Genomic DNA, 54,323 nt, shown 5'->3' with positions numbered 1-54,323 from the left:
AACAGACTCTGCATCAAGGGTGTGGGCTCTTCCTGCCGGTAACGGCGCTGTGGTCTCAGGGCCGGGTGACTGGGGCGGATCACAGCATGAATTGTGCCGCTGAGCAATGGCTTGGATGGTCTGGGCAGGATAGTGCCAACACCACCAGTTGCCGGCGGCTGACACGATTAATCAGGGACGGGGAGTGACGAAGGGTCATCCCCCGCTCACGTCGACCTCAGTCGACCACCACCGGCAGCCGCATGACGGTGGCTTCCCGGCCGAGGTGGGCCAGCAGACGGCGCACGTCGTCGAGGCGAATAAGCAAGGTGGCGGTATTGACCAGCGGGTGGCACTGCACCCGCTCGGCCTGCCAGATAGTCTCATCCACCACCAGCTCCACCGCGCTTTCTCTGTCGCGTACCATGGCGAGCAGGGTGACCGAGCCCGGGGTGAGGCCAAGCACCGCCTCCAGTCGCTCGGGCGAGCCGAAGCTCAGCCGCTTGACCCCGAGGCGGGCGGCCAGCGCCTTGAGATCGATCCGGCTCTGCTCAGGGGTCACCACCAGAAACAGCCGTTCGCTCTTGGGGTCGCGCAGGAAGAGGTTCTTGGTCTTGGCGGCGGGCAGGTTGGGCAACAGCCGGCTGGCCTCCTCGCAGGTGAAGACGGGGGCGTGATCGATGCGCTGATAGGGAATGGCCAGCTGATCCAGCAGAGAATAAAGCGCCACCATGACCTCCTGATGTTGGCTGACGAGCGGGGTGAGTCGATGGGCGAACACCACTGCCACCGGCAGCGCGTGTCCGTCTGGCCGAGCATACCAGTTTGCGCCGCCCCTGGCAGCCTGCGTGGTAATGGCAGCCTGGCGTGCCAATTGCAGTAAAGCACTGTATGAACGTACAATAGTCCCACACCTATGTTGATCCCGATGACTGGCATGACCGACCACCCCCCCATCCCTCCCGTTATCCCGCCGCGCGACGGCTTCATCCTGACCCGTCACGGGCGGGATTTGCGCGGCCGCGGTGAGCAGCCGGAGCGCACCGAGATCGTGATGTGGCTCTGGAGCGAACAGGGGCCGGTGCGGGTGGTGGTGCCGGGGCAGGAGCCGGTCTTCTTCCTGCCGCAGAGCCATATGGCGGAGGCGGCGGAGCTGTTCAAGGGGGCCGGGGTGAGCGGGCGGTTTCGCCGCCTGCCCATGCACACCTTCGACGGCCGTGCCGTGGTGGGCTGCTATTTTGCCACCCTGAGCGCCTTTCACCGCGCCATCGAGCTGCTGCTCATCCGCGGGCTGGAGCACTTCGAGGCGGATATCCGGCTGCCTGAGCGCTTCCTGATGGAGCGCTTCATCACCGCCGGCGTGCGCTTCGAGGGGCGGGCGCGCAAGAAGGGGGGCAAGCAGGGCTACTGGGAGGTGAACGAGGCGCGCTGCGCGCCCCAGGCGGTGACGCCGACCCTCTCCTGGGTGTCGCTGGACGTGGAGTGCGCCATGGACGGGGCGCTTTTCTCGGTGGGGCTCTACAGCCCCGAGGATGCGCGGGTCATCATGATCGGCGTGCCGGAGGCCGATGCCGACAGCTGGGGGACCCAGGTCGAGTGGGTGGCGGACGAGAGCGCCCTGCTGAGTGCGCTGGAGCGCTGGTTTGTGCGGCACGACCCCGATCTGGTGATCGGCTGGAACGTGGTGAACTTCGACTTTCGCCTGCTGCTGCGCCGCGCCGAGCTCAACAAGCGGCGGCTGCGACTCGGCCGTGGCCACGAGCTCTGCTTCTGGCGCTCATCGCGCAACGACCCCCAGAGCGGCAGCGTCATCATCCCGGGGCGCATGGTGCTGGATGGCATCGACACCCTCAAAAGCGCCACCTGGCAGTTCCCCAGCTACAGCCTGGATGCGGTGGCGAGCGAGCTGCTCGGCCGCGGCAAGGACATCGAGGACGTGGCCAACCGGGGGGAGAAGATCACCGAGCTGTTCCACTCCGACAAGGAGGCGCTGGCCCGCTACAACCTGGAGGATTGCAAGCTGGTGTGGGAGATCTTCGACTACTGCCACCTCATCCCCTTTGCCATCGAGCGCGCCTCCCTCACCGGCCTGGAGCTCGACCGGGTAGGGGGCTCGGTGGCGGCATTTACCAATCTTTATCTGCCGCGACTGCACCGCGGCGGCTATGTGGCGCCCAACCTGCCCGCCGATGGGGGGCTCGCGAGCCCTGGCGGCTATGTGATGGACTCCAAACCTGGGCTCTATCGCCACGTGCTGGTGCTCGATTTCAAGAGCCTCTATCCCAGCATCATCCGCACCTTCTGCATCGATCCCATGGGGCTCATCGAGGGGCTGCAGCATCCCGACCACGCCATTCCGGGTTTTCGCGGTGCCCTGTTCTCCCGCGAGCGCCACTTCCTGCCGGATCTCATCGCCACCCTGTGGGCGGCGCGGGATAGGGCCAAGGCGGCCAGCAACAAGGCGCTCTCCCAGGCCATCAAGATCATCATGAACTCCTTCTACGGGGTGCTGGGCTCGGGGGGCTGCCGCTTCTACGACCCGCGGCTTGCCTCCTCCATCACCCTGCGTGGCCACGGCATCATGCAACAGACCCGGGAGTGGATCGAAGGGGAGGGTTTCGAGGTGATCTATGGCGACACCGACTCCACCTTCGTCCACCTGGGGCGCGAGACCAGCCCCGCCCAGGCGGACGAGATTGGCCGGCGCCTGGCCCGCATGATCAACGACAACTGGACTGTGCTGATCAAGCGGGAGTTCGATTTGCCGAGCTATCTGGAGATCCAGTACGAGACCCACTATCGCCGCTTCCTGATGCCCACCATCCGCGGGCTGGAGAAGGGGAGCAAGAAGCGTTATGCGGGCTTGGTGGCAGGCCATCAGGCAGGTGAAGAGGAGCAGCTGGTGTTCAAGGGGCTCGAGTCTGTGCGCACCGACTGGACGCCCCTTGCCAAGGCGTTCCAGACCCGCCTCTACGAGATGGTGTTTCACGACCAGGATCCCAGCGGCTATGTGCGCACCATGGTGGACGAGACCCGTGCCGGCCTTCACGACGAGCTGCTGGTCTATCGCAAGCGGCTGCGCCAGAAGCTCGAGGAGTACCAGAAGAACGTGCCACCCCATGTGCGGGCTGCGCGCCTGGCGGACGGGGAGAACCTGCGCCGCGGTCTGCCCCAGCGCTACCAGCACAGGGGCACCATCGCCTATCTGGTGACCCTGAATGGCCCAGAGCCGCTGGAATACCGGCGCAGCGCCATCGACTACGAGCACTACATCGACAAGCAGCTCAAACCCATCGCCGATGCCATCCTCCCCTTTATCGGTGAGTCGTTCGAGCGGATCTGCGGCCAGCAGCTCGATCTCTTCTGACTGGGCAAGGGAATGCTGCGGCCATGTCCCGACAATGGCCGCAGCGGGTCAAGAGGAGGCAGATGAGAGGGGAGAGAAGGGACAGTCAGAGAAGAGAAATGCAAAAAGCCCGCTCGAGGAGCGGGCTTTTCAAATCTGGTGCGTCCTAGTGGATTCGAACCACCGACCCCCACCATGTCAAGGTGATGCTCTAACCAGCTGAGCTAAGGACGCAGGGTGCGCAAGGCGACTTTGTGTGATTGCAGGGAAGTGGTGGGTTTAATTGGATTCGAACCAACGACCCCTACCATGTCAAGGTAGTGCTCTAACCAACTGAGCTATAAACCCACATCAAATTCATATCTGCAATTTATTCAAACTGTTATGGTGCGTCCTAGTGGATTCGAACCACCGACCCCCACCATGTCAAGGTGATGCTCTAACCAGCTGAGCTAAGGACGCATAACAGTGTTCCGGATGGTGCGTCCTAGTGGATTCGAACCACCGACCCCCACCATGTCAAGGTGGTGCTCTAACCAGCTGAGCTAAGGACGCATCGCGGAAAAGTGGTGGGTTTAATTGGATTCGAACCAACGACCCCTACCATGTCAAGGTAGTGCTCTAACCAACTGAGCTATAAACCCACTTCATAAACCGGATTGAAAACCCGTTTTATCCCGCCAGCACTGCTGGCGTGGTCGGCATACTACCCATGCCCCCCAAGGCTGTCAACAGGCCGCACGCACAAAGGAGACTGTTTGCCCAGTTCTTGCGCAGCCTGTTGATTTTGCAGGCGAGTTTCCCCTTATTGCGCCTTGGAGAGGGCGCTGCACGCCTCCGGGCTGGCAAAGCGGCCATAGATGTAGCGCAGCCGGGTACCCAGCATCAGGGCGGCGGAGGTGAGGCCGACGATGAAGCCGACCCAGAACCCCTGGGGTCCCATCTGCGGTACCACCCAGTCGGTCAGGCCCAGGATCATGCCGGTGGGCAGCCCCAGTCCCCAGTAGGCGACGATGGTGACGTAGAAGATCGCCTTGGTGTCCTTGTAACCGCGCAGGGCCGCGGCTGCCACCACCTGTACCGAGTCGGAGATCTGGTAGATGGCGGCGAAGAAGAGCAGGGTGGCCGCGAGGGTGATCACCTGCAGGTCTTCGGTGTAGATGGTGGCGATCTGCTCGCGCAGCAGCACGGTGAGGGCGGCAGTGGCGGCGGCCACCGTCATGCCCAGCATCAGGCCGGTGCGGGCGGCGACCCGGGCGTGATCAGGCAGCCCTTCGCCGATGCTGTGACCGACCCGGATGGTGACGCCCACCCCGATGGAGAGCGGCAGCATGAACACCAGGCTGGAGAAGTTGAGCGCTATCTGGTGGCTCGCCACCGTTTCCGCGCCGAACGGGGCCAGCATCAGGGCCACCACGGTAAACAGGGTCACCTCGCAGAAGATGGCCATGGCGATGGGGAAACCCAACCGGAACAGGCGCCAGATCCGGCTGCCATTGGGGCGCGCGAGCTGGGCGAACAGGTTGATCTCCTTGAAGTGGCGGGAGAGCTTCACATAGACGATCATCGCCAGCAGCATGGCCCACAGCACGATGGCGGTGGCCACGCCGCAGCCGACCCCGCCCAGTTTCGGCATGCCGAACAGGCCGTGGATGAAGATGGTGTTGGCCGGGATGTTGACCGCCAGCCCCACGAAGCCGATCACCATGGTCGGCATGGTGTGGGAGAGCCCCTCACTGAAGTTGCGCAGCACCTGGAACAGCACGAAGGCGGGCAGCCCCCACAGGATGGCGTGCAGGTAGCCGGTGGTCTTGGCGGCCATCACGGGATCCACCTCCATGAACTGCAGCGCCAGCGGGCTGAAATAGAGCGCCACCATGGCGATGGGGGTGACCATCAGCGCCAGCCAGAAGCCCTGGTGCACCGCCGGGCGCACCTCGTCCCGTTTGCGGGCGCCGTTGAGCTGGGAGACGATGGGGGTGAGTGCCATGATGATGCCCTGCACCAGCAGGATCACCGGCAGCCAGAAGCTGGAGGCCACCGACACGGCGGCCAGATCGACGGCGCTGACCTGTCCCGCCATCACGGTATCGACAAAGTTCATGGCGATCTGGGCCACCTGGGCGACCAGAATGGGGCTGGCTAGACGAACGAGTTGCCTCGCCTCGGACCAATAACGTTGCACTGACACCTCCGAGTGGATCAGATAAAGCGTAAAAAGAGCGGGTATCGGGAAGAGCCTTTGCACTCCGGAAGCGGGAGTGCAAAGTGCGGGGGGGTCATTCTAGCCTGAAATTCATCCGGGACGAAACGATTGGTGCAAGCCCGGGATCAGGCGTCTTCGTGATCGCTGATCAGCAGGTTGGCGGCGGCGTAGGCGGCCTGCTCGCGCAGATCCGCCGGCACCCGCTCGTCCGATGCCACGGCGTTGAGCGCCCTGATGGTGGCGGCGATGGCCTGCGGCACATAGCCCTGCTCGCCGGAGCCAATCTGGTTGTAGGCGATGCGAATGGCCTCACAGCATTGATATACCTGCATTTTTGTTTCCTTGTCAGCATGGGTTTGAATGCCGTCACTATAGCGATCGGCCGCCTGCTTGTCAGCGGTTGCGCTTGTCTGGGGTGCGCGGCGAGGTTACCCTGCCTTTTTTCGTAGCAGGAGACGAGACATGTTCACCGGCATAGTGCAGGGGACCGCCGAACTGGTGGCCATCGAAGAGCTGCCCAACTTTCGTACCCACGTGATCCGCATGCCGAGCCCGGCCTGGGGCGAGGGGCTGGCGCTGGGCGCCTCCGTGGCCCACAACGGCTGCTGCCTGACCGTTACCCGGGTCGAAGGGGAGCTGGTCAGCTTCGATCTGATGCAGGAGACCCTGCGCCTCACCAACCTCGGCCAGCTGCAGCTGGGGGACAAGGTCAACGTGGAGCGGGCGGCCCGCTTTGGCGACGAGATTGGCGGCCATGCCATGTCCGGCCACATCATGGGCACCGCGCAGGTGATCTCGGTCATCGACACCCCCAACAACCGGCAGGTGTGGTATCGCCTGGCCCCAACGCTGATGAAATACGTGCTGACCAAGGGCTACATCGGCATCGACGGCATCAGCCTCACCGTGGGCGAGGTGCGCGGCTGCGAATTTTGCGTCAACCTGATCCCCGAGACCCTGGCCCGCACCAACCTCGGCTGGGTCAAGGCAGGCTGGCAGACCAACATCGAGATTGACCCCCAGACCCAGGCCATCGTCGACACGGTGGAGCGGGTGCTGGCGGCCCGCCAATAAGGCGCAGGGGCGGCCGCTTAGGCGAAAAGGAAAACGGGGCCCAGTGGGCCCCGCTTTGTTTTGTGCTATCCCCTGTCAGGGCGACTCAGAACATCTGTTCGTCGTCAGCATCCACGAAGAGTTGCAGGCAGTCGCGCGCCTCATCCCGGTGCAGTCGCAGGTGGATGGGGTTGCAGCAGGCCATGCAATCCTCATAAAACTCCTGATCCCCCTGGCTGGCATCCAGCTCGACCCGGGTATGATGGCCACAGTGGGGGCAGACGATGCGCTTGCTGGTGTACTCGATCATGATGACCTCCTCGGGCCCGTGGGCCGCCTCTCTCCCCAGATTCTAGCTGGATCGCACCTGCCTGACCGCGAGCAAGCGCACGATTATGACCGGGATCAAGGGAGGCAGGAGGTCAGTCCGCCAGAGCGTGGTTTATTTGACCCAGCTGGCCAGCATCTCGCTATTAAGCTCGGCCAGCGAGCGCAGCTGATGGTCGGCGATGGCCAGACGGGGATCGCCCACCAGCGCGGGGTCGGGTACGATCAGCGCTTTCATGGAGGCCGCCTTGGCCGCCAGCAGACCGGTGAAGCTGTCTTCGATGGCCAGGCAATGCACCGGCTCCACTCCCAGCTTCTCGGCGGCGTGGATATAGACATCCGGGTGCGGCTTGCCAAAGCGCTCCACCTCGGCGGAGTGAACCGCCAGGAAGCGATCGCGAATGCCGAGCTTGCCGAGCACGGCCTCCACCATGGCAAAGGGGGAGGAGGTGGCCAGACCGATTTTAAGGCCTTGCGCCTCGATGAGGTCGAGTGCCTCCAGCACGCCAGCCTTGGCCTGACCTTCGGAGAGGATCAGGGCGTTGACTCGATCCAGGATGCGCTGCACCACCTCTTCCTGGCTGGGGCCGCTCCAGGGGCGCAACCGATACCAGTGGGCGACCAGCTGATCGATGCGCACGCCAATGGTCGACTCACAATCTTCCACCGTGTGGGGATGGCCCAGCTCGGAGAAGACAGCCATCTGGGCCCGTTGCCAAAAGGGTTCCGAGTCGATCAGAACACCATCCATATCGAAGATCACGGCAGTTAACATCTTGTACTCCTGACATAGGTGAAGGGGGGATTATAAACAAGGTGCCTCAATGCAAAAGGGGCATTGCCATGCCCCTTGCGCTGGATCATGCTGGCAAACGTTTGATTTCGTGTGCCAAAAAGTGGGCTTAGAACAGCACCTTGACTCCGGCCGCGACTGCTTTGGCTTTTTCTACCGCCTCGTCGCACTGCTTGGCTCGCGTCAGTGCCACGCCGAGCCGGCGGCGACCGGCGATCTCCGGCTTGCCAAACAGACGCAGCTGGGCACCCGGTACCAGCGCCAGCGCCTCGCCAATCCCCTGATAGCGGATGTCCTGGCTGTGACCTTCGCGCAGCACCACGGCGGAGGCGCTCGGCCCGTACTGGGTGATGGTGCCGATGGGCAGCCCCAGAATGGCGCGCACGTGCAGGGCGAACTCGGAGAGATCCTGGGAGATGAGGGTCACCATGCCGGTGTCGTGGGGGCGCGGCGAGACCTCGCTGAACCACACTTCGTCACCCTTGATGAAGAGCTCGACCCCGAACAGGCCGTAGCCGCCCAGCGCCTCGACCACCTTGGCCGCTACCTCCTTGGAGCGGCCAAGAGCCAGTTCGCTCATGGCTTGCGGCTGCCAGGATTCGCGGTAGTCGCCATCTTCCTGGCGATGGCCGATGGGCTGGCAGAAGTGGATGCCGTCCACCGCGCGTACCGTGAGCAGGGTGATTTCGTACTCGAAGGGGACGAAGCCCTCGACGATCACCTTGCCACGACCGGCGCGACCGCCCTCCTGGGCATAGGTCCAGCTCTCGTCGAGTTTGGCGAGATCGCGCAGCACGCTCTGCCCCTTGCCGGACGAGCTCATCACCGGCTTCACCACGCAGGGCAGGCCGATGGTCTCGACGGCGGCGACGAACTCCTCCTTGCTCTGGGCAAAGCGGTAGGGGGAGGTGGGCAAGCCCAGCGTTTCGGCGGCGAGGCGGCGGATCCCCTCCCGGTTCATGGTGAGCTGGGTGGCGCGGGCGTTCGGCACCACCTTGACCCCTTCCTGCTCCAGGGCGGCCAGGGTATCGGTGGCGATGGCTTCAAGCTCGGGGATGATCAGATCCGGTTTGACCTCGTTGACCAGGGCGCGCAGGGCGGCGCCGTCCAGCATGTCCAGCACATGGGCTCTGTGCGCCACCTGCATGGCGGGGGCATCGGCATAGCGGTCGGCGGCGATCACCTCGATGCCGAAGCGTTGCAGCTCGATGGCGACCTCCTTGCCAAGTTCGCCGGAGCCCAGCAGCAGGGCGCGGGTGGCGCCGGGGCGGGTAGCGGTTCCAAACATGTGATCTCTCCTGATGTCGTGGGTGGTGATTGAGGGCCGCTATCGCACGAATAGCGGGCAAAAAAAGAGGCACGCATGGCGTACCTCAGGAAACGGATTTGTGGGCGCGCTGCTCCAGATGGGTGAGCAGGGTGATGGCGCCGATGATGATGGCGGCCCCGAGCCACAATCGGCCGGGCGGTGCCCAGCCAAACACCAGCCAGCCGGCCAGCACGTTCATGGGCAGCTTGGCAAAATCAAAAGGTTGCACGAACGAGGCCTCGGCCACGCTGTAGGCGCGGGCGATGGACATCTGGGCCAGCGCCGACAGCACGCCGGAGGCGGCCACCAGCAGCCACTGGGTTTCGCTCGGCCACTGCCACTCCGGCAGCGCCAGCATGGCGTTGAACGGGGTGCTGAAGATGAGCAGATAGACGACGATGGTGTGGGACGACTCGCTCGCCGCCTGATAGCGCACCAGCAAGGAGTAGCCGGCCCAGAACAGGGCCGCCGCCACCGGCAGCAACGAGGCCCAGCTGAAATCGTCGGTCCAGGGGGCCAGGATCAGCATGGCGCCGACAAAGCCGGCCAGGGTTGCCAGAATGCGGGCCCGGCTTACCTGCTCCTTGAGAAAGAGGGCCGACCCCAGGGTGGCGAACAGCGGAGAAGTCATCAGCAGCGCTATCCCCTGCCAGATGGGAACGGGGACCGCCAGCGCCCACAGCCAGAACTGGATGCCGACCACCGCGAGGGCAACCCGCAGCAGGTGCAGCCGCAGCTGGTTGGTCATCAGCGACTGGCGCTGGCCGTGGCGAATGAGCCAGGGCAGCAGACAGACCAGGGCAATCAGATATTGATGGAAAGCGACCTGGGTCGAGGGGAGGCCGAGCTTGAAGCTGACATACTGGCTCAGGCTGTTGACGGCGGCGAAGCAGAGGCCCGCTACCATCATCCAGACTGCACCGGCAAAGGGGGAGTGCCTGCGCGAGGGTGTCATGGGATCCGGGTCGCTGAAAAAAGTGCGGCGGATCATAACGGCAATCGTTTGTTCTGCCAAGCCTTGGCGGGGCGTGAGAGCGGCGGCTGGCGAGAGAATGCACTAGCATCAAAATTTTTGAATAAGTTGAGCATCTATTTTCGCTATCTGTATAGAAGCTCAATGTTTAGAGTGACCTCCATCGACAGCACCGCTGTTCAACCGACAACCTAATGGAGTTTCACCATGGCCAATATCCTCGTACTCAAGTCCAGCATCCTGGGCCAATATTCCCAATCCAACGCCCTGATCGACGGTTTCCTGGCCGACCATCAGTCCGACACCGTCACCGTGCGTGATCTGGCGGCCCTGAACCTGCCGGTACTGGATGGTGAGCTGGCGTCTGGCCTGCGCGGTGGTGAAAACCTCAACGAGCGTCAACTGGCCGTGCTGGCCCAGTCCGACGAGCTGATCGCAGAGCTCAAGGCGAGCGATTTGGTGGTGATTGCCGCCCCCATGTACAACTTCAACATCCCGACCCAGCTGAAGAACTGGATCGATCTGGTGGCCCGTGCCGGCGTGACCTTCCGTTACACCGAAACCGGTCCGGTCGGCCTGGTGGAAAACACCCGCGCCCTGGTGATCAGCCCCCGTGGCGGCATGCACGTCGGCAGCGCCACCGATCTGGTGACCCCCTACATGCGCACCGTGCTGGGCTTCATCGGCATCAAGGAGGTGGACTTCATCTACGCCGAAGGCATGGGCATGGGCCCGGATGCCCAGGCCAAGGGCATCGAGCAGGCCAAAGGCCAGCTGGAAACCCTGGCACTCTGATCAAGACGGCAATTTGCCAGACGTCAGAAAGCGACAACGCAGCCCTCGGGCTGCGTTGTCTGTTTTGGGGCCTTGTGGCGAATGGGGCCGGGCAGGTCAATCCCGCAGAAAGCGGCGACAGCCGCTGCCGACCATCAGGCAGACCACCACCAGGGAGCCCAGCAGCAGGGTGGTGAGCCACTGTTCGGCGCTGTCGGGCAGGCGGGGAGAGAGGAGGCTGATCATCAGCAAGGCACAGAGGGTGATCAGGCTGGCGGGACGGGTCAGAAACATCATGGGTCATCCTTGGCTACGGCTGGTGAAGGGAAGGCTAACCGCGGTCTGTGACAGCAAGATGTATCCATACCTCTTGCCGAAGGTCAGTTGACCGGGGTAGCCATCACCATAGCAGCTTTTGCCGCCGGAGCCAGCGGCATGGGCCGGGTTGTGATCCGGATCCCTATCTGAACTGCTTCTGATCTTCCTGATAGTGGAAATCGCCGCTGGCGAGCCGGGCGACCAGCGCCGCCTTGTCGAGATCCTGCGCCTTGCAGAGATCATCGAGATCATCGTAGCGATCACGCAGCTGCATGTTGACCAGGCTCAGCAGCATGTTGACGTCCATGGTGGCAAAGTTGTTGAGGTTCATGAGGGTCGCTCGTTATCCAGCAGGTGAAGTTGTTCGATGGCATCGCTGACGCTTTGCAGGTGCAGACGGATGGATTGGCGCGCCTCGGCCGGCAGGTAGTCGGTGAGGGTGTGCTGCCAGCTGCCCGCTTCGCTCTTGAGCTGCTGGAACAGGGTGAGCCCCGCCTGGGTGAAGGAGACCAGGCTGACCCGCTTGTCGTGCTCGCTGCTCTCGGTGAACAGGATCCCTTTTTCCACCAGCCGGTGAATTTCGCGGGAGATCCGCACCTTGTCCATCCCGCTCGCCTCCACCAGCTCTTTCTGGCTGATGGGGTAGTGGGGGCCGAGCACCATCATCAGGCGCCATTGAGGCACCGTCAGCTGATAGCGTTGCTGGTAAAACTGTTCGAAGGTATCGCGCACCATCTCGGCGGCGTGTACCAGCTGATAGGGGGGATAGTGGGCAAGCAGCTCTATGATCTTTGACATATGACATCCTGCTGTGACGGCTGCATCGGGTGCAGTTTCTCTTGATACTTTGACCTTGATGATACGTAACACAGGGCCGTTTGTCTGAACAAGTACCAGAGAAATGTGCGGTTGCGCACGTCATCCGCCGCAACCGGGTCTATTCGAAGCTGGTTTTACTGTCGCCGGCTCAGCCTTTGCGCAGCCAGAGCAGGGCGTTGTGCTTGAGCCAGGCCTCGCGGCTTTGCAGGGTGTAGAGCGCCGCTTCGTCACGGCTGCCCGTCTGCCAGCTGTGGGGCTCCTGTTTGGGCAGCTTGCGCTGGCCCAGCAGACAGGCCGGTACATGGGCGTTGGCCTTGACAGCGGCGGCCAGCAGCGGCTGCGCGGCATCGGCGCCAGCGCAGACGAACGTCATCAGCGCCTTGTTGTAGAGCAGCCAGCTGGAGGCTTCATCAAAGCGCACCAGCAGAGCCTGCAGGGCCGACCAGTCCCCTTGCAGGGCATAGAGGCTGGAGAGGGGATAACGGCAACCCAGTTCATCGGCCACGCACAGCTCGAGCAGGGCCAGATATTCGCTGCGCGCCTGTGCCAGCTGGCCGAGGCGCAGCAGGCAGTCGGCCCGCCCGGCGCGGGCGGCCAGCAGCGGGCGCGCTTCGTGGGTACTCCAGCCATGGCCGGCAATCTGCTGCCAGAAGGCGGCGTCAAACAGCGGTTCGGCGTCGGCGATCACCTTGTCAAACCAGCCGAGGCGGCTGTGCGGATCGCGGCTGGCATCGGCTAGTTCAAACCACTGCTGCCACTGCTCGGCCTGCTGGCTGTCCAGCGCCTGCTCCGTGCTCGGCACGGCCTGATACTCATCTAATTGCAGCAGCTGGTTGAGGGCGGTCTTCATGTTCTGGCGCTGACGCTTGCAGAACTCCATGAAGGGGAGGTCACTGCCGGCGGCCGCGTGCAGCATCTGCGCCATCGGCTTGTCGCGAAACAGGCTCAGCTCGGCGGCCAGGCTGAAACGGTACTGGGTGGTAGGATCGTTCAGATCCCTGGGCTTGGGCCAGGTGGCAAAGCCCTGGCTGAAGCCGTAACACCATTGACCGAGGGGGTGGCTCTGCTCGAACACCTGCTCCGGGCTCTCGGTGGAGAGGCGGCACTGGCTCGGCAGGGCGAGCTGGGCCTCATCGGCCTGGGCTTCCAGTTCGGCGATCAGGTGGCGCAGCGCCTCGGCGCTTTTTTCATCCAGCTCGGCGTCATGGGGCAACAGACCGGCCAGCGGGGCCTGCCAGTCAGGGGCATCCGGCCCGACCAGGCGAGCACACAAAAAGCCGTGCAGCGCCGGGTAGGTCATGTCCTGCCCACTGTGGGTCTGGATCCATTGATTGAGATGACGGGTACGAGTGGATGGATTCATCGACAGTTCCTCTGGATTTTGACAGCGGCGAAGTCTACCCAAAAGTGGGGTTATTTGCAGCAAAAGGGCGGCTGACTGGCGATTATATGGGCACGACCCGGCCAAAAGGCCCTGAAAATCACCCGCGAACAGGGCAAGGGACTAGGCCCTGTTACCGCTCTTGGGGTAACATGCGCGCCCATACAGGCAATGAAAAATTGGCCATCCGGACAATGAAAGAAGAGAACACCATGCTACAGATTGGCAAGATGAACACCCTTACCGTAGTCGAGCTCGAAGATCGGGGCGCCTGGCTGGCGGCTGGCGAAGAGTACGGCGAGCTGCTGCTGCCCAAGCGTCAACTGCCGGAAGGGGTGGCGGAAGGGGACGGCGTCAAGGTCTTCCTCTATCTGGATGCCGACTGCGAGCCGGTGATCACCACCGACAAGCCGTTTGCCATGGTGGACGACATCGTCGGCCTCAAGGTGGTCAATGCCAACAAGATTGGCGCCTTCCTCGACTGGGGCATGAAGAAGGATCTGTTCGTACCAAGCCGTGAGCAGAACAAGCCGATGCAGGTGGGCCATGTCTATCTGGTGAGGCTGATGCTCGATCACGAGGGGCGCATGGTGGGCACCAGCCGCCTCGAGCGGTTCCTGCGCACCGACAAGCCTCCCTTCAAGGCCGGTGACGAAGTGACTGCCCTGCCAGGTGAGCGCACACCGCTCGGCATCAAGGCCATCGTCAATGGCGAGTACTCCGGCATGCTGTTCAAGAACGAGGTGTTCGGCCGGGTGACCACGGGCCGTCCGCTGACCGCCTGGGTCAAGCAGGTGCGTGATGACGGCAAGCTGGATCTGACTCTGCAAAAGCCGGGTATGGCGCGGCTGGATGATGCCGGTGAGCAGATCCTGGCCCGCCTCAAGAAGCAGGGCGGCAGCCTGGCGGTGGGTGACAAGAGCGAACCCGAGCTCATCTACAAGCTGCTCGGCATGAGCAAGGGCACCTTCAAGAAGGCCATCGGCGGCCTCTACAAGCAGGGCAAGATTGTGCTCGAGGACAACTGCATCACGCTCGTGGTTGCCGATAACGCGCCGGATGGCGAATAAGTGCCGAGCCCCTGCATTGGCCATTGCCAGGCAAAGGACGGTCTCTGCCTTGGCTGTGGCCGTACCCTGACCGAGATTGGTCGCTGGTCCGCCATGGAGAGCGAGGCCCAGCTGGCGGTGATGGCGCAGCTGGATGGTACCACCAGCACCCATCACTGCCCCGGCTGCGGTGAACCGGCCTTTTGCGCCGTGTCGGCCGGTGCGACCATCGCTGAGTGCTGGTGCAGCCAGCTGCCGGCCCTGCCCATGGGGGAGGCCGATGCCTGCTGGTGTCGGCGCTGTCTGGCGAAGGCCATCGCGGCCCGGCCTTGAGCCATGATCACCGCAAAAGAAAAAGGCGCCGAGGGCGCCTTTTTCATGCCTGTTGCTGACGGTGCCAGCGCACGTGGACATCGTGCTCATTGCTATGACGGGGCAGCAGGAAGGTGGCAAAGATAACCTCAAACTCCTCCTGATGGTCCAGCAGACCCACCCACACTTCGACCCAGCGCTCCATGTCCACCGGCACACCGAGTTCGGTTGACCAGTCGGCATTGGGCAGGGTCGCCTCGACGGCGCCACGCTGTTCGAACTCCAGGGTGATGTCGACGATTTGTTCGGGGGCCAGCATGTCTGCGGCCTGCTCAAGAAACTGATCATAGGCCCATTCGACCAGCTGATCCGGGGTACGCTGTTCCATGAAATCACTCCAGATACATCGAGGTTCGCTACTGTAACAATTATTGGCGGTGGCGGCCAGACCAGTGGGAAGGGTGCGCCAGCGCCGGGCAAGGCTGACTGGAGTTGGGTATGGTTGAAGAGGGGCAGGGCAAGGGAGAGCGGGCATGAAACGGCGGACGAGACGGCAGCAGATCAAGCGGCGGCGGGAGACCTGGTGGTGGCACTACCTGCCGCTGCATCGGGGCACGGTGGGCGGGCACCTGGGGCCCTCCACCGACGAGGCCGGGCTCGCACCGTGAACAAGCCCGACACCCATCAGGCATCAGTCTGTCTGATGCACCTTGTTGAGGGTTACCTGCCCCAGCTGGCCCATCTGACGGCGGATCCAGGCCGAGCGCTGCTGGACGTAGGGCGAGGGGGGCTTGACCCGGTAGCGCCAGGGGTTGGGCAGGGCTGCCGCCAGCAGTGACGCCTCGTAGCGGGTGAGACGTATCGCTGGCTTGCCGAAGTAGTGTCTGGCCGCGGCCTCGGCGCCGTAGATGCCGGGCCCGAACTCCACGATATTCAGGTACACCTCGAGGATGCGGGACTTGTCCCAGCCCAGCTCCATCAGCAGGGTGAACCAGGCCTCGATCCCCTTGCGCAGGAAGCTGCGATCGCTCCACATGAAGAGGTTCTTGGCGGTCTGTTGGCTGAGGGTGCTGGCGCCGCGCACCCGCTCACTGTGCTGATTGTGCTTGAGTGCCGAGCTGATGGCATCCATGTCGAAGCCGTTGTGCTCGGCAAAGCGCTGATCTTCGGCGGCGATCACCGCCAACTGCAGCTCGCGGGAGATCTGCTCGAGCGGCACCCAGTCGTGCTTCACCTCGGCCACCTTGGCAGGGGGAAACAGCGCCCGCTCGATGCGCCAGGTCCACATGGGTGGATCGATGAAGCGCAGCAGCGCCACCGAGACGATGGTGCTGAGCAGGGCGGCCAGCAGCAGCTTGCCGAGCCAGTTCAGCAGACGTCGTGCCGGATTGGGCCGCACGGGCTCTGGCTCCGACTCCCAGACGTAATGACTCGGATCATCGGGATCCGGAATTATTGGGGCAGCCATTCGATGTGGCAGAACTTCTCGTCAACACGGCGGGAGAGCAGCATGCGGGCGAACAGGTGCTCGTACTCTTCCTGCTCGTTGCCAAGGCCGATCCAGATCTCGGCGTACTCGGCGTCGCTGACCTCGAAGCCAACGTCCGCTTCCCAGTCATCGGCCGGATCGGTTTCCGCCAGCAGGCCGCGGTCGTTGAACTCCTGATTGAAGCGGGCGATCTCCTGCTCCGGCAGGTTGTCGGAGGCCAGCTCCATGAAGAGTTCGAGGGCGGTGTCGAGCAGTTCCTCGACGCTGTGCATTTCGTCATTCAAAGACATAAGCGGTCTGTTCCAGCTGATAAATAAAGAAAAACACCGACGGCCCGGCCGCACGGTGGCGCGCCGTATTCTAGCCGTCCCCCACGGGCTTGGCGAGTGCAGAGCGCCCTTGACCCGGTTGCGGCAATAAAAAACCGGATCCTGGCAGCAGGATCCGGTCTTCATTGGGGGAAAGGGTCACGCATAGGGCGTCAGGCTCATCCCTTCTTGTCGTCGGCGAAGGTGATGTTGAGCTCGAGTACCGACAGCTCATCACTCTTCTTGTCGAGCTGGACCGTGATCTTGTCAGGGTCTATCTCCACATATTTGCGGATCACGTCGAGGATATCCTGCTTGAGCTGGGGCAGGTAATCCGGCCCCCCTCTGGATGAACGCTCGTGAGCCACGATGATCTGCAACCGCTCTTTGGCCAGTTGTGCGGTGCTCTGTTTCTTGTTGGAACGAAAATAATCCAATAATGACATGCTTAACTCCCGAACAGTCGGCTAAAGAAGCCCTTCTTCTCTTCTTCCAGAAAACGAAAATCCTTGGTGTCACCCAACAGGCGGGCAACGGCGTCCTCATAGGCCTGACCGGCATCGGACTCCTTGTCCAGGATGACAGGCTCGCCGGAGTTGGAGGCGCGCAGCACCGCCTGGGACTCCGGGATCACCCCGAGCAGTTTGATGGCCAGGATCTCCTGTACGTCCTGTACGCTCAGCATGTCGCCGCGGTTGACGCGGGTCGGGCAGTAGCGGGTCAGCAGCAGGTGCTCCTTGATGGGGTCTTCGCCACGCTCGGCGCGACGGGACTTGGAGGCCAGGATGCCGAGGATGCGATCCGAGTCACGCACGGAGGAGACTTCCGGGTTGGTGGTGACAATAGCTTCATCGGCGAAGTAGAGCGCCATCAGGGCGCCGGCTTCGATCCCCGCCGGGGAGTCGCAGACGATGTAGTCGAACTGCATCTCGCTCAGCTGGTCCAGGATCTTCTCGACCCCTTCGCGGGTGAGGGCATCCTTGTCCCGGGTCTGAGAGGCGGGCAGGATGAACAGGTTCTCGCAGCGCTTGTCCTTGATGAGGGCCTGGTTGAGGTTGGCCTCGCCATTGATGACGTTGACGAAGTCATACACCACGCGCCGCTCGCAGCCCATGATGAGGTCCAGGTTTCGCAGGCCAATGTCAAAATCGATGACCACTGTCTTGTGGCCACGCTGGGCTAAACCGGTACTCAGGGCCGCGCTGGTTGTGGTCTTGCCAACGCCACCTTTACCCGATGTAACGACTATGATTCGCGCCATTCTCGCTTCCTTGTAACTCTATTTGATACGGTCTATACGGAGTTGTTCGTTATCCAGCCGGACATGAACCGGCTGCTGGATGAGGCCGGCCGGCAATGCATCGCTGAGCTGGAAGGTGCCAGCGATGGAGAGCAGCTCGGCCTGCAGTTGCTGGCAATAAATCCGTGCCTGGGGGTTGCCCTTGGCGCCGGCAATGGCCCTGCCGCGCAGAGTGCCATAAATATGAATACTGTCGTCGGCGATGACTTCGGCGCCCGGGCTGACCGAGCCCAGCACCACCAGCGAGGTGCCGGCGGCATAGAGCTGCTGGCCGGAGCGAACCGGGCCCACATGCACCTTAGTCGCTATCACCGGTGCCGGCACGGGTTTCGCTTCTACGATGGGGGCCGGAGCCGGTTCTGGCTGGGGTTCGGCCTTGCGGCTCTTGCCGGAGGCCATCACCGCCAGCCCTGCCGCCTTGGCGGCCGTCTTCATCGCCTCGTTCTGGGCCCCTGTGATCCCGACCAGCACGAAGTCTTCCGATTCCACCAGCTCCTTGAGCTGTTCGAAGTCGGGGATCTCGGTGAGCCGTTCCACATTGATGACGAGGGGGGCACAATTAAAGAACTGGGGCGCCTGGGCCACTTTGGCCGCCAGCAACTGGCGGATCCGCTCAGGCTTGCCATCGCTGATATGCAACACAGAAATAGTGAAGGTGGTCCCTTTCAATTCGTTATCGCGCTCAACCATGAATCTTCCCCGAGACAGAGACGGTAATCCGTTATTGTTATTCAATTCCTGATGTTATAGTTTGCCATCCTCAGAGGCAATAAACCGGTTGGATTATATCAATTTCCATGTTGTGTGCAGTCTATAAAAGTCGCAAAAAAGCCGAGACCTATCTTTTTGTTGAAAGAAGAGAGGACTTTTCCCGCGTACCCGAGGTGCTGATGAGTACATTCGGCCGTCCCGAACTGGTATTGATGACCAAACTGGACCCAGCCAAGCCCTTGGGGATCGCCTCCACCAGCCGGGTGATGGAGGCGCTGCAGAGTCAGGGCTTCTATCTGCAGATGCCGCCTCCGCCGGAAAACCTGCTGGAGCAGCACAAGGCTCAAATGAAGGCCGAACGGAAATGAAGAGGCGGCTGGCACTGCTGTTGATGGGGGGATTGTCGAGCCATCCGCTGCAGGCCAGCCCCGATTTTGACCATTATGTGACGGGCCTCAAACAGGAGGCCCTGGCTGCCGGGATCCAGCCCGCGACCATTGCTGCCGCCTTCGCCGATATTCATCTGATCGAGGTCGCCATTCGGCACGATAAAAATCAGCCGGAATTTAAACAGACCCTCGCCACTTATATTTCCAACGCGGTGCCGCAGTGGAAAGTCAATCAAGCCAAACGCCTATATCGTCAGTATTTGCCGCTGCTCACAAAAATAGGGGCGGAATATGATGTGCAACCCCGCTTTATTGTCGCCCTGTGGGGCATTGAAACCAATTTCGGCAAATTGACCGGTAAATATCCGCTGGTCTCGTCGCTGGCGACCCTGGCCTGGGAGGGGCGCCGTGAGGCCTTCTTCAAGGGGCAGCTGTTCGATGCCCTGCGCATGCTGGAAGAGGAGCCGATCACCCCGGCCGAGCTCAAGGGCTCCTGGGCCGGCGCTATGGGACAGGTGCAGTTCATGCCCTCTTCCTACCGTCAATACGCGGTCGACCAGGACGGTGACGGCAAGAAGGATCTGTGGGGGACGCCGGCGGATGTGTTTGGTTCGGCAGCCAATTATCTGCGCCAGAACGGCTGGCACTGGGATGAAACCTGGGGGCGCCGGGTGAGGGTGCCCACCGGTCTGGATCCTGCGCTGGTCGGGCTTGAAGATACCCGAACGCTGTCGGCCTGGCAGGCCCTCGGGGTACGCAAGGCGGATGGCGGCGATTTGCCCGCGGTGAAGATGCAGGCCTCGCTGGTGCAGCCCGACGGGGCAGGGGGCGCTGCCTATCTCGCCTATCCCAATTATCGGGTACTGCGCGACTGGAATCGCTCCCACTATTTCGTGGTGGCGGTGGGGACCCTGGCCGATCGCCTGGTGGAATAAGGCCGAGGCGCTCTGGCGAGCCATCGCGGCCGGGCAGCAGGATGGTCCCGGAAATTAGCGAGCCAGCCCCAGGGAAATGGCGCCATGAAGAAGGTGATGAGCGGGAAATAATGGGCAATAAAAAAGGCGGGAATTCCCGCCTTTTGCATTTGCCGTTATCTGCTTAGTCGCAGGCAACCTGCATCACCTTGATGGCCAAGCCACCACGGGAGGTTTCACGGTACTTGGAGTCCATGTCCTTGCCGGTGATGTACATGGTCTCGATCACCTTGTCCAGCGAGACGCGCGGCTTGGAGGTGCGACGCAGCGCCATGCGGGAGGCATTGACCGCCTTCATGGCGGCGATGGCGTTGCGCTCGATGCAGGGCACCTGCACCTGACCGGCGACCGGGTCACAGGTCAGACCCAGGTTGTGCTCCATGCCGATCTCGGCGGCCTCACAGACGTGCTCCGGGCTGCCGCCCATCAGCTCGGTCAGGCCGGCGGCGGCCATGGAGCAGGAGACACCTACCTCACCCTGGCAGCCCACTTCGGCGCCGGAGATGGAGGCGTTCATCTTGTAGAGCATGCCGACGGCCGCCGCAGCCAGATAGAAGCGGGTGTAGTCGTCACGGCCAACCGGCTGGATGAACTTGTCGTAGTAGGCCAGCACGGCCGGGATGATGCCGGCGGCGCCGTTGGTCGGCGCGGTGACCACACGGCCACCGGCCGCGTTCTCTTCACTCACCGCCAGGGCAAACATGTTGACCCAGTCGACGATGTTCATCGGATCGTTGGAGAGGTTCTCGTTGGTGGTCAGCTGACGATAGAGCGGCGCGGCGCGGCGCGGTACGCGCAGCGGGCCGGAGAGGACGCCCTCGGTGCGGCAGCCGCGCTCGATCCCTTCACGCATGGTGGTCCAGATCTTGCCGAGCTTCTTGTAGATCTCTTCCGGGGTATTGAAGCACTTCTCGTTCTCCATCATCAGGGCGGAGATGGAGAGGCCGGTCTGGCTGCAGTGGGCGATGAGCTCGGCCGCGCTCTTGAACGGGTAGCTGACGGACATGTCGCCGCTGTCGCCCTTGCCGAAGTTCTCTTCGTCAACGATGAAACCACCGCCGATGGAGTAGTAGGTCTTGCTGTAGACGGCTTCGTCTTCGATGAAGGCGGTCAGTTTCATGCCGTTTTCGTGCAGCGGCAGGGCTTCGTCATGGAACACCATGGCGTCGCGCGGGAAGCTGACGGTATGGCAGTGCAGGCCGATGGGCAGACGACCGGTCTGTTCGACGCGGGAGATGAACTCGGGGATGCCGTCGATATCGACATTTTCCGGCAGATTGCCCGCCAGACCCATGATGATAGCGGTATCGGTGTGGTGACCTTTACCGGTCCAGGAGAGTGAGCCGTAGACATCGACCTGGATCCGGGTGATGTCACGGATCTTGCCGCCTGCACGCAGTTCATCCACGAACTGTTTGGCTGCCTTCATCGGGCCGACAGTGTGGGAAGAGGAGGGGCCAACACCGATTTTGAAGATATCAAAAACGCTGATCATGTAACAATTACCTCAGGATAGAAGGGGGCGCCATGCCCACTCGCAGAAACGGGGTGATCCATGGGACGAGGGCGTCGTCGCCGAGGTCAATGAACCAGATAACCACAGTGTAACGGCTCAAAGCCCAAAAAAAGTTGAAATAGATCTATTTTTGTTGAATCAGAGCGGCGAGTATAAAATTTATTTTGATGCTTATCCATTTTGTTAAGCGTTTGCCCATAAAAATACCCGACAATGCCGGGTATTTAGGAACCAAATGGAGCAAATTACCGATTTTTAACACTCGGTAATGTTAACCGCCAGGCCACCGCGGGCCGTTTCCTTGTATTTGGTCTTCATGTCGTTGCCGGTTTCCCACATGGTTTTGATCACCTTGTCCAGCGACACCTTGTGCTCGCCGGTGCCGCGCAGGGCGAGGCGGGCGGCGTTGATCGCCTTGACCGCCCCCATGGCATTGCGCTCGATGCAGGGTACCTGCACCTGGCCACCCACCGGATCACAGGTGAGACCCAGGTTGTGCTCCATGCCTATTTCGGCGGCGTTTTCGACAATCGCCGGGCTACCCCCCAGGATCTCGGTCAGCGCCCCCGCGGCCATGGAGCAGGCCACCCCCACTTCCCCCTGGCAGCCCACTTCCGCACCCGAGAGGGAGGCGTTCTTCTTGTAGAGGATGCCGATGGCGGCGGCGGTGAGGAAGTAGCTCAGCAGCAGCTCGTCATCCACTTTGCGCACGAAGCGATCGTAATAGTGCAGCACGGCGGGAATGATGCCGGCGGCACCGTTGGTGGGGGCGGTCACCACCCGGCCGCCGGCGGCGTTCTCCTCGTTGACGGCCAGCGCGAACAGATCCACCCACTCCATCACCATCAGCGGATCCTTGTTGAAGTTGGTCTCGCAGCTGAGCTGGCGATAGAGGGCCGGCGCCCGCCGTTTCACCTTGAGCCCGCCGGGCAACACCCCCTCGCTGCGACAGCCACGCTCGACGCAACCCTGCATCGCCTGCCAGATCTTGCGCAGGCCCGCCTTGATCTCGGCCTCCGTGCGAAACACCTTCTCGTTGGCCAACATCAGGCCGGAGATGGAGAGGCCGCTCTCCTGGCAGTGGGCCAGCAGCTGGGCGCCGCTCTCGAACGGGTAGGGAACGGGGTGGGCCGCATCGAAGCGGGCGGCCTCCTCCTTGGCGTTGGCGAAGTGGCTCTCCTCGATGATGAAGCCGCCGCCGATGGAGTAGTAGGTCTGCTCGAACAGCAGCTGTTCACCGGCGAAGGCGCGCAGGGTCATGCCGTTGGAGTGGGCGGGCAGGGTCTTGCGCCGGTTGAAGATGATGGCGCCGCTGCGGGCGAACTGGCTGGGCCGCTCCCCCGCCAGCCGCAGCGACTGGCTGCGCTCCACCTCGGCCAGGAAGGCGGGAATGGCCTCGATGTCCACCGACTCGGGTTCAAAACCGGCCAACCCCAGGATGATGGCCTTGCCGGTGCCATGGCCCTTGCCGGTCTGGCCGAGGGAGCCGTAGCACTCCACTTCTACCCGTTCGGTCCGGGGCAGCAGCCCCTGTTGCTTGAGTGCGATGACAAAGGCGTAAGAGGCGCGCATCGGCCCCACGGTATGAGAAGAAGAGGGACCGATCCCGATGGAAAACAGGTCGAAGACACTGATCATGACACCACTCCGATTATGGGTTTCGTCTAAATATTGTAAATTTTTTGTAGTCGATGGAAAGCGGGAAAACCGAGGGGTGTGATGGCGGCACGCAAATGGGGGTGGTTACGGCGAAGGGCAGCCGAGACGGGGAAGAGTACCAGATGAAAAAGAGCGGACTCGGGTCCGCTCTCTTATCCACTTGGGCTGCAGCTTGTCTGCGGCTTAGTCGAGGAACTCGCACAGATAGGCGGTGGGGGTCTTCACTTCCAGCTTGAAGGAGGAGTGGCCGGCCACGTCGAAGGATTGGCCCTGCTCATAGGTGTGCCACTCATCTTCATCGGCCAGCTGGATGGTAAGGGCACCCTTGACCACCGTCATCCGCTCGGGGGCGGCGGTATTGAACTGGTAGTGACCCGCTTCCATCACACCGACGGTTGCTTTGTCCCCTTTTTGCTCGAAACCGATGGATTTTACATTTCCGTCAAAATATTCGTTAACTTTCAGCATGTTTTCATCCCTGTATGCACGTTTGCCAAGCCAAAATAGCACAATGTTTTGTCAGTTGTCATGATGAAAGCGGGAAAAATCGCCGTGTTCCTTTTGAATCTTAACTTTATTGCAAACTTATCAATAACTCCCGTTAACGATTTGGCGATTTCAAACAGCCAATAAATATGAGATAAAGCGCGCGCTCAGGAGAATGGACAGCTGTTCTTCCCCTGTTTGGTTGATTGCACTGGGAAAGTGTAAATAATTGCTACATAAAGGAACATTCTGTGTTAACAAAAGGACTCATTAAGAACGTTGGCTTCCAGGTCGTGGTTGCCATGGTGCTGGGGGCACTGGTGGGGGCGTTCATGGGTGAACAAGCCACCGTGTTCGCACCGCTCGGTACGCTCTTTATCCAGCTCATCAAGATGCTGGTGATCCCGCTGGTGGCGGTGGCCATCCTGTCGGGGGCAGCCAATCTGGGGGCCAGCCCGGCAGCAGGCAAGATTGGCGTCACCACGCTGGCCTTCTTCCTCGGCACCTCGGCGCTGGCGGTGCTGCTGGCCCTGGTGATGGGGCAGATCTTCAAACCCGGGATCGGGGTCGAGTTCGGCTCCATGGCCTCCATGTTCTCCGGTGACTATTCCGACAAGGGCGCCCTGCCCGATGCGGTCGCCACCCTGCTCGGGATGATCCCGACCAACGTCTTCCAGTCGCTCAACGAAGCCAACATCCTGCAGATCCTGGTGTTCTGCATGTTCCTCGGCATCGCGCTGGCCAAGCAGCCCCGCGAGCGGGCCAAGCCGCTGGTCGATGGTTTGAACACCCTGGTGGATGCCTTCGTCTGGATGATCAACAAGGTGATGCTGATTGCGCCGCTCGGCGTGTTCGGCCTGATGGCCGACGCCATCGGCACCTACGGCTTCGACGTGCTGACCCTGGTGATCAAGCTGTTCGTGGTCTATCTGGCCGCCATCCTGATCTTCGGCTTCGTGGTCTATCCGCTGCTGGTCATGATCTTCTCCAACACCCCGGTGCGCAAGTACCTGTCTGCCATGAAGAAGCCGCAGATCGTCGCCTTCTCCACCGCCTCTTCCATGGCGACCCTGCCGGTCAACATGGAGACCTGCGAGAAAGAGCTGAAGGTGAGCAATGCCACGGCCTCCTTCGTGCTGCCGCTGGGTGCCACCATCAACATGAGCGGCAACGCCATCTATTACGGTCTGGTCGCCATCTTCTTCGCCCAGGTCTATCAGATCGATCTCTCCATGGGTGCCTGGGCTGCCATCATAGTGACCGCCACCCTGGGGGCCATCGGTCAGGCCGGTGTACCTGGCCCGAGCTTCCTGGTGGTCGCCGTGCTGCTGGCCGCCGGGATCCCCATCGAGGGACTGCCGCTGTTGTTTGCGCTGGATCGTCTGTTCGACATGATCCGTACCGCCCTCAACATCACCGGCGATGCGGCCTGTGCCGTCATCGTCGACCGCTACAGCCCGGATTACGACCCGGATCGCTGGAACAAATAATCCAGTTGCAATGAAAAGGGGCCCGCGGGCCCCTTTTTTATGCTTGTCTGTTTGCCTCAGCCGAGCTGCTCCAGCGCCTGCTGGCAGCGCTGCTCGGCGGCGTCCAGCTCCAGCAGCACCATCTTGATGTCTTCCAGCTGCTGCTGCAGGGTATCCCGCTTGTCGGCCACCAGTCCCAGCATGGTCTGCAGCTGGGTACGGCTGCTCTTGTCCGCATCGTAGAGATCGAACAGATCGCGGATGTCCGCCAGGCTGAACCCCAGTCGCTTGCCGCGCAGGGTGAGCTTGAGCCGCACTCTGTCCTGACGGCTGTAGATCCGGGTCTGCCCCTGACGAGCAGGATTCAAAAGTCCCTGATCTTCATAAAAACGAATACTTCGGGTCGTAACATCAAATTCACGGGCCAGTTCGCTGATGCTGTAGGTCCGTTTGTCATCCTTGGTTCGGTTCATGGCGCTATCTTGACTGTCAATCCTGGCTGGCACCTTACCCAAACGTCAACTGCCCCGCAAGTCTTGTTCCCGAGACGGCGGCGGCATATGTTAGCTCAATGTAACAAGGAGAGTGCAATTGATGGATATCGTGATTGTTGCGGCCAAACGTACCCCCATGGGGGCCTTTCAAGGGGCCCTGGCCAACCTGAGCGCACCCGAACTGGGTGCCTGTGCCATCACCGCAGCCATGGCGCAGGCCGGGCTCAAGGGGGAGCAGATCGATGAGGCTTATCTTGGCAACGTGCTGAGTGCCGGGGTCGGCCAGGCGCCCGCCCGTCAGGCGGTGTTGAAGGCGGGCCTGCCGGACAGCATCCCCTGCACCACGGTCAACAAGGTGTGCGGTTCCGGCATGAAGGCGGTGATGCTGGCGGCCGATGGGTTGCGACTCGGTGACACGAACGTGGTGATCGCCGGCGGGATGGAGAGCATGAGCCGTGCCCCTTATCTGCTCGACAAGGCGCGCAGCGGTTTTCGGATGGGGCACCAGAGCGTGCTCGATCACATGTTCCTCGACGGGCTGCAGGATGCCTACGAAGGTCAACTGATGGGCCATTATGCCCAGTTGAGCGCCGATCGCGCCGGGCTGACCCGCTCCGACATGGATGCCTTTGCCATCACCTCGCTGGAGCGGGCACTGGCGGCCCAGCGCAGCGGTGCCTTTGCAGCGGAGCTGGCGCCGGTCAAGGCCGCAGAGACCCTGCTGCTGGCCGAGGATGAGCAGCCTGGCAAGGCGCGCCCCGAGAAGATCCCCCAGCTCAAGCCGGCTTTCAGCAAGACGGGCACCATCACGGCGGCCAATGCCAGCTCCATCTCGGACGGGGCGGCGGCGCTGATCCTGATGCGGGCCGACACCGCCGCGCAGCTCGGCGTGCCCGTGCTGGCACGGCTGGTGGGTTATCAGAGCCACGCGGCCCTGCCTGCCGAGTTTACCAGCGCGCCCATCGGTGCCATCGAGGGCTTGTTGGCCAAGGTGGGCTGGCAGGTGGACGAAGTGGACCTGTTCGAAGTCAACGAGGCATTCGCCATGGTGAGCATGCTGGCCATGGCGGGTTGCAAGCTGCCCCATGACAAGGTGAACGTGAACGGCGGCGCCTGTGCCCTCGGTCATCCGCTGGGGGCAAGTGGCGCCAGGATCCTGGTGACCCTGATCCACGCCTTGCGCGAACGTGGCCTCAAGCGCGGGATCGCCAGTCTGTGCATCGGGGGCGGGGAGGCGACCGCAGTCGCCATCGAGCTGGGTTAATCTGTCTCCGCCATCGCCTGGAGTTGCTGGTTGACCCAGGCGGTGGCGGTCAGATAGAGCTGACTGACCTTCTCTTCATTGAGCCCGAGCCGGGCCGTTCTGGTGGTGATCCGCTGCCAGTTCGCATTCTCGTAATCTTCGCAAAACGACAGGTAGAACCCCAGGTTGCCCTTGCGCTCGAGCAGGGCGACCCGGATCTCCTCGATCAGCGGAATGGTGCCGAGCAGCTTGTCCATCGGCTGCTCCATCAAGACGTCGAGCAGGGAGAAGAGGCCGGTGATGAAGGCCTGCTGAGCCTCTTGGGTCGGCGCATGGGTATGGGCCAGCAGCTCGCAGAAACGGGCCCGGATCATCGACATCTGATAGAGCTCGGCGCTCTTGCCCTGGCCGGCACTGGTGGCGGCCACCAGGGTCACGAAGCGCTTGAGCTGGGTGTGGCCGAGATAGACCGCCGCCTGGCGAAAGGAGGAGATGGGGTTGGCGTGGCTCTTGAGATGGTTGACGTAACGCAGCAGCTTGAGTGACAGGGAGATGTCCTGACTCAGCAACTGCTCGATGCGGTTGAGATCCGGCTCGGCCTGGTTGACCACGTTGAGCAACTGCATCACCACCACCTGGGCTGGCTCCATGGTGGCCTGCTTGACCATTTCGGGGCGGCTGAAGAAGAAGCCCTGGAACAGGTCGATACCGAGCCGCTTGGCCCGCTCGAACTCCGCCTTGTCTTCCACCTTCTCGGCCAGATAGGTGAGCTTGAGCTGTTGATGCTGCTGGATGAACACCTTGATCCGCAACAGGGAGGTGGTGCGCAGGTCGAACTTGATGATGTGGATATAGGGGAGGAAGCGCTCCCAGTCCGGCGACAGGGTGAAGTCATCGAGTGCCAGCTGATAGCCCAGCTCGTGCAACTGCTTCACCTTGGCCAGCAGGGCGTCGTCAGGCGTGGCGTCTTCCAGGATCTCGATCACCACCTTCTCCGGCGGCAGGCATTCGGCCAGCCCTTCCAGCAACAGGGAGTGGGGGAAGTTGATGAAGCAGGGGCGACCGCCGAGCAGCTGATCGATGTTCTGTTGCAGGAACTGTTCGGCCACCAGCCTGGCCGTGGCCTGCTGGGAGGAGATGGGAGGAAACACGTTATCCAGACTGTCGCGAAACAGCAGCTCATAGGCGTGGGTCTTCAACTCCCGATCCAGGATGGGCTGCCTTGCTACGTAGGAATACATGCATCTCTCCAGCGGGTGTACTGGATTGATTTTATTGTGAAGCAGAGCACTATGCCAGCGCGTGAAGGCCAGAAACGGTCAATAACTGGCATAGTGCTTGAATAGACGGGCCCAGGAGGCCCGCCGGATCAGAACAGGTAGTTGAGCTGCATGCCGGCCAGCCAGGCGTCCCCTTCCGAGGTGCCCTGGAAGGTGGAGGTAGTCTGCGGGATGCCGGGTTTGAGCTGCATGGTTTCGCTCACGTCCACCTTCTTGCCGTCGATCAGGGTGACCCCCAGATCCAGCGAGAGGTTGCGATCGAACTGATAACCCACCCCGGCGCTGTACCAGACCCGATCCGAGTCTGGGATGGAGATGGTGCGGCGATCTGCCGGCACCGGGCTGCGGTCGTAGGCAAGGCCCGAGCGCAGTGTCCATTGCGGCGCCAGCTGGTAGGTCAGACCCAGCGCATAGCGCCAGCTGTCATTCCAGTGTTCGTCCTTGATGTGCATGACGCCGTGGTGGTCGAGCTCGGACTCCAGCTGCACGAACTTGCTCCAGTTGGTCCAGTTGATGCTCGAGTGCAGTGCCAGCGCCGGCGTCAGCTGATGAAAAAGGGCCAGCTCGGCGGTGGCGGGCAGCGGCAGATCCAGGCTGCCGGTATCGGTGAAGGGCTGACCGTTCTGATCGATGCCGATGGCGTCGCCCGAGAGCTTCAGGGTCACGTCGTGACGGTAGGAGAGGCCGATGCGGGTCGCGTCCGACAGCTCCAGCAGGGTGCCCAGGTTCCAGCCCATGGCCCAGCCATCCCCTTTCAGGTGCTTGGCGATCTGGTTGTTGGAGGGGAAGGTGCCACCCACTTCTCCTTCGCCCTGAATGGCGGAGAGGCCGGCCCCGACGGACCAGACGCGGTTGACGCGATAGGCCAGCGAGGCGCCCAGATCCACGGTCTTGATGTCGGAGACGTTGCCGAAGTGGCCGGCATTGTAGTTGTCCGGCATCTTGACGCCGAGCCCGTAATAGGAGGTGGCGGCCAGCCCCAGGCGCCACTGATCGTTGAGCGGCACTATCAGGTAGGCGTTGGGCACCCAGGCATCATCGGCGATGTCGTGGGCCGCCGCATCCAGGTCGACCGGCCCTCTGGCGGTCGGCACCCGGGTGGTGCCCTCGATGTTGACATCGGGGTGCACATAGATGAAGCCACCGGAGAAGGCCATGGTATCGAAACGGGTCATGGCGGCGGCATTGCGAGAGAGCACGCTGGCATTGTCGGCGATGGCGGCTTCGCCCGCGAAGGCGCGGCCCATGCCGGTGGCGGATTGCTCGGCCAGCTGGAAACCTGCCGCCTGGGCCTGGCTCGACAGCACCAGCAGGGCGATGAGAGACGGCTTCATGATGGAGTGCATTGCATTGTCCTTGAAAGTGAACCTTGGGTTCGAACGTTTTTCTGATTGGATGCAGGATTTTATATGGTACGACCAGTAAGGCAACGGGCGCGGAGGCAGGCGGTTCAAAACGGGATTAAATGCTGAAGGATGTGCTGCTAACAGCTTGATAAAAAAAGAAAAGCGTACAGTTGTTTACTACAGATGTACGCTGAAACAGGCATTTCGCATAAAAAAAGAGCGCCCATAGGCGCTCTGGTCAATTCGCTGATGATCAGAATTTCATGTTGAACTGAGCGGAAGCGAGGAAGGCGTTGCCGTGGGAGGTGCCTTTCCAGCGCAGGGCTTCGTTGCTTTCAACCAGCTTCTCGTTGACGTCCACTTTCTTGCCGTCCAGATAGGCCATGCCGAAATCGACGCTCATGTCCTTGTCGATGTGGTAGGTGGCACCGGCGCTATACCATACGCGGTCGGAGTCCGGGATGCTCAGGCTGCGGTATTCCGGCTCGATCGGGGTGTTGTCGTAGGCAAAGCCGATACGCGCTTCCCAGGACGGGTTGACGTACCAGGTACCGCCCAGAGAGTAACGGGTGGAGTCCTTGAACTTCTCCGGCTTGTAGAGGCAGACACCGGCACCGTCGGTGCTGTTGCACTGACCGCTGGTGGCCTTCAGCTCCTGGAAGGCGCTCCAGTCAGTCCAGTTGACGGAGTAGTGCACCGCAAACTGCTGGTTCAGACGGTGGTAACCGGCGAACTCGGCCTGAGCCGGCAGATCCAGCGGCAGCTCGCCACCGACGGTCTTGAAGCCGGAAGAGGTACCCTGGTAGTCACCCTTGAACTTCAGATCCACCTGGGAGCGGTAGGTCAGGGCGAAGCGGTTGTTTTCGTTGACTTCGAACATGGTGCCCACGTTCCAGCCGTAACCCCAGTCGTCACCCTTCAGGTGGCTGACGATGGTGTCCTTGCCGACACCCGGTACGCTGCTCAGCGGCGGCACGGCGGCCAGCACGCCGGCACGGCGGTTCAGTTCAGCCTTGGCATAGACCAGGTTCACACCGGCACCGAAAGTGAAGTGCTGGTTGACGCGGTAGGCGATGTTCGGGTTGATGTTGAAGGTCAGCAATTCGGTGTTGCCGGCAATGGAGCCACCGTTGAAGTTCTCGGTGTACTCGGTTGACAGACCGTAGTTGGAGAACAGGCCGATGCCCCAGGCCCACTGATCGTTCAGCGGCTGGATGAAGTAGGTGGCGGGAACGAAGGCGCTCGGTGCGATGCCGCTCTCGCTGGCGCCGGCCATCTTGGCGGAACCTGCATAGATGTCACCATTTACATCCACGTCCGGCTTGATGTAGGTGCCGGATACGGAGAACGCCATCTTGTCAAACTGGGTCATGGCTGCCGGGTTGCGGGACAACACGGAGGCGTTGTCTGCCACGGCGGCTTCCCCGGCGTACGCACGGCCCAGACCGGAGGCTGAGTGTTCGTTCAGCTGAAACGCGGCGGCGAAGGTTTGGGTACTGGCCAGAGTGACGGCGGCAGCGATCAGGCTCTTTTTGAAAAAGGCAGTTGTCATAGTGTTCTCTCTTGTAGGCAGATTTTCTGTCAGCATCGGGGCTTTTTTGCCTCCGTATGTGACAAGATCTGTTGTTATTTCAGCTTCTTCCCATTCAATTCTGGCGTGATTCTATGGATCTGGTAGGAGGTAAGAAATCAGACCAGTGACAGCAGAATACATAAAAGTTTCTGGAGTGTTAATCATTTGTTTGAATGTGCCGCATAAATAGTCTCTTTTACCATTTATTGGATAAAAAACACGCACATAGGGCGATCTGCATCACAAAAATATTTTTCGGCACTTGCCGTGAATGAGCCGGAAATGGCGGCAAATCGTGGGGGATAAGGGCGGAAACGGGCAGCCAAGTTGTCTGGTCTGCCCGTCGGATTGACCCGAGGTCGTTCGGGTCAGGATTGCGTTAACACCTGTTAAATCGACCAGTGCAGCCGGGATTCCAGCTGCTGCGCCACCGGTGCCAGCGGCTCCTCCATGTCACCGATCAGTACCATGTTGGCCCCCTTGAGTTGCAGGATCTCCCCCTTGAGCTGGCCATCCTCGAAGGTGGGCTGCAGGGTGAGCGGCACATGTTTGGGCACCAGGAACAGGGTGACCGGGCCCATCTTGCCCTGCAGCACCATGTGCAGCGCCGGCCCCTGATAGAAGGAGCAGTGGTTGACATAGGTGATCTTCAGCCCCTGCATGCCCATCAGGGTGGCGCCATATTTCTCCATCTTGGCGTTGATGGTGCGCAGGCTCACCTGCTCGTCCACATCCTTGATGAAGGGCTCCTCGCCATAGACGTGGGCCATGGCGACCTGGGCCAGCGAGAGTTCGTCCGGGGTGGCCTGCGGCCAGCTCAGCCAGCGGGTGCTCATGCCGAGCAGGAAGGCGACCGAGGCGGCCATCGCCAGCGCACGCCAGTTGCTGCGCGGGCGCACCGGCAGGGGAACCACCTGCTCCTGATCCGCTTCCAGTGCCTGCCTGAGCAGGATGCGCTCGGCCAGGCCGGCCGGCACCTCGACCTCCATCGCCCGCTGCAGGCTGCGATCGAGCTGCTTCATCTCCTCCAGATGCTTGCGGTTGGCGGGGGAGCGCTGGGCCTGCTCGAGAAACGCGGGATCCTGCTCATGTGGATGGGCTATGGCCCGACGGCGAAATTCCAGCTCATCCATTGGTGTGTCCTCTCTGTTGGGTCGTTGACTCCATGGCCTCTTTGATCTGGTTGCGGGCCCGAAACAGGCGGGTCATGACGGTGTTCTTGTTGAGCCCCAGTTGCGCCGCGATCTCGTCGCCGCTGAAGCCTCCCAGCACCTGCAGCAGCAGGGGCTCCTGGTATTCTGCCGGCAGGCGGGCGATGTGGCGTCTGAGCCACTCGTTCTCCATCTCCTGCTCACTGTGCAGCGCCTCCTGATCGCTCTGGGGGTGCTCGTCGAGATCGACGAGATCGAACTGCTTGCGCTCGAAGCGCCGGGCGTTCTCCCGCCGCAGTATGGTGATGAGCCAGGCCTTGGCGGCCTTGTCATCCACCAGGGTGTCTATCCCCTTCCAGGCGCGCAGGAAGGTCTCCTGCACCAGGTCTTCCGCCACTTGCGGATCCCGGCACAGCCAGTAGGCGTAGCGGTAGATGTCCCCGTGCAGGGCATGCACCAGGGCTTCGTATTTGGTTTGTTTGTCGGCCATACCTCCATAGACCGGAGAGGTCGTGGGATCCTTTCCGACCGTGGCGCCTTTTTTTCTGAAAAATCCTAAAGCCATCGCTGGGCTTCCTTATTTGAATGAAGGCCCGGATCCACCGATCCGGGCCAGTTGCCTGAGGCCATAGGCTATCGCAAAAGTTTCATGGCCGCATAGGGCCGCGGCAAAGCCGCGCCAGTCGTGCCCATCATGGCCAGCGGGGGCGACGGCGGCAAAACAGGCTCGCTCCAGGGCGGCGAAGTGGGGCGTAAGGGCTGGATCGCGGCGATAGGGCAGGGTGTCGAGACGAAGATGGGGCTGAGGCCAGCGCAGGCAGGCCCACGCCAGCAAGCGGGCCCGGATCTGTTCGGCATCGGCCCGATACAGCGCCTGTTGCAGGCGGTAAAAGGCGTGCCAGCGCGGCCCGTGGCGCCAGCAGGCGCGCAGCAGCAGAGCCCAGATGACCCATAGCAGGCTCTCGTCGTTCGGCCCATCCTGTGCCGGTTGCCCCTGCACGCCCGCGGTGATGTGCAGGGGCGTGGCGGGCAGGCGCGCGTATTCGATGCGCTTGTGTTGGGTGTTGAACCAGGCCAGCTCGATGGCGGGCAGCAGGTAGTCGCCGGGCTCGTCGACGGTCAGGGCCTGACGCCACTCGCGCTCGAAGCGCAGCGTCCCCTCGGCGAGATAGCGCTCCTGTTGCTGTTCCCCGTCCGGTCTGGCCTGCACGCCGGTGGGCAGGGTTGTGCTCCCGAGCACTCTGGAGAGGGTGAGGCGGTTGCCATCCCCCCCCTCCAGGGTGAGGGTCAGGGTGCGGATCACCGGTTCGCCCGCTCTGGCGCCGGTGGGTGGATCCAGCCGTTGGCTCAGGGTAAGCCGGCTCGCCACCGGTTGCAGCGGAGGCTCGTCGATCTGTACGAACAGGGTGGCCGCCCGGGCCGAGAGGGGGTCGCTGCCGCCGTCATCCTGCGGCAAACGCCCCTGAAAGCGGGGGGACTCCAGCGGATGGCGCCCGGCTTCCCTGGCCTGCAGCAGCCAGCTGCGGGTCAGCCGGCCAGGCAGGCCGGGGCTCGCCGGGGGCTGCCACTGATCGTTGCCGAGACGGCGGACGGTGAAGGCATCGCTGGCCGGCTCGGTGAGGTTGGGGGCCTCCATGTTGGCGGGCAGCCAGAGGCTGAGCTGATAGACAAAGGGCTGACCGGGGTAGAGCGGCCCCTGTTGCAGCACCCGGGCCTGCAACTCGATGGGGGAGATGGCAGGGGCTGGCACCAGGCTGCCGCTCTCGGAGCGCGGCGGAAAGGGGATGGACGGAGTCTGCTCCGTCCCCAGCGACAGAGCCGGCACTTGCTGCTCTGCGTCGTCCAGCAGGTGCAGGGGGATCTGCCAGCGGGTCAGGTTTTGATGCGGGGCCGTGACCCGGCTCATGGTCACCTTGCCCACCGCAAACCGGCGCAGCAGGGGGGTGATGGCGAGTTCATCGCTCTGGCGCTCGCCGTCCGCTTCGATGATCAGCAGCCAGTCGCGGCGATCGGCCCCCGGCAGCAGCTCGGCCCGGGGCGGGGCGGCAAAGAGCTGCGCCGGCAGCAGCCAGAGCAGCAGAAGGCAGAGTGCATGGCAAGGGGCAAAGAGGCGCGTCACCAGGGATCCTCCCCTCTTGTGGGGAGAAGGCCCTTGTCGGCCTCCTGCTCGCGCCTGCGCTGATCCTCCTTGCGCAGCCGCTGCTCCAGCAGCAGTACGGGGGGAGATGGAGGCAGCGGGGCATCCGGGGTAGCGGCCTGTTCGGGGGTATCGACAGGCTTGGGATCCTGCGCCTCTGGTGCTGCCGCGGGCGGCTGGGCGCGCAGCAGCGCCAGGTTGTAAAGTGCGTCTTCATGGTTGGGGGCCAGTGCCAGCGCCGCCAGATAGGCCTGCTCGGCGGCGGCCAACTGGCCGAGCTGTACCAGGGCGTTGCCCCGGTTGTAGTGGGCGGTGGCGCTGTTGGCCCGGCCGTAGGCGGCAACGGCCCGGGCGTAGTCGCCGGCCCGATACCAGGCATTGCCCTGCCAGACGGGATCGGCAAAGGCGCGGGCCGCCTCCTGATAGCGCCCCTGCAAGAAGGCCTGCCAGGCCAGGTTGTCCCCGCCGGGGGGCATGCTGGCAAGCGCCGGATTGGCCTGCAGGGAGGGGGGCGTCAGCAAGAGTGTCCCCATTACCACCAGCCATAGGCTGCCGATGCGGGCCAGCAGTGCCAGCGGCAGCAGGGGCAGCAGCAGCCAGGGGCCGAGATCCTGCGCCTGGTGTGCGCCTGTGGTCTGACTCATGGGCAGGGGGGCAAAGCGCGGCAATCCTTGCTGCAGCCACTGCAGCTGACCGCCGAGATCGGTTGCCAGCTGCTGCAACGCCGCCACATCCGGGGCGGGCAGCTCGCGGCCAAGGCCGCCGCCCAGGGTGGCGGGCAGTTGGCTGGGCTGGCCTGCGTTGGCCAGCAGGATATCGAGACGGGCTTGCACTTCGGGGTGGCAAAAGAGGTTGCCCTGGCAGGGCCAGATCGCCTTGATCCGCTCGGCCTGACGGGCGGTCAGGTCATCGGTGATCAGCAGCAGGCGGGCTTGCCGGCCGGCGGGGATCTGCCTGAGCGCCAGTGCCACGGCGCGCTCGGGCGCACTGCCCTGTCTTGGCATGATGGCCGGGCGCAGGTCGGGCAGCAGCAGGGCGATGGCCTGCTGATCCCGGGTGGGTGGCATGGCGAGGTAGGCATCGCCGGCAAACAGAATGAGGGCGATGGGATGGGCTGCTTCCTGCCGTTCCCTGTCGGCCAGCAGATCCTGCAGCAGCACCCGCACCCGGGTGGCCCGATCCGGCAGCAGGTCGGTGGCCAGCATGGAGCGGGAGAGATCCAGCAGCCAGATGTCGAGGGCGGGGCTTGGCACGCTCAGGCTCTGCTGGCGCAGGGCCGGGCCGCTCAAGGCCAGGATCACCGGCAGGCAGGCCAGCCAGAGCCAGGGGCAGTGGCGCCGCTGTCCCGGCAGCAGATAGGCCTGCATGGCGGGGGCCAGCAGCGGGGCCTGGCGGCGACGGCGCCACCCCTGCCACAGCCAGGGCAGCAGGGCCAGCAACCAGAGCGGGCGCAGCAGGGTGAGCTCCATCATGGGGCGCCTCGGGATGGGTTGTCAGGCAGTGCGGCTTTGCGGGTCAGCCGCAGCGGCCAGCGCAACCGGGCTGGCCAGCTCAGTAGCAGCCAGGCCAGCGCCAGTGGCCAGGGGTAGAGCTCCTGGTTGGGGCGATAGCGGGTCTGCGCGGTGGCAACGGGCTCCAGGGTATCCAGCGCCTGATTGATGGCCTCGAGATCCCCCTGGGTGCGCGCGCGGAAGTAACGGCCATGGCCCACCTCGGCCAGTTGCTGCAAGAGGGCTTCGTCCAGCTCGGCGCTGGGATCGCTCTGGGCCGGGGCCAGCGTGGGTGCCATCGCCTCGGCAAAGGTATCCGGATCGGCGCCCACCCCCAAGGTATAGAGGCGAATGCCTGCGGCGGCGGCCCGCTTGGCTTCGCTGAGGGGATCGGCGCTGCCGGCGGTGTTGCGCCCGTCGGTGACCAGCAAGAGGGCGGTGGAGCGGTTGGGAGCCTTGTGCTGGCGAGCAAGCAGAATGGCCTCGCCCAGCGCGGTGGTGCGCCCCACCAGCTCGAAATCGAGCTCGCGGGTGAGGCCGAGCAGGGCGTTGGTCTCCTGGGTCAGGGGCGAGAGCAGGTAGGCGTGGTCGGCAAACACGATGAGGGCGATGCGATCGCCGGGGCGGGCGGCGATGAGCCTGTCTATCTGCTGGCGCACCGCACTGAGCCGGTCTTTTTGCTCCCCGTCGTCGAGCATGTCCTGGGTGCGCATGCTGTCGGAGAGATCCACCGCCAGGATGAGATCCCGGCTGCTCTGATAGCTCACCTGAGGCGGTTCCTGCCACTGGGGGCGGCAGAGCGCCAGCACCAGGGCGCACCAGCACAGCGCCATTCGCCACAGGGGCTGGCCAGCATGGGGACGCAGCAGGGGAAAGCCGGCATGGTTCAGCACGCCGGGGTCGTGTGCGCTGCTGGGGTGAGGTGGCAGACCAAAGCGCACCAGCAGCGGCAGCACCAGCGCCAGGGCAAACCAGGGCCAGGCGAGGATCATGATTGCCTCCGGATGTGCGCATCTCTTGTAAGGCTTGGCCCGCGCCGCCAGCGAGTGCGCAGCGCCAGCAACCAGGCTGGCGGGCAGATGCAGTGACGTCCCCAGGCGAGGTAGGCCCGGCGCAGTGTCTGGCGCTGCTGCGCATCCGGGCTTTGACCGCCGTAGAGCCAGGCAGACCAGTGCGGGGCCAGCTCGCGAAAACGGCTGCCTCCCAGAGGATCGAGCCCCAAAGAATCAAGAAAGACGAGCCAGGACTCGCCCTGCAGGGAGGCCGCCTCGGGCCAGCGCGGCAGCACGGCCTCGCGCATCACGGCTTGCAACTGGGGCACCAGATCAGGGGCCTGCCAGTCGAGCTGCCGCTGCCAGCGGCGATAACGCAGCAGGCTCTGCACGCCGAGGATGATCAAGGTGCCGACCAGCAGAGCGATCAGCAGCCACCACCAGCCCAGCAGGCGGGGATCAAAGGCGAGCTGCAGCGGTGGGCCGGGATGAATGTCGCGCAGCTGGGCCGCCAGCGGGGAGGTGGGTACATTGCTGCCCGGCACGGCGCTGGCAAGCCAGTTCAGAATTGGCGGCATGCCCCCTCCTGCCACTGGCGTTGCAGCGGCTGGCCGTTGTCGAGCCGGTAGAGGCGCTGCACCAGCGGCAGCAGTTGCTGATGGCTCTGACGGGCCAGCTGCTCGGCGGCCGCTTGATAGCGCCAGGCGAACCCCGCTTCGCCGGCCTCGAGCCAGCCGCTCTGCTGGCCGGCGCGCACCGCCAGGCGGCCCTGGGCGGGCAGGGCTGCCTCCAGCGGATCGCGGATCTGCCAGCAATGAATGTCGTGGCGCCGACCGAGCAGCTGCAACTGGCGGCAGAGCGCCTCATCGAGGGGGCTGTGATCGGTGATCAGGGTCAATCTGGCGCCGTGGGGCAGATTGAGGCGGGCCAGGGTATGGGCTAGGGCGTGGGGGGGCGGTGTGCGTGCCAGCCCCAGCCGGTAGTGGTGGCAGAGGGCCTCCAGCAGCGGCACCAGAGAGCCGCGCTGATGTTGCAGGTGTGTCTCCACGCCGTGGCAGATCAGGGTGTTGGCCTGCTTTTCCCCTTGCCAGAGCAGGGCGGCGGCCAGCTCGCAGCCCAGGCGTGCCTTGAGCTGGTGACGTGAGCCGAAGTACATGGCCGGAGAGAGGTCGAGCAGCAGCCAGTGGGCCTGATCCTGCTCTTCGCTGTAGAGGCGGGTATAGGGACGACCGAGGCGGGCGGTCACCCGCCAGTCGATGTGGCGCACCTCGTCGCCGGCCTGATAGGCGCGCAGCTCGCGAAAGGTGAGCCCCGGCGTGCGGCCCAGCCGCCCCTGCGCCACCGGTTGAATGGACGAGCGCGGCCCCTGCCGGGCCCACAGCCTGATCGCCAGCAACCTGGCAAGCGGCAGGGCGATATCGGGATGGGCGAGGGGAGCGGCGGCGTCCGTCATGGCAGCAGGGCCTGCGCAAAGGGTGCGAGCGGGCTCAGGGGCATGGGATCGCATCCAGCAGCAGGGTGATTAGCGCCTCGTTGTCGAGGTTGTCCGCCAGCGCCTGATAACTGGGAATGAGGCGATGGCGCAGCACGGCCGGTGCCAGTTGCTGAATGTCTTCGGGCAGCACGAAATCCCGCCCGGCCAGCCAGGCCCTGGCGCGGGCCGCCCTGGCCAGACCTATGCTAGCCCTGGGGCTGGCGCCCACCGCGACCAGGGGTTCGAGCTCCGGACAGAGGCCGCTGCCAGGGCGGGTGGCGCAGACCAGCTGCACCAGATAGTGCTCGAGGCGCCCCTGCATCTGCACCGCCTGCACCGCGCTGCGGGCCGCCAGCAGATCGGCCTGGCTCAGGGTGAGCGGCGGTGTTGGCAGGGTGTCGCCCTGTGCGTTGAGCTGGAGGATGGCCAGCTCCATGGCGGGGCTCGGGTAGTCCACCAGCAGCTTGAGCAAGAAGCGATCGAGCTGGGCCTCCGGCAGGGGATAGGTCCCCTCCTGTTCTATCGGGTTTTGCGTGGCGGCCACCATAAATAGGGGTGGCAGGCGCCAGCTCTTCTTGCCCACGGTGATCTGATGTTCGGCCATCGCCTCCAGCAGGGCGGATTGCACCTTGGCCGGCGCCCGATTGATCTCGTCCGCCAGCACCAGGTGGTTGAAGAGGGGGCCGGGCTGAAACACGAAGCTGGCATCCTGGGGATGAAACACCTCGCTGCCGGTGAGATCGGCGGGCAGCAGGTCCGGGGTGAACTGGATGCGGGCAAAGCGTCCCTCCACCGCGCCGGCCAGCGCCTTGACGGCCCGGGTCTTGGCAAGACCGGGGGCGCCCTCGATCAACACATGTCCTTCACATAACAGGGCGATCAGCAGCCCCTCGATGAGGGGGCCCTGTCCCAGAATCTGACTACCAAGATAGTCCCCAAGCTGTCTGAACTCGGCCGCTGCCATGCAATAAACCCGTTGTTTTCATAGAAGTTGATCTTTTTATACTCCAGTTGGCGCACAAGGGCGAGGGAGGGGGCCAAGATGGCGGCAATTTAGTTTCAATCAGTCGTATGAAATTTGTGAGTGGATTGTTAAGATGTGGCGCAATGAGGTCAGACCTCTCCCTTTAGTCTTCTCGTTTAACCAAGGAGCCAGGATGAAAGAGCCATTGAAACTGACGACTCGCCAGGGCGAACGGATTGCCGTCGTGGCGGGTTTGCGCACTCCCTTTGCCAAGCAGGCCACCGCCTTTCACGGCGTACCTGCGGTGGATCTGGGCAAACTGGTGGTGAGCGAGATGCTCGCTCGCACCGATCTCGATCCCAAGCTCATCGACCAGCTGGTGTTCGGCCAGGTGGTACAGATGCCGGAAGCCCCCAACATCGCCCGCGAGATCGTGCTCGGCACCGGCATGAGCGTCAGCACCGATGCCTATAGCGTGTCGCGCGCCTGCGCCACCAGTTTCCAGGCCGTCGCCAACGTCACCGAATCCATCATGGCCGGCACGGTGGACATCGCCATCGCCGGCGGTGCCGACTCCTCCTCCGTGCTGCCCATCGGGGTGAGCAAGAAGCTGGCCCGCGCCCTGGTGGATCTCAACAAGGCGCGCAATCTGCAGCAGCGTTTCAATATCCTGCGCCAGCTGCGGGTCAAGGATCTGCTGCCGGTGCCGCCCGCCGTGGCCGAGTACTCCACCGGCCTCTCCATGGGCCAGACCGCCGAGCAGATGGCCAAGAGCCACCAGATCAGCCGCGAGGCGCAAGATGCGCTGGCGCACCGCTCCCACACCCTGGCCGCTCAGGCCTGGGCCGATGGCAAGTTGAGTGGCGAGGTGTTCACCGCTCACGTACCTCCTTACAAGGCGCCGCTGGAGCGAGACAACAACATCCGCGAAAGCTCGGATCTGGCGAGCTACGCCAAGCTCAAGCCGGTGTTTGACCGGCTGCACGGCTCGGTCACCGCCGCCAACGCCACCCCGCTCACCGACGGCGCCGCCGCAGTGCTGCTGATGCGCGAAGGGCGGGCCCGCGAGCTTGGTCTCGAGCCGCTCGGCTATATCCGCAGCTTCGCGTTTTCTGCCATCGATGTGTGGCAGGACATGCTGATGGGCCCCTCCTACGCCACCCCGCTGGCGCTGGACCGCGCCGGCATCACGCTCAGCGATCTCACTCTGATCGACATGCACGAAGCCTTTGCCGCCCAGACCCTGGCCAACCTCAAGATGTTTGCCAGCCACGAGTTTGCCCAGAGCAAGCTGGGTCGTGAGCAGGCCATCGGCGAGGTGGACATGGACAAATTCAACGTCCTCGGTGGCTCGCTGGCCTATGGTCACCCCTTTGCCGCGACCGGTGCGCGCATGATCACCCAGACCCTGCACGAGCTGCGGCGTCGGGGGGGAGGATTGGGGCTGAACACCGCCTGTGCGGCGGGCGGTCTCGGCGTGGCCATGGTGTTGGAGGTAGAGTGATGAGCGAGAAGACTTTTTCCCTGGCGGTGCGCCAGGATGGCATCGGCATTCTCACCATGGATGTGCCGGGCGAGAGCATGAATACCCTCAAAGCCGCCTTCGTGGACGAGATCCGCGCGGTGCTGGCCGAGGTGAAAGCCAATAAAGAGCTGATCGGCCTGGTTGTGGTCTCCGGCAAGAAGGACTCCTTCATCGCCGGCGCCGACATCAGCATGCTGGCGGCCTGTACCAGCGCCAAGGATGCCGAGACGCTGTCGCGGGAAGGCCAGGTGATCTTTGCCGAGATCGAGTCGCTGCCCATCCCGGTGATCGCCGCCATTCACGGCCCTTGCCTCGGTGGTGGGCTGGAGCTGGCGCTGGCCTGTCATGGCCGGGTGGTCACCGATCACGGCAAGACGGTGCTCGGCCTGCCCGAGGTGCAACTGGGCTTGCTGCCGGGCTCCGGTGGTACCCAGCGTCTGCCGCGCCTCATCGGGGTGGCCAAGGCGCTCGATCTGATGTTGACCGGCAAGCAGGTGCGGGCCAAGCAGGCCAAGAAACTGGGGCTGGTGGACGATGTGGTGCCCCCCTCCATCCTGCTGGAGGCCGCCATCAAGCTGGCCAAGAAGGGCAAGCCCCGGCACGAGCTGAAGCGAGATCTGCAGGGCAAACTGCTGGAGACCAACAAGCTTGGCCGCAAGGTATTGTTCGATCAGGCTCGCAAGGGGGTGAAGGCGAAGACCCGTGGCAACTACCCGGCTCCTGAGCTGATCCTGGAGGTGGTGCGCATCGGGGTGGAAGAGGGGATGCAGGCAGGCCTTGCCGCCGAATCCCGCCACTTTGGCGAGCTGGTGATGACCAGCGAATCCGCCGCCCTGCGCTCCATCTTCTTTGCCACCACAGAGATGAAGAAGGAGGTCACCTATCAGGGGGCCGAGCCGCGCAAGGTGGGCCATGCCGCCGTGCTGGGCGGTGGTCTGATGGGGGGCGGCATCGCCTTCGTCACCGCCACCAAGGCGGGGGTACCGGTACGGATCAAGGACGTGGCCAGTGCCGGCATCGGCAACGCCATGCGCTACAGCTACGACATCCTGGCCAAGAAGCTCAAGCGTCGTCATATCCTGCGCAGCGAGCTTGAGAAGCAGATGAGCCTGCTCACCGGCACCCTCGATTACTCCGGTTTCCACCGGGTCGACCTGGTGGTGGAAGCCGTGTTCGAAGATCTCAATCTCAAGCACCAGATGGTGAAGGATGTAGAGCGCGAATGCGGCGAGCACACAGTGTTTGCCTCCAACACCTCCTCTCTGCCGATCCACCAGATCGCCTCGGCGGCGGCACACCCGGAGCGGGTGGTGGGGCTGCACTACTTCAGCCCGGTGGACAAGATGCCGCTGGCGGAAATCATCCCCCACGCCGGCACCAGTGCCGAGACGGTTGCCACTACCCTGGCCTTCGCCCGTGCCCAGGGCAAGACCCCCATCGTGGTCAAGGACGAGGCGGGCTTCTACGTCAACCGCATCCTGGCCCCTTACATGAACGAGGCGGCGCGCCTGGTGCTGGAAGGGGAGCCGGTGGAGGTGCTGGACGGTGCCCTGCTCGATTTCGGCTTCCCGGTGGGCCCCATCACCCTGCTGGACGAGGTGGGGATCGACGTTGGCGCCAAGATCTCCCCGATCCTCGAGAAAGAGCTGGGGGGCGAGCGCTTCCAGGCACCGGCGGCCTTTGACAAGCTGCTGCAAAACGATCGCAAGGGGCGCAAGAACGGCAAGGGCTTCTACCTCTACGGCAAAGCCGCCAAGGGCAAGAAGAAGGTGGACGACAGCGTCTACGGCGTCTTGGGCGTCAGCCCCCAGGCCAAACAGGCCAAGGCGGAGATCGCCGAGCGCTGCGTGCTGATGATGCTCAACGAAGCGGCCATGGCGCTCGACAGCGGCGTGGTGGCTTCGGCTCGCGATGGCGACATCGGCGCCATCTTCGGCATCGGTTTCCCGCCATTCCTGGGGGGCCCGTTCCGCTACATGGACAGCCTCGGCATCGAGCATTTGGTGGCTCGCCTTGAGCACTACCAGAAGCGCTATGGCGACCGGTTTGCACCCTGCGATCGCCTCAAGGCGATGGCCGCCGAGCAGCAGCGCTTCTATTGAGGGTGCGCCGCTCGCGGCAACAGGCCAACCGACAAGGAGGCGACCCTGGGGTCGCCTCCCTTTTTTTGGTACAGCAATGGGAGAGGAGAGGGCCGCAGGCTGACAACGGGTTGAATTGCGTCCATATTTTTCCTCGGCAAGGGATAAATTGTTGATCCAACGCAAAGTAGCCCCCTATTTATTACTTTGGTGGCATAGGACTCAGGCGCTGGTTGGGGTCAAATAGCATCATCAGGAACGGGGAATAACCCCGTCACGAAAGGGACACCCATTTCACTGGATGAAGGACACATAATGAGTCTGCTTGAACAAACCATCTGGACTGTATTGGGATATGGGGCCATGCCCTTTATCTTCCTGAGCGGGTTTGTAGCGGTAGCAGTGACCTGCTGCTTGCTGCTCAATGCCTTCGGGGTCAAGTCCGCCGAGAAGTGATCCGCTTCTTTCGTTCATACCGCCAAATGCCAGTCTTCGGACTGGCATTTGTTTTTGGAGCCTTGGCAGGCCGTTATCTGCGCGAGCTAGGCCAAATCTGTGCTGCTTGAGGTCGAACCGGCCGCCGATTTTGATTACACTGGCGCGCAGTTTTTCGTTTCGGCCCGCTTCCCAAGGTATTCAAGGTTTTCTATGGCTCTCAAGGCAACCGTATTCAAGGCTCAGCTCAGCCTGTCCGACATGGATCGCAATCTCTATCAGGACTTCTCTCTCACCCTGGCCCGTCACCCCTCCGAGACCGACGAGCGGATGATGATCCGGCTGGCGGCCTTCGCCTGGCACGCCGCCGAGCGACTGGAGTTCACCAAGGGCCTCTCCGCCGATGACGAGCCGGAGCTCTGGCGCAAAAACTATTCCGACGAGATTGAACTCTGGATCGAGCTCGGCCAGCCCGACGAGCGCCGCCTCAAGAAGGCGTGCAACCGCTCCCGTCATGTGGTGCTCTACCTTTACGGTGGCCGTGGCACCAGCGTTTGGTGGAAGCAGAACCAGGGCAAGCTCAGCCTGCACGACAACCTCACCGTGATTGAGCTCTCCGACAGCCAGACCCTGCCGCTGACCGAGATGGTCGAGCGCACCATGCAGCTCACCTGCACCATCTCCGACGGCCAGCTCTGGGTGAGCAACGGCCGCCAGGAGGTGACTCTGGATCCCGTGCTGCTGATGGGAACCCCCGCCCGCGAACTGTAAAGGACTCGCCCATGTTCAGCGCGCTGCTCAATATCGTCATTCCGGTGTTTGCGGTGGTGGGGCTTGGTGCCCTCTACGGCAGGCTGCGTCCGGGCGGCGCGCTGGGCTATGTCAATCGGGCCAATATCGAGCTGTTCACCCCCGCGCTGGTGTTCTCGGCGCTGGTCAAATACCCGCTGGATCTGATGGCCCACCTGTCGCTCATCGCGGCGGGAACCCTGGTGATCCTGCTGCCTGGGCTGCTGCTCTCTCTGCTCAGGTTTAGCAGCATCAGCCGACCGGCCCTGATCCTGCCCGCCATGTTTCGCAACACCGGCAACCTCGGCATTCCACTGATGGTGCTGGCCTTTGGCGAGCAGCAGCTGGGCGCCATCATCATCCTCTTCGTGCTCTCCAACCTGCTCCACTTCTCGGTGGGCATGTTCATCCTCTCGGCCAACACCTCCCGCTGGCTCTGGCTGAAAAGCCCTGTGCTGTGGGCCGCCCTGGCCGGCCTGCTGGTGGCCAATCTGCACATTCCGCTGCCCGAATACCTGGTGACCAGCGCCTCGCTGCTCGGCCAGATCTCGGTACCGCTGATGCTGTTTGCCCTCGGCATCCGGCTGATGGAAGGGGAGCTGGATCATCTGGGGCTGGCCCTCAAGTGCAACCTGCTCTATCTGCTGGCCGGCGGTATCTCCCTGGGGCTGGCGGTCTGGCTGCTGCCGCTGCAACCGGCCTGGGTTCCGCTTCTGATGCTGTCGGTGGCGTTGCCCCCGGCGGTGCTCAACTACATGCTGTGCGAGCAGTACCAGTGCCAGCCCGAGAAGGTGGCCAGTATCGTGCTCGGTGGCAATGCGCTCTCGGTCCTGGTGATCCCGCTGGCGGTCTGGCTGGCCCTGCATCTGGGCAGTTGATCCTGTGCAGCAATAAAAAGGACGCCTGAGGGCGTCCTTTTTATTGCTACTACGAAAGTCCGATTGCACTTCGCTAATCGAAGCTATAGCCCTTCTGTTGTTAAATCAGAGTCAGTAACTTTGAGCAAGTCAAGGTTGTCCAGCTTTGGAGTCGAAGGAATAGATCTAAGAATGCATTAAACCACTGGATACAACGGATGACGGCGTGGATGGCTGGATGCGCCTTTGGCCTTCAAAGTGCTGGAAGCGCTGAAAAAATGGTCTGCAAGATAATATATTTACCTTGAAGAAAGCCCCGCGATGCGGGGCTGCATTTTACCAGCCTATATCACGATGTGAGGGAGCATCATAAGCTGTGTATCAAGCTCCTGATGAATGGCTCTGTAGTCAGCCATTATCTCGGTCTCAACCAGCTTTGCTCTCTCTTTTTCTTGGCCATAAATCAAATACATCATTTCTGGCATACCGTAGCGCAGCAGCGTTAAAACGAGTGGCCAGCTAATAGATAAGGGGTTGCTGGTCACTGTTACTTTGCCTGCATTGATCACTCCTGCCACCCCATGTGCAATCAGCAGCTGGCGACGAAGTTGCGGATGCGCTGCATTGGGAAATGCCTCGGCCAGTGTCGCTCCCGCATTGAGCTTTCTAACCATAAAGCCAAGCCGAACAATCAATTCACTGATCGCCAATGGCACTGAGGCCGCAATGAAATGACGCAGGTCGTATCCACTGCGATACATCTGTCTTGCAACTTCAGCGATGGTGTAACCTTGCTTTCCTATCGTTCCGAATTGAAAGAAAGAGAGAAGGGGCATCAGGGGGGCGGGCAGGCCTGCTGGTGTTGCTACATCTGATGCCAGATGACCGCCAACTTTTCTGATGGCCTCCAGGAGCCTTATAATAAAATGCTCACCCTCCAGTAATGGCGCAGCAGTTTGTTGGACAATCACGTTGCCAAACTTATCAATGGCAGTAAATTCACCGCACAACACATCTTTGACCCCAAAAATGAAACCTAGAATGGGGTCATGTCCCAATGATTGGTAACGATGAGTGTGAGGGCCCAATCCAGCAACAGTTTCTTTCAGGTCACTACTAGTCGAGGGATCGAAAGAGACTTTGTACAACCCTTCAAGCTCTTTGATCTTTTCTGGTGGCAGAACTTCGCCAAAAAGCTCCTTGACCTTGTTGGATAACCATCCCCCTTCCGAAGCAGGACTACCCAAAAATCCCGGATGTGCGGGCACCTGGACAAGAAAGATATCGGTAAGCCCGGAGAGGATGCCCGCAGAAACAGCCAGTGCAACATCGTATCGATCAAGGCTGCCGAGCCAACCCAGGTGCTCACCGAGTTTCTGATGTTTTGCCAATACAGCATCAATTTCCGCTGGCGTCAGTACATCATTAAAATCGACCTCACCAGGTATTGCTTGTTTAGCCTCTGCAAGGATTTCTTCCCATGATTTTGTCCTGACAGGGGTAATTACGTGCAAAGAGTTTGACGTGCTGGAGTCTTTTACCGGTAATGCCTTACCCAAGCGTCGGAGCAAGGCTTCACTGGAGTTGATCGCAGCATCGAGGCTATGACGCTGCTGATCATGTTCGGAGCCCAGTTGATCAAGCATTTGCTTGTGATGAACTGCAACCCTCAATCCATCGGTGAGATAATCACCCTTGTCATTGCTCATCAGGCAGCCACCTTCAAGTCACCCTCAAGGTCAATGATGATTGATTGCAGGAGTGTGTTGAGTTTGGTCAGATAGTCTGCCCTTGCTTTGTTGTCGTCTGAGGATTTGCGCAGTTCTGAAATGATGGCGTTCTGCTTTTTCATCGCTTCTTGCAGCAACATCTCTTTCTTTTCTTTCAACTTGCGTTTGTTACGTTGTGATACTAAAGCGTAAGCGCCAACACCCAGCAGCACTGCAGGTGCCGCCAGAACAGCTACGCCTGCCGCCATACCGCCACCCACGAGGCCGCCAGCTGCAGCCAGACCAGAGGTGATGCCAGCAGCAGAGAGACCAGTCATGCCGCCGAAATAAAGACCTGCAAACCCAATACCCGCACCAGCACCGACACCGCCAGCGGCAGCCAGCACTTCCTTGATATCATCACTGTCAGAATCAATTCGTTCCTTATCGTTTAAGGCTTTGTCCACTTCCCCGAGTACCTTTACGACCGGTGCCAAAGATTCCAGATTTTTATAGATAGCTTCCTTGCTCATTACATATCTCCATATGGCTACAAAAAACACGCAGAGAAGTAATGTATACCCAATTCATGCCTGTTCAATGGCAAATTGATGACATTGTTAATTCGGTCACGATAAGGGACTCACACATGGCAGTTGGATCTAGGGGGGCGGCATTGGCACAACTTAATGTGTGAATAAAATGGCCACTGCTCTAATCGGCGTTCCCTTTTTCTGTTTCGCTGGGAAAGTCATGGAATACAGCCAGGCTCTCTTTGCTGATAATCGTATTTCGTTAGGGCCTCAGTTCGATCGCTTCGACCAACTCTTCATACATAAAAACTGGTGTAAAAATAGCCCATCGCTTTGAATGCTAAATAAAAATTTTATCCTACAAATAGAAAATGAAGGATTCCCATTGAGATGCTGCGCCAGCTCTCACTCCGGGATGCGGGGCGGGTGCAAGTTCCCTTTTCGTGATCCTCGGCGAAGTCGTTGCTGCCGAATTGGCATAGTATCTGGCCAGCATGAATCCCACCCGGGGTGGGAGCCAGGGGATTTACAACATGATGTCCGTCAGTAACCAATGTTTGTTGATGCAGATCCAGCCCACCATTTTGCGCTTTGCCAAGATGCTGGCGAGCGTGCTGCAACTGGAAGTGGAAATCGTGGACGCCAACATGGTGCGGGTGGCGGGAACCGGCCCTTACGGCAAGTTCTTCGGTCGCCAGCTGGAGGGGGACTCCCGTCTGTTGCGCTACGTCATCGAGCATCAGCGCGAGAAGATCGTCACCCACACCAGCGAGGATCCGGTCTGCGAGGGGTGCAGCTGCAAGGAGAGCTGCCGGGAGCGGGCCTTCCTCGGGGTGCCCATCATGGTGGAGGAGAACTGCATCGGGGTGATCAGCCTGGTGGCCTTCAACCCGGAGCAGCAGGCCCGTCTCAACAACAACCTGCAGGAGGTGTGCGACTATGTGCAGCACATTTCCAGCATCTTCGTGGCCAAGCTGCTCGACTCGCGCGGCCTGTCGGACGGGGTCAACAAGGTCTTCCTCAGCCTGATGAACCACATGGATCAGGGCTGCCTGCTGCTCGACGAGAAGAGCCAGCTGCTCTACGCCAACGAGGTTGCGCTCAAGCAGCTTAACTGCCAGCAGGAGGCGCTGCTGGGCTGCGAAATAGGGCTGCGGCCGCTCACCTTTGCCCAGCAGGGGCTGACCGGCCACCTGCAGCACATCGTCACCCTGGGGGATCGTCAGGAGCTGATCATCGGCCAGTTGCACCACGTACAAGGTCAGCAGCTGTTTCTGATGGCGTTTCACCAGTCCCACGGCACACCGAACCCGCCGCTGGAGCCCGACGAGGGAGTCAGCATGCTGATCGGGGAGAGCAAGCCGATGCGGGCCCTGAAAAAGCTGCTCCATCGCATCGCCCTGAGCCCCTCCAGCGTGCTGGTGTGCGGCGAGAGCGGCACCGGCAAGGAGGTGGTGGCCCGCGCCATTCACCGACTCAGCCCGCGCCGCGACAAGCCCTTCATCGCCATCAACTGCGCCGCCATCCCCGAGCAGCTGCTCGAGAGCGAGCTGTTCGGTTACGTGAAGGGGGCCTTCACCGGGGCTTCCAGCACCGGCAAGCAGGGGCTGATCCAGGCCGCCCAGCAGGGGACTTTGTTTCTCGACGAGATAGGGGACATGCCGCTCACCATGCAGGCCAAGCTGCTGCGGGTGCTGGAGCTGCGGGAGGTGACCCCCATCGGCGCCAGCCGGCCGGTGCCGGTGGACATTCGCATCATAGCCGCGACCCACCAACATCTGGAGCAGTACATCGCCGAGGGCAAGTTTCGCGAGGATCTCTTCTATCGCCTCAACGTCATTCCCATCCACTTGCCGCCCCTGCGCGAGCGGGAGGGGGACGTGGCGCTGCTGACCCACTACTTCCTCAACCTGCACACCAGCCGCATCGGTCTGCTTTATCCGGGGCTGAGCCCGGAGGTAATGGCCCTGCTGGAGGGCTACCGCTGGCCCGGCAACGTGCGCGAGCTCAGCAACCTCATCGAGTACCTGGTGAACGTGGTGCAGGCGGGGGAGGTGATCGAGAGCATCCTGCTGCCCCCCAATATCCTGCGCAACCAGCGCAGTGGGGCGGACGAGCCGCCTCGGAGCATGGCGCAGATCGCGCCCATGCCGCTCTCGCCCGACCCTTATCCCCATGGTGTGCTGGCCGACCCTGCGCTCAGCCCTGCCGCTGGCAACCCGGCACCGGCTACGGGGGCGCCCTGGTCATCGCCAGAGGCAAGCCTGCCAGAGCCTGCTGCCGGCCAGGTCGAGCGCGGGTTGGCGCTGCCACTTGGCGAAAACGGGCTGGAGAACATGGAAAAGCAGATGATAGAGGAGACCCTGCTGCGTCTTGGCAACAAGAAGCTGGCCGCCCAGGCACTCGGGATCGGCATCGCTACCCTCTATCGCAAGATAAAGAAGTACGAGATCGCCGTGCAGGCCTGATCCCGCAACGGGTCGCCTGGCGGCCCCGCCTCACCGCGCCGCGACCGACAATCGCGGCGTTATCATTATGAGAATGTGGCCCCGCTTTCTATCAATTGGCAGGTACCGGTGATAGCCGGACTGATAATTATCAGCGCCGGCTTGGCCTCCTCTCACCCTATTCTCGCGCTATTTCTGTGGCGCTCAGCCATCCGCTTGAAAATAAGTCGGCTCACCTGCCTTGGCGGGGCGCCATATAGCCTCAGGCTGTGCGTCGGCTCACATTCAAGACACCTTTTCTGGTTATTTCCCGCTTATTTATGCGTTGGCACGCTTATTGATTGCCCTTATTTGACGCTGACCGATGAACTCACCCAATGGCCCTTGTTTCGGTGACCTGTGAGTGGAAGGGGAGCAATGCATTTCTCATCAACAGATTGGGGCTAACGATGAAAGCAGTGAACCAGTTAATCAAAGAGATCAATGAACTCAAGTCCAACCTGCATGAAAAAGATTTCCTGCTGACCTGGGAGCAGACCCCTCAGGAGCTGGCGCTGGTGCTCAAACTGGCCGAGGCCCTCAAGGGACTGCGCGCCGAAAACATCGCCACCAAGCTGTTCAATACCGGTCTTGGCATCTCGGTGTTTCGTGACAACTCCACCCGTACCCGTTTCTCCTACGCCTCCGCCCTCAACCTGCTCGGCCTGACTCAGCAGGATCTGGACGAGGGCAAGTCCCAGATTGCTCACGGCGAGACGGTGCGTGAAACCGCCAACATGATCTCCTTCTGTGCCGATGCCATCGGTATCCGCGACGACATGTACCTGGGGGCCGGTAACGCCTACATGCGTGAAGTGGGGGCTGCGCTCGACGAGGGGTTCGAGAAGGGGGTGCTGCCCCAGCGCCCGGCGCTGGTCAACCTGCAGTGCGACATTGATCACCCGACTCAGTCCATGGCTGATCTCGCCTGGTTGCAGGAGCACTTCGGCAGCCTCGAGAACCTCAAGGGCAAGAAGATTGCCATGACCTGGGCCTACTCGCCGAGCTACGGCAAGCCGCTCTCCGTGCCGCAGGGCATCATCGGCCTGATGACCCGCTTTGGCATGGACGTGACCCTGGCCCACCCAGAGGGGTATGACCTGATCCCGGACGTGATCGAGGTGGCCAAGGAGAATGCCAAGGCCTCCGGTGGCAGTTTCCGCCAGGTTACCTCCATGGAAGAGGCGTTCAAGGATGCGGACATCGTCTATCCCAAGTCCTGGGCCCCCTATCAGGTGATGGAGCGGCGCACCGAGCTGCTGCGGGCCAACGATCATGCCGGCCTCAAGGAGCTGGAGCAGCATTGCCTGGCGCAAAACGCCAAGCACAAGGATTGGCACTGCACCGAAGAGATGATGGCCCTCACCAAGGGGGGCGAGGCGCTCTATATGCACTGCCTGCCGGCGGATATTTCCGGTGTCTCCTGCAAGGAAGGGGAAGTGAGTGAAGGGGTATTCGAGAAATACCGGATCGCCACTTATAAAGAGGCGAGCTGGAAGCCCTATATTATCGCCGCCATGATTGTCGCCCGTAAATTCTCGGCACCGGGCGCCGCCCTCGAAGGCTTGATAAAAGAAGCGCAAAAACGCGTCAAATAATGGCCTGGCCGGGCGGGAAATAAGTCCCGCCCGGCCGTCGTCATCACGCAGTTATTGTCACGGGTTCTCTCCCCGGGGCGCTTTTCACTCGATGATCCCCGGCGAGATGACTCTTTGCGAGGTATTCATGTCCCAATTTTCCCTGAAGATGGAGATTGCCGATAACCGTTTCTTTACCGGTGAATCGCTGCCACTGTTTTCCCGTACCGAGGCGCAAAAGGCCCGCGCCTTTCATAAAAAACTGGTCGGTTATGAGCCCACCCCCCTGTGCGACCTGAAGGCGCTCGCCGCCTATATCGGGGTGAAGAACATCCTGGTGAAAGATGAGTCCAAACGCTTTGGTCTCAACGCCTTCAAGATGCTGGGGGGCGTCTATGCCATCGCCAACCTGCTCTGTGAAAAATACGGGGTGGCGGTAGAGGATTTCACCTTCGATCTCATCAAGCGCACCATCAAGGAGCCGATGACCTTCGCCACCACCACCGACGGCAACCACGGACGTGGCGTTGCCTGGGCCGCCAAGCAGGTGGGCCAGCATGCGGTGGTCTACATGCCCAAGGGCTCGGCCCAGGAGCGGGTGGATCACATCCTGAACCTCGGCGCCGAGTGCATCGTCACCGACATGAACTACGACGACACAGTGCGCCTGACCATGAAGATGGCCGAGGAGCGCGGCTGGTACATAGTGCAGGACACCGCCTGGGAGGGCTACACCAAGATCCCGACCTGGATCATGCAGGGTTACGCCACCCTGGCCGACGAAGCGGTCGAGCAGATGCAGGCCATGGGCATCAAACAGCCCACCCACGTGCTGCTGCAGGCCGGGGTAGGGGCGCTGGCGGGCGGCGTGCTCGGTTATCTGGTGGACTGCTTCGGGGCGAAGAACCTGCACAGTATCGTGGTCGAGCCGGACCAGGCCGACTGCATCTACCGCTCCGGCGTGGCGGGGGAGATGGTCAACGTGGGGGGCGACATGCGCACCATCATGGCCGGTCTCGCCTGCGGCGAACCCAATCCCCTCGGCTGGCCGGTGCTGCGTGGCTGCACCACCCAGTTCATCTCCTGTCACGACAAGGTCTCGGCGCTTGGCATGCGAGTGCTCGGCAACCCCCTTGGCGATGATCCCCGCATCATCTCCGGCGAGTCCGGCTCGGTCGGCACCGGCGTGCTGGCGGCGGTGCGCCACCACCCGGATCGCGCGGTGCTGATGGCCCGGCTGGGGCTCGATGAGCAGTCGGTGGTGCTGGTGATCAACACCGAAGGGGACACAGACGTGGCCCATTACCGGGAAGTGGTGTGGGAAGGCAAGCACCCCGCCTGTGACTAGGTATGAATCGAAACAGGATGGTGCCCGGCGGGTGCCATGACGAGTAAGTAGCGGGCGGGAGGCGCACTCCCGCACCCGAGGTTGGTTATGGAGAGACACAATGAGCAAGCAAATTCCGTTTGAAATGGTGTTGGAGAAGGCCTACCAGTACAAGGCCGAGATGACTCAGTTCCTGCGCGACATGATCGCCATCCCGAGTGAGAGCTGCGATGAGGAGCGGGTGGTGCTGCGCATCAAGCAGGAGATGGAGAAGGTCGGCTTCGACAAGGTCGAGATCGACCCCATGGGCAACGTGCTGGGCTATATCGGCCACGGCCCGCACCTGATCGCCATGGATGCTCACATCGATACCGTCGGTATCGGCAACCGCGCCAACTGGACCTTCGATCCCTATGAGGGGATGGAAGATCACGAGATCATCGGTGGCCGCGGTGCATCTGACCAAGAAGGCGGCATGGCCTCCATGGTCTACGCCGGCAAGATCATCAAGGATCTGGGGCTGGAAGACGAGTACACCCTGCTGGTGACCGGCACAGTGCAGGAGGAGGACTGCGATGGTCTCTGCTGGCAGTACATCATCGAGCAGAGCAAGATCCGCCCCGAATTTGTGGTCAGTACCGAACCCACCGACTGCCAGATCTACCGTGGCCAGCGCGGCCGCATGGAGATCCGCGTCGAGGTGCAGGGGGTGAGCTGCCACGGCTCCGCGCCGGAGCGCGGTGACAACGCCATCTTCAAGATGGGCCCGATCCTCGGCGAATTGCAGGAACTGAGTCACAACCTCGGCAACGACGACTTCCTCGGCAAGGGCACCCTGACCGTCTCCGAGATCTTCTTCACTTCGCCAAGCCGCTGCGCCGTGGCGGACAGCTGCGCCGTCTCCATCGACCGCCGTCTCACCTGGGGCGAGACCTGGCAAGGTGCACTGGACGAGATCCGTGCCCTGCCGGCCGTAAAAGCCGCCGGTGCCGAGGTCTCCATGTATCAGTACGATCGTCCGGCTTATACCGGTCTGGTCTACCCGACCGAGTGCTACTTCCCGACCTGGAAGGTGGAAGAGGATCACATCACCGTCAAAACCCTCTCCAAGGCGTACACCCAGCTGTTCAACAAGGCGCCGGTGGTGGACAAGTGGACCTTCTCGACCAACGGGGTCTCCATCATGGGTCGTCACGGCATCCCGGTCATCGGCTTTGGCCCGGGCAAAGAGCCGGAGGCCCACGCGCCGAACGAGAAGACCTGGAAGGAGCATCTGGTCAAGTGCGCCGCCATGTACGCCGTGATCCCCATGCTCTATCTGGCCGAGCTGGACAAGTAAGGGTCTGCCGGGCAGTGACTGCCATCACCGCCCGGCTGTTGCATGTGTGGCAAGTGCCCCGTCTTTAGCAGGCGGGGCCTTGCTGTTTGACGCGATCGGATGTGCGAGGGGGTGGGGATGAAACGGCTGATCAAACAGGGTGTGCTGGTCGATGCGCAGGGTGAATATCGTCAGGATCTGCTGATCGAGAACGGGGTGATCCTTGCGCGCGCCGCCGCTATCGAGCCCGATGGCGAGACCGAGCTGATCGATGCCAGCGGCTGCTACGTGATGCCGGGCGGCATCGACGTCCACACCCACTTCAACATCGATGTCGGGATTGCCCGCAGTTGCGATGACTTTTTCAGCGGTACCCGTGCCGCCGCCTGTGGTGGCACCACCACCATCGTCGATCACATGGGATTTGGCCCGGCGGGGTGCAACCTGCATCACCAGCTGGCCCGCTATCACGACTATGCCGCCGATCAGGCAGTGGTCGACTACAGCTTTCATGGCGTTGTTCAGCATGTGGATGACGCCATCCTCCACGAGATGGCCGCCATGGTGCAGGAGGAGGGGATCAGCAGCTTCAAGCTCTACCT

The 54,323-nt window shown here is 62.1% G+C and carries 55 protein-coding genes and 5 tRNA genes (2 of these 60 cut by a window edge); 20 read left to right on the top strand and 40 right to left on the bottom strand.

What is annotated here, in order from left to right; translation table 11 throughout:
* Nucleotides 1-14 carry the 5' portion of a GGDEF domain-containing protein gene (locus I6L38_RS09065; protein ID WP_216989439.1) on the bottom strand. Its footprint begins 1,225 nt before the window's first position, so 14 of the gene's 1,239 nt are visible here — the first part of the coding sequence; the start codon lies at nt 12-14; its stop codon lies off the left edge, out of view.
* Between the two features lie 203 nt (nt 15-217).
* Complete coding sequence (locus tag I6L38_RS09060) at nt 218-712, bottom strand: prolyl-tRNA synthetase associated domain-containing protein (RefSeq protein ID WP_174704197.1); 495 nt, start codon at nt 710-712, stop codon at nt 218-220.
* A gap of 195 nt (nt 713-907) precedes the next feature.
* Between I6L38_RS09060 and I6L38_RS09055 the strand changes: the two genes are divergently transcribed.
* Nucleotides 908-3,346, top strand: a complete 2,439-nt coding sequence (locus I6L38_RS09055; RefSeq protein WP_216989580.1) for a DNA polymerase II — start codon at nt 908-910, stop codon at nt 3,344-3,346.
* Nucleotides 3,347-3,482: 136 nt separating this feature from the next.
* On the opposite strand, the gene I6L38_RS09050 is transcribed toward I6L38_RS09055, so the two are convergent.
* The 7 genes from I6L38_RS09050 to I6L38_RS09020 all read right to left on the bottom strand — a co-directional run bounded on the left by I6L38_RS09050 (nt 3,483) and on the right by I6L38_RS09020 (nt 5,863).
* A tRNA-Val gene (locus I6L38_RS09050) sits at nt 3,483-3,559 on the bottom strand.
* A 37-nt stretch (nt 3,560-3,596) separates the two neighbouring features.
* Nucleotides 3,597-3,673 (bottom strand) — tRNA-Val (locus I6L38_RS09045).
* 37 nt (nt 3,674-3,710) lie between these two features.
* Nucleotides 3,711-3,787 (bottom strand) — tRNA-Val (locus I6L38_RS09040).
* Nucleotides 3,788-3,803: 16 nt separating this feature from the next.
* Nucleotides 3,804-3,880, bottom strand: a tRNA-Val gene (locus I6L38_RS09035).
* 12 nt (nt 3,881-3,892) lie between these two features.
* Nucleotides 3,893-3,969 (bottom strand) — tRNA-Val (locus tag I6L38_RS09030).
* Between the two features lie 161 nt (nt 3,970-4,130).
* Nucleotides 4,131-5,510, bottom strand: coding sequence for an MATE family efflux transporter (locus tag I6L38_RS09025; RefSeq protein WP_017764378.1), 1,380 nt, complete (start codon nt 5,508-5,510; stop codon nt 4,131-4,133).
* Between the two features lie 146 nt (nt 5,511-5,656).
* On the bottom strand, nt 5,657-5,863 hold the full coding sequence (locus tag I6L38_RS09020; RefSeq protein ID WP_005301307.1) for a YaeP family protein: 207 nt from the start codon (nt 5,861-5,863) through the stop codon (nt 5,657-5,659).
* Nucleotides 5,864-5,993: 130 nt separating this feature from the next.
* Here I6L38_RS09020 and I6L38_RS09015 point away from each other — a divergent pair, with 130 nt between their 5' ends.
* Nucleotides 5,994-6,605, top strand: a complete 612-nt coding sequence (locus I6L38_RS09015; RefSeq protein WP_201883565.1) for a riboflavin synthase subunit alpha — start codon at nt 5,994-5,996, stop codon at nt 6,603-6,605.
* Between the two features lie 85 nt (nt 6,606-6,690).
* Here I6L38_RS09015 and I6L38_RS09010 read toward each other — a convergent pair whose 3' ends face one another.
* From I6L38_RS09010 to I6L38_RS08995, 4 genes are all read right to left on the bottom strand, one after another.
* Entirely contained in the window at nt 6,691-6,894 is a 204-nt protein-coding gene (locus I6L38_RS09010) for a CPXCG motif-containing cysteine-rich protein (RefSeq protein ID WP_005301298.1), read from the bottom strand.
* A 132-nt stretch (nt 6,895-7,026) separates the two neighbouring features.
* Nucleotides 7,027-7,686: a hexitol phosphatase HxpB gene (gene hxpB / locus I6L38_RS09005; protein WP_216989438.1), complete on the bottom strand. Its 660-nt coding sequence runs from the start codon at nt 7,684-7,686 to the stop codon at nt 7,027-7,029.
* A 127-nt stretch (nt 7,687-7,813) separates the two neighbouring features.
* Nucleotides 7,814-8,992 (bottom strand): formate-dependent phosphoribosylglycinamide formyltransferase, encoded by a 1,179-nt coding sequence (gene purT, locus I6L38_RS09000; RefSeq protein WP_216989437.1) that lies wholly within the window; start codon nt 8,990-8,992, stop codon nt 7,814-7,816.
* An 85-nt stretch (nt 8,993-9,077) separates the two neighbouring features.
* Nucleotides 9,078-9,968 carry a DMT family transporter gene (locus I6L38_RS08995; RefSeq protein ID WP_216989579.1) on the bottom strand — a complete coding sequence of 297 codons (891 nt, stop codon included), beginning with the start codon at nt 9,966-9,968 and terminating at the stop codon, nt 9,078-9,080.
* 225 nt (nt 9,969-10,193) lie between these two features.
* Between I6L38_RS08995 and I6L38_RS08990 the strand changes: the two genes are divergently transcribed.
* The gene (locus I6L38_RS08990; RefSeq protein ID WP_005301286.1) at nt 10,194-10,781 is read left to right on the top strand and encodes an FMN-dependent NADH-azoreductase; all 588 of its coding nucleotides are present in this window, start codon (nt 10,194-10,196) and stop codon (nt 10,779-10,781) included.
* A gap of 96 nt (nt 10,782-10,877) precedes the next feature.
* On the opposite strand, the gene I6L38_RS08985 is transcribed toward I6L38_RS08990, so the two are convergent.
* The 4 genes from I6L38_RS08985 to I6L38_RS08970 form a co-directional block, all read right to left on the bottom strand.
* On the bottom strand, nt 10,878-11,057 hold the full coding sequence (locus I6L38_RS08985) for a hypothetical protein (protein WP_017779728.1): 180 nt from the start codon (nt 11,055-11,057) through the stop codon (nt 10,878-10,880).
* Between the two features lie 163 nt (nt 11,058-11,220).
* Nucleotides 11,221-11,409, bottom strand: a complete 189-nt coding sequence (locus tag I6L38_RS08980; protein WP_017764386.1) for a DUF4250 domain-containing protein — start codon at nt 11,407-11,409, stop codon at nt 11,221-11,223.
* Entirely contained in the window at nt 11,406-11,876 is a 471-nt protein-coding gene (locus tag I6L38_RS08975) for a MarR family winged helix-turn-helix transcriptional regulator (RefSeq protein WP_005301279.1), read from the bottom strand. The genes I6L38_RS08980 and I6L38_RS08975 overlap by 4 nt, the downstream gene beginning before the upstream one ends.
* 169 nt (nt 11,877-12,045) lie before the next feature.
* Nucleotides 12,046-13,260: a UPF0149 family protein gene (locus tag I6L38_RS08970; protein WP_216989436.1), complete on the bottom strand. Its 1,215-nt coding sequence runs from the start codon at nt 13,258-13,260 to the stop codon at nt 12,046-12,048.
* A 212-nt stretch (nt 13,261-13,472) separates the two neighbouring features.
* Here I6L38_RS08970 and I6L38_RS08965 point away from each other — a divergent pair, with 212 nt between their 5' ends.
* Together I6L38_RS08965 and I6L38_RS08960 are read left to right on the top strand one after the other, a co-directional pair.
* Entirely contained in the window at nt 13,473-14,348 is an 876-nt protein-coding gene (locus I6L38_RS08965) for a S1 RNA-binding domain-containing protein (RefSeq protein WP_232535700.1), read from the top strand.
* Entirely contained in the window at nt 14,349-14,660 is a 312-nt protein-coding gene (locus I6L38_RS08960; RefSeq protein WP_216989434.1) for a DUF1289 domain-containing protein, read from the top strand.
* Between the two features lie 43 nt (nt 14,661-14,703).
* On the opposite strand, the gene I6L38_RS08955 is transcribed toward I6L38_RS08960, so the two are convergent.
* Nucleotides 14,704-15,027 carry an HI1450 family dsDNA-mimic protein gene (locus I6L38_RS08955; protein ID WP_005301259.1) on the bottom strand — a complete coding sequence of 108 codons (324 nt, stop codon included), beginning with the start codon at nt 15,025-15,027 and terminating at the stop codon, nt 14,704-14,706.
* A gap of 145 nt (nt 15,028-15,172) precedes the next feature.
* Between I6L38_RS08955 and I6L38_RS22715 the strand changes: the two genes are divergently transcribed.
* Nucleotides 15,173-15,307 (top strand): hypothetical protein, encoded by a 135-nt coding sequence (locus I6L38_RS22715; protein ID WP_017764392.1) that lies wholly within the window; start codon nt 15,173-15,175, stop codon nt 15,305-15,307.
* 23 nt (nt 15,308-15,330) lie between these two features.
* Here I6L38_RS22715 and mtgA read toward each other — a convergent pair whose 3' ends face one another.
* From mtgA to minC, 5 genes are all read right to left on the bottom strand, one after another.
* Entirely contained in the window at nt 15,331-16,038 is a 708-nt protein-coding gene (mtgA, locus tag I6L38_RS08950) for a monofunctional biosynthetic peptidoglycan transglycosylase (protein ID WP_010633878.1), read from the bottom strand.
* 53 nt (nt 16,039-16,091) lie between these two features.
* Nucleotides 16,092-16,418 carry an HI1450 family dsDNA-mimic protein gene (locus I6L38_RS08945; protein WP_005301255.1) on the bottom strand — a complete coding sequence of 109 codons (327 nt, stop codon included), beginning with the start codon at nt 16,416-16,418 and terminating at the stop codon, nt 16,092-16,094.
* Nucleotides 16,419-16,615: 197 nt separating this feature from the next.
* A complete protein-coding gene (minE, locus tag I6L38_RS08940; protein WP_005301252.1) occupies nt 16,616-16,882 on the bottom strand; it encodes a cell division topological specificity factor MinE in 267 nt (88 codons plus the stop codon).
* 2 nt (nt 16,883-16,884) lie between these two features.
* A complete protein-coding gene (gene minD / locus I6L38_RS08935; RefSeq protein ID WP_005301248.1) occupies nt 16,885-17,697 on the bottom strand; it encodes a septum site-determining protein MinD in 813 nt (270 codons plus the stop codon).
* 18 nt (nt 17,698-17,715) lie between these two features.
* The gene (gene minC / locus I6L38_RS08930) at nt 17,716-18,426 is read right to left on the bottom strand and encodes a septum site-determining protein MinC (protein ID WP_216989433.1); all 711 of its coding nucleotides are present in this window, start codon (nt 18,424-18,426) and stop codon (nt 17,716-17,718) included.
* Nucleotides 18,427-18,533: 107 nt separating this feature from the next.
* Here minC and I6L38_RS08925 point away from each other — a divergent pair, with 107 nt between their 5' ends.
* A complete protein-coding gene (locus tag I6L38_RS08925) occupies nt 18,534-18,815 on the top strand; it encodes a YcgL domain-containing protein (RefSeq protein WP_017782768.1) in 282 nt (93 codons plus the stop codon).
* Nucleotides 18,812-19,771 carry a lytic transglycosylase domain-containing protein gene (locus I6L38_RS08920; protein WP_216989432.1) on the top strand — a complete coding sequence of 320 codons (960 nt, stop codon included), beginning with the start codon at nt 18,812-18,814 and terminating at the stop codon, nt 19,769-19,771. Before I6L38_RS08925 ends, I6L38_RS08920 begins: the two co-directional genes overlap by 4 nt.
* A 163-nt stretch (nt 19,772-19,934) precedes the next feature.
* Here the strand turns inward: I6L38_RS08920 and I6L38_RS08915 are convergent, their stop codons facing one another.
* The 3 genes from I6L38_RS08915 to I6L38_RS08905 form a co-directional block, all read right to left on the bottom strand.
* Nucleotides 19,935-21,305 (bottom strand): L-serine ammonia-lyase, encoded by a 1,371-nt coding sequence (locus tag I6L38_RS08915; protein ID WP_005301233.1) that lies wholly within the window; start codon nt 21,303-21,305, stop codon nt 19,935-19,937.
* Nucleotides 21,306-21,581: 276 nt separating this feature from the next.
* On the bottom strand, nt 21,582-22,964 hold the full coding sequence (locus tag I6L38_RS08910; protein WP_216989431.1) for an L-serine ammonia-lyase: 1,383 nt from the start codon (nt 22,962-22,964) through the stop codon (nt 21,582-21,584).
* Nucleotides 22,965-23,168: 204 nt separating this feature from the next.
* On the bottom strand, nt 23,169-23,453 hold the full coding sequence (locus I6L38_RS08905; RefSeq protein ID WP_010633884.1) for a pyrimidine/purine nucleoside phosphorylase: 285 nt from the start codon (nt 23,451-23,453) through the stop codon (nt 23,169-23,171).
* Nucleotides 23,454-23,722: 269 nt separating this feature from the next.
* Here I6L38_RS08905 and I6L38_RS08900 point away from each other — a divergent pair, with 269 nt between their 5' ends.
* Complete coding sequence (locus I6L38_RS08900; protein WP_005301229.1) at nt 23,723-24,961, top strand: dicarboxylate/amino acid:cation symporter; 1,239 nt, start codon at nt 23,723-23,725, stop codon at nt 24,959-24,961.
* A 56-nt stretch (nt 24,962-25,017) separates the two neighbouring features.
* On the opposite strand, the gene I6L38_RS08895 is transcribed toward I6L38_RS08900, so the two are convergent.
* Nucleotides 25,018-25,413: a MerR family DNA-binding transcriptional regulator gene (locus I6L38_RS08895; protein WP_005301228.1), complete on the bottom strand. Its 396-nt coding sequence runs from the start codon at nt 25,411-25,413 to the stop codon at nt 25,018-25,020.
* A 121-nt stretch (nt 25,414-25,534) separates the two neighbouring features.
* On the opposite strand from I6L38_RS08895, the gene I6L38_RS08890 reads away from it, so the two are divergent.
* The gene (locus I6L38_RS08890; protein ID WP_216989430.1) at nt 25,535-26,698 is read left to right on the top strand and encodes an acetyl-CoA C-acyltransferase; all 1,164 of its coding nucleotides are present in this window, start codon (nt 25,535-25,537) and stop codon (nt 26,696-26,698) included.
* On the opposite strand, the gene I6L38_RS08885 is transcribed toward I6L38_RS08890, so the two are convergent.
* From I6L38_RS08885 to I6L38_RS08835, 11 genes are all read right to left on the bottom strand, one after another.
* A complete protein-coding gene (locus I6L38_RS08885; RefSeq protein WP_216989429.1) occupies nt 26,695-27,918 on the bottom strand; it encodes an EAL and HDOD domain-containing protein in 1,224 nt (407 codons plus the stop codon). The two genes, I6L38_RS08890 and I6L38_RS08885, sit on opposite strands and share 4 nt — an antisense overlap.
* 128 nt (nt 27,919-28,046) lie before the next feature.
* Complete coding sequence (locus tag I6L38_RS08880; RefSeq protein ID WP_216989428.1) at nt 28,047-29,303, bottom strand: OmpP1/FadL family transporter; 1,257 nt, start codon at nt 29,301-29,303, stop codon at nt 28,047-28,049.
* A 253-nt stretch (nt 29,304-29,556) separates the two neighbouring features.
* Nucleotides 29,557-30,855: an outer membrane protein transport protein gene (locus I6L38_RS08875; RefSeq protein ID WP_005301224.1), complete on the bottom strand. Its 1,299-nt coding sequence runs from the start codon at nt 30,853-30,855 to the stop codon at nt 29,557-29,559.
* Between the two features lie 410 nt (nt 30,856-31,265).
* A complete protein-coding gene (locus I6L38_RS08870; RefSeq protein WP_017782772.1) occupies nt 31,266-32,009 on the bottom strand; it encodes a DUF3379 domain-containing protein in 744 nt (247 codons plus the stop codon).
* The gene (locus I6L38_RS08865) at nt 32,002-32,592 is read right to left on the bottom strand and encodes a sigma-70 family RNA polymerase sigma factor (RefSeq protein ID WP_005301215.1); all 591 of its coding nucleotides are present in this window, start codon (nt 32,590-32,592) and stop codon (nt 32,002-32,004) included. Before I6L38_RS08865 ends, I6L38_RS08870 begins: the two co-directional genes overlap by 8 nt.
* 12 nt (nt 32,593-32,604) lie before the next feature.
* A complete protein-coding gene (locus I6L38_RS08860) occupies nt 32,605-34,146 on the bottom strand; it encodes a BatD family protein (RefSeq protein ID WP_216989427.1) in 1,542 nt (513 codons plus the stop codon).
* Nucleotides 34,143-35,633: a tetratricopeptide repeat protein gene (locus tag I6L38_RS08855; protein WP_216989578.1), complete on the bottom strand. Its 1,491-nt coding sequence runs from the start codon at nt 35,631-35,633 to the stop codon at nt 34,143-34,145. Before I6L38_RS08855 ends, I6L38_RS08860 begins: the two co-directional genes overlap by 4 nt.
* On the bottom strand, nt 35,633-36,646 hold the full coding sequence (locus tag I6L38_RS08850) for a VWA domain-containing protein (protein WP_216989426.1): 1,014 nt from the start codon (nt 36,644-36,646) through the stop codon (nt 35,633-35,635). The genes I6L38_RS08855 and I6L38_RS08850 overlap by 1 nt, the downstream gene beginning before the upstream one ends.
* Entirely contained in the window at nt 36,643-37,224 is a 582-nt protein-coding gene (locus I6L38_RS08845) for a DUF4381 domain-containing protein (RefSeq protein ID WP_017779744.1), read from the bottom strand. Before I6L38_RS08845 ends, I6L38_RS08850 begins: the two co-directional genes overlap by 4 nt.
* Nucleotides 37,209-38,099 carry a DUF58 domain-containing protein gene (locus I6L38_RS08840; protein ID WP_216989425.1) on the bottom strand — a complete coding sequence of 297 codons (891 nt, stop codon included), beginning with the start codon at nt 38,097-38,099 and terminating at the stop codon, nt 37,209-37,211. The genes I6L38_RS08845 and I6L38_RS08840 overlap by 16 nt, the downstream gene beginning before the upstream one ends.
* 34 nt (nt 38,100-38,133) lie before the next feature.
* On the bottom strand, nt 38,134-39,084 hold the full coding sequence (locus I6L38_RS08835; protein WP_005301202.1) for a MoxR family ATPase: 951 nt from the start codon (nt 39,082-39,084) through the stop codon (nt 38,134-38,136).
* A gap of 193 nt (nt 39,085-39,277) precedes the next feature.
* On the opposite strand from I6L38_RS08835, the gene fadI reads away from it, so the two are divergent.
* The 5 genes from fadI to I6L38_RS08810 all read left to right on the top strand — a co-directional run bounded on the left by fadI (nt 39,278) and on the right by I6L38_RS08810 (nt 44,792).
* Nucleotides 39,278-40,588: an acetyl-CoA C-acyltransferase FadI gene (gene fadI, locus I6L38_RS08830; RefSeq protein WP_010633895.1), complete on the top strand. Its 1,311-nt coding sequence runs from the start codon at nt 39,278-39,280 to the stop codon at nt 40,586-40,588.
* Complete coding sequence (gene fadJ / locus I6L38_RS08825) at nt 40,588-42,711, top strand: fatty acid oxidation complex subunit alpha FadJ (protein WP_201880694.1); 2,124 nt, start codon at nt 40,588-40,590, stop codon at nt 42,709-42,711. Before fadI ends, fadJ begins: the two co-directional genes overlap by 1 nt.
* A gap of 294 nt (nt 42,712-43,005) precedes the next feature.
* Nucleotides 43,006-43,146, top strand: a complete 141-nt coding sequence (locus tag I6L38_RS08820; protein ID WP_005301193.1) for a TIGR02808 family protein — start codon at nt 43,006-43,008, stop codon at nt 43,144-43,146.
* A 192-nt stretch (nt 43,147-43,338) separates the two neighbouring features.
* On the top strand, nt 43,339-43,896 hold the full coding sequence (locus I6L38_RS08815) for a YaeQ family protein (RefSeq protein WP_010633897.1): 558 nt from the start codon (nt 43,339-43,341) through the stop codon (nt 43,894-43,896).
* Nucleotides 43,897-43,907: 11 nt separating this feature from the next.
* A complete protein-coding gene (locus I6L38_RS08810; RefSeq protein WP_216989424.1) occupies nt 43,908-44,792 on the top strand; it encodes an AEC family transporter in 885 nt (294 codons plus the stop codon).
* A gap of 323 nt (nt 44,793-45,115) precedes the next feature.
* On the opposite strand, the gene I6L38_RS08805 is transcribed toward I6L38_RS08810, so the two are convergent.
* Together I6L38_RS08805 and I6L38_RS08800 are read right to left on the bottom strand one after the other, a co-directional pair.
* On the bottom strand, nt 45,116-46,480 hold the full coding sequence (locus tag I6L38_RS08805; protein WP_216989423.1) for a hypothetical protein: 1,365 nt from the start codon (nt 46,478-46,480) through the stop codon (nt 45,116-45,118).
* Nucleotides 46,480-47,013 (bottom strand): hypothetical protein, encoded by a 534-nt coding sequence (locus I6L38_RS08800; RefSeq protein ID WP_208199403.1) that lies wholly within the window; start codon nt 47,011-47,013, stop codon nt 46,480-46,482. The genes I6L38_RS08805 and I6L38_RS08800 overlap by 1 nt, the downstream gene beginning before the upstream one ends.
* Before the next feature lie 533 nt (nt 47,014-47,546).
* On the opposite strand from I6L38_RS08800, the gene I6L38_RS08795 reads away from it, so the two are divergent.
* The 5 genes from I6L38_RS08795 to hydA all read left to right on the top strand — a co-directional run.
* A complete protein-coding gene (locus tag I6L38_RS08795; RefSeq protein WP_216989422.1) occupies nt 47,547-49,481 on the top strand; it encodes a sigma 54-interacting transcriptional regulator in 1,935 nt (644 codons plus the stop codon).
* Between the two features lie 428 nt (nt 49,482-49,909).
* Nucleotides 49,910-51,097: a knotted carbamoyltransferase YgeW gene (ygeW, locus tag I6L38_RS08790; RefSeq protein WP_216989421.1), complete on the top strand. Its 1,188-nt coding sequence runs from the start codon at nt 49,910-49,912 to the stop codon at nt 51,095-51,097.
* 127 nt (nt 51,098-51,224) lie between these two features.
* Entirely contained in the window at nt 51,225-52,424 is a 1,200-nt protein-coding gene (gene dpaL / locus I6L38_RS08785; RefSeq protein WP_216989420.1) for a diaminopropionate ammonia-lyase, read from the top strand.
* 100 nt (nt 52,425-52,524) lie between these two features.
* On the top strand, nt 52,525-53,742 hold the full coding sequence (locus I6L38_RS08780; RefSeq protein WP_216989419.1) for a YgeY family selenium metabolism-linked hydrolase: 1,218 nt from the start codon (nt 52,525-52,527) through the stop codon (nt 53,740-53,742).
* A gap of 117 nt (nt 53,743-53,859) precedes the next feature.
* On the top strand, nt 53,860-54,323 hold the start of the coding sequence (hydA, locus tag I6L38_RS08775) for a dihydropyrimidinase (protein WP_216989418.1). Its footprint extends 961 nt past the window's final position; 464 of the gene's 1,425 nt are visible here — the first part of the coding sequence; it begins with the start codon at nt 53,860-53,862; its stop codon lies beyond the right edge, outside the window.

Origin of the sequence: Aeromonas sp. FDAARGOS 1408 (assembly GCF_019048665.1) — a bacterium.
Classification (GTDB): Bacteria; Pseudomonadota; Gammaproteobacteria; order Enterobacterales; family Aeromonadaceae; genus Aeromonas; species Aeromonas dhakensis.
The sequence above is the reverse complement of the archived record's forward strand: the minus strand, read 5'-3'. Positions and strand labels throughout refer to the sequence as shown.

What these genes read in the sequence shown, in the direction of transcription:
- I6L38_RS09060 (WP_174704197.1), bottom strand. Translation starts at nt 712, where the DNA reads ATGGTGGCGCTTTATTCTCTGCTGGATCAGCTGGCCATTCCCTATCAG.
- I6L38_RS09055 (WP_216989580.1), top strand. Translation starts at nt 908, where the DNA reads ATGACTGGCATGACCGACCACCCCCCCATCCCTCCCGTTATCCCGCCG.
- I6L38_RS09020 (WP_005301307.1), bottom strand. Translation starts at nt 5,863, where the DNA reads ATGCAGGTATATCAATGCTGTGAGGCCATTCGCATCGCCTACAACCAG.
- I6L38_RS09015 (WP_201883565.1), top strand. Translation starts at nt 5,994, where the DNA reads ATGTTCACCGGCATAGTGCAGGGGACCGCCGAACTGGTGGCCATCGAA.
- I6L38_RS09010 (WP_005301298.1), bottom strand. Translation starts at nt 6,894, where the DNA reads ATGATCGAGTACACCAGCAAGCGCATCGTCTGCCCCCACTGTGGCCAT.
- hxpB (WP_216989438.1), bottom strand. Translation starts at nt 7,686, where the DNA reads ATGTTAACTGCCGTGATCTTCGATATGGATGGTGTTCTGATCGACTCG.
- purT (WP_216989437.1), bottom strand. Translation starts at nt 8,992, where the DNA reads ATGTTTGGAACCGCTACCCGCCCCGGCGCCACCCGCGCCCTGCTGCTG.
- I6L38_RS08995 (WP_216989579.1), bottom strand. Translation starts at nt 9,968, where the DNA reads ATGACACCCTCGCGCAGGCACTCCCCCTTTGCCGGTGCAGTCTGGATG.
- I6L38_RS08990 (WP_005301286.1), top strand. Translation starts at nt 10,194, where the DNA reads ATGGCCAATATCCTCGTACTCAAGTCCAGCATCCTGGGCCAATATTCC.
- I6L38_RS08985 (WP_017779728.1), bottom strand. Translation starts at nt 11,057, where the DNA reads ATGATGTTTCTGACCCGTCCCGCCAGCCTGATCACCCTCTGTGCCTTG.
- I6L38_RS08980 (WP_017764386.1), bottom strand. Translation starts at nt 11,409, where the DNA reads ATGAACCTCAACAACTTTGCCACCATGGACGTCAACATGCTGCTGAGC.
- I6L38_RS08975 (WP_005301279.1), bottom strand. Translation starts at nt 11,876, where the DNA reads ATGTCAAAGATCATAGAGCTGCTTGCCCACTATCCCCCCTATCAGCTG.
- I6L38_RS08970 (WP_216989436.1), bottom strand. Translation starts at nt 13,260, where the DNA reads ATGAATCCATCCACTCGTACCCGTCATCTCAATCAATGGATCCAGACC.
- I6L38_RS08965 (WP_232535700.1), top strand. Translation starts at nt 13,473, where the DNA reads ATGAAAGAAGAGAACACCATGCTACAGATTGGCAAGATGAACACCCTT.
- I6L38_RS08955 (WP_005301259.1), bottom strand. Translation starts at nt 15,027, where the DNA reads ATGGAACAGCGTACCCCGGATCAGCTGGTCGAATGGGCCTATGATCAG.
- I6L38_RS22715 (WP_017764392.1), top strand. Translation starts at nt 15,173, where the DNA reads ATGAAACGGCGGACGAGACGGCAGCAGATCAAGCGGCGGCGGGAGACC.
- I6L38_RS08945 (WP_005301255.1), bottom strand. Translation starts at nt 16,418, where the DNA reads ATGTCTTTGAATGACGAAATGCACAGCGTCGAGGAACTGCTCGACACC.
- minE (WP_005301252.1), bottom strand. Translation starts at nt 16,882, where the DNA reads ATGTCATTATTGGATTATTTTCGTTCCAACAAGAAACAGAGCACCGCA.
- minD (WP_005301248.1), bottom strand. Translation starts at nt 17,697, where the DNA reads ATGGCGCGAATCATAGTCGTTACATCGGGTAAAGGTGGCGTTGGCAAG.
- minC (WP_216989433.1), bottom strand. Translation starts at nt 18,426, where the DNA reads ATGGTTGAGCGCGATAACGAATTGAAAGGGACCACCTTCACTATTTCT.
- I6L38_RS08925 (WP_017782768.1), top strand. Translation starts at nt 18,534, where the DNA reads ATGTTGTGTGCAGTCTATAAAAGTCGCAAAAAAGCCGAGACCTATCTT.
- I6L38_RS08920 (WP_216989432.1), top strand. Translation starts at nt 18,812, where the DNA reads ATGAAGAGGCGGCTGGCACTGCTGTTGATGGGGGGATTGTCGAGCCAT.
- I6L38_RS08915 (WP_005301233.1), bottom strand. Translation starts at nt 21,305, where the DNA reads ATGATCAGCGTTTTTGATATCTTCAAAATCGGTGTTGGCCCCTCCTCT.
- I6L38_RS08910 (WP_216989431.1), bottom strand. Translation starts at nt 22,964, where the DNA reads ATGATCAGTGTCTTCGACCTGTTTTCCATCGGGATCGGTCCCTCTTCT.
- I6L38_RS08905 (WP_010633884.1), bottom strand. Translation starts at nt 23,453, where the DNA reads ATGCTGAAAGTTAACGAATATTTTGACGGAAATGTAAAATCCATCGGT.
- I6L38_RS08895 (WP_005301228.1), bottom strand. Translation starts at nt 25,413, where the DNA reads ATGAACCGAACCAAGGATGACAAACGGACCTACAGCATCAGCGAACTG.
- I6L38_RS08890 (WP_216989430.1), top strand. Translation starts at nt 25,535, where the DNA reads ATGGATATCGTGATTGTTGCGGCCAAACGTACCCCCATGGGGGCCTTT.
- I6L38_RS08885 (WP_216989429.1), bottom strand. Translation starts at nt 27,918, where the DNA reads ATGTATTCCTACGTAGCAAGGCAGCCCATCCTGGATCGGGAGTTGAAG.
- I6L38_RS08880 (WP_216989428.1), bottom strand. Translation starts at nt 29,303, where the DNA reads ATGCACTCCATCATGAAGCCGTCTCTCATCGCCCTGCTGGTGCTGTCG.
- I6L38_RS08875 (WP_005301224.1), bottom strand. Translation starts at nt 30,855, where the DNA reads ATGACAACTGCCTTTTTCAAAAAGAGCCTGATCGCTGCCGCCGTCACT.
- I6L38_RS08870 (WP_017782772.1), bottom strand. Translation starts at nt 32,009, where the DNA reads ATGGATGAGCTGGAATTTCGCCGTCGGGCCATAGCCCATCCACATGAG.
- I6L38_RS08865 (WP_005301215.1), bottom strand. Translation starts at nt 32,592, where the DNA reads ATGGCTTTAGGATTTTTCAGAAAAAAAGGCGCCACGGTCGGAAAGGAT.
- I6L38_RS08855 (WP_216989578.1), bottom strand. Translation starts at nt 35,633, where the DNA reads ATGGAGCTCACCCTGCTGCGCCCGCTCTGGTTGCTGGCCCTGCTGCCC.
- I6L38_RS08850 (WP_216989426.1), bottom strand. Translation starts at nt 36,646, where the DNA reads ATGATCCTCGCCTGGCCCTGGTTTGCCCTGGCGCTGGTGCTGCCGCTG.
- I6L38_RS08845 (WP_017779744.1), bottom strand. Translation starts at nt 37,224, where the DNA reads ATGCCGCCAATTCTGAACTGGCTTGCCAGCGCCGTGCCGGGCAGCAAT.
- I6L38_RS08840 (WP_216989425.1), bottom strand. Translation starts at nt 38,099, where the DNA reads ATGACGGACGCCGCCGCTCCCCTCGCCCATCCCGATATCGCCCTGCCG.
- I6L38_RS08835 (WP_005301202.1), bottom strand. Translation starts at nt 39,084, where the DNA reads ATGGCAGCGGCCGAGTTCAGACAGCTTGGGGACTATCTTGGTAGTCAG.
- fadI (WP_010633895.1), top strand. Translation starts at nt 39,278, where the DNA reads ATGAAAGAGCCATTGAAACTGACGACTCGCCAGGGCGAACGGATTGCC.
- fadJ (WP_201880694.1), top strand. Translation starts at nt 40,588, where the DNA reads ATGAGCGAGAAGACTTTTTCCCTGGCGGTGCGCCAGGATGGCATCGGC.
- I6L38_RS08820 (WP_005301193.1), top strand. Translation starts at nt 43,006, where the DNA reads ATGAGTCTGCTTGAACAAACCATCTGGACTGTATTGGGATATGGGGCC.
- I6L38_RS08815 (WP_010633897.1), top strand. Translation starts at nt 43,339, where the DNA reads ATGGCTCTCAAGGCAACCGTATTCAAGGCTCAGCTCAGCCTGTCCGAC.
- I6L38_RS08810 (WP_216989424.1), top strand. Translation starts at nt 43,908, where the DNA reads ATGTTCAGCGCGCTGCTCAATATCGTCATTCCGGTGTTTGCGGTGGTG.
- I6L38_RS08805 (WP_216989423.1), bottom strand. Translation starts at nt 46,480, where the DNA reads ATGAGCAATGACAAGGGTGATTATCTCACCGATGGATTGAGGGTTGCA.
- I6L38_RS08800 (WP_208199403.1), bottom strand. Translation starts at nt 47,013, where the DNA reads ATGAGCAAGGAAGCTATCTATAAAAATCTGGAATCTTTGGCACCGGTC.
- I6L38_RS08795 (WP_216989422.1), top strand. Translation starts at nt 47,547, where the DNA reads ATGATGTCCGTCAGTAACCAATGTTTGTTGATGCAGATCCAGCCCACC.
- ygeW (WP_216989421.1), top strand. Translation starts at nt 49,910, where the DNA reads ATGAAAGCAGTGAACCAGTTAATCAAAGAGATCAATGAACTCAAGTCC.
- dpaL (WP_216989420.1), top strand. Translation starts at nt 51,225, where the DNA reads ATGTCCCAATTTTCCCTGAAGATGGAGATTGCCGATAACCGTTTCTTT.
- I6L38_RS08780 (WP_216989419.1), top strand. Translation starts at nt 52,525, where the DNA reads ATGAGCAAGCAAATTCCGTTTGAAATGGTGTTGGAGAAGGCCTACCAG.